Annotated in this window: 56 protein-coding genes (2 of these 56 running past the window's edge); 35 read left to right on the plus strand and 21 right to left on the minus strand. The window is 60.2% G+C overall.

Features of this window, described 5'->3' with window-relative positions:
• Positions 1-571, minus strand: partial view of a DUF3772 domain-containing protein gene (locus IGS55_RS10735; RefSeq protein WP_230516879.1) — the 5' end (the start) only. It extends 1,853 nt beyond the left edge of the window; 571 of the gene's 2,424 nt are visible here — the first part of the coding sequence; the start codon lies at positions 569-571; its stop codon lies beyond the left edge, outside the window.
• Positions 572-839: 268 nt separating this feature from the next.
• Between IGS55_RS10735 and IGS55_RS10745 the strand changes: the two genes are divergently transcribed.
• The 3 genes from IGS55_RS10745 (at position 840) to IGS55_RS10755 (ending at position 4,213) form a co-directional block, all read left to right on the plus strand.
• Positions 840-2,507 (plus strand): methyl-accepting chemotaxis protein, encoded by a 1,668-nt coding sequence (locus tag IGS55_RS10745; protein ID WP_329958132.1) that lies wholly within the window; start codon positions 840-842, stop codon positions 2,505-2,507.
• Positions 2,508-2,682: 175 nt separating this feature from the next.
• On the plus strand, positions 2,683-2,982 hold the full coding sequence (locus IGS55_RS10750) for a helix-turn-helix domain-containing protein (RefSeq protein WP_230516880.1): 300 nt from the start codon (positions 2,683-2,685) through the stop codon (positions 2,980-2,982).
• Positions 2,969-4,213 (plus strand): type II toxin-antitoxin system HipA family toxin, encoded by a 1,245-nt coding sequence (locus IGS55_RS10755; RefSeq protein WP_230516881.1) that lies wholly within the window; start codon positions 2,969-2,971, stop codon positions 4,211-4,213. Before IGS55_RS10750 ends, IGS55_RS10755 begins: the two co-directional genes overlap by 14 nt.
• Before the next feature lie 25 nt (positions 4,214-4,238).
• On the opposite strand, the gene IGS55_RS10760 is transcribed toward IGS55_RS10755, so the two are convergent.
• From IGS55_RS10760 to msuE, 3 genes are read right to left on the minus strand one after another with little or no spacing between them, the layout of a single operon-like run.
• Positions 4,239-5,264: a methionine synthase gene (locus IGS55_RS10760; protein ID WP_230516882.1), complete on the minus strand. Its 1,026-nt coding sequence runs from the start codon at positions 5,262-5,264 to the stop codon at positions 4,239-4,241.
• A 27-nt stretch (positions 5,265-5,291) separates the two neighbouring features.
• The gene (locus IGS55_RS10765; protein WP_230516883.1) at positions 5,292-6,269 is read right to left on the minus strand and encodes a DUF1852 domain-containing protein; all 978 of its coding nucleotides are present in this window, start codon (positions 6,267-6,269) and stop codon (positions 5,292-5,294) included.
• Between the two features lie 60 nt (positions 6,270-6,329).
• Positions 6,330-6,911, minus strand: coding sequence for an FMN reductase (msuE, locus tag IGS55_RS10770; RefSeq protein ID WP_230516884.1), 582 nt, complete (start codon positions 6,909-6,911; stop codon positions 6,330-6,332).
• A gap of 127 nt (positions 6,912-7,038) precedes the next feature.
• Between msuE and IGS55_RS10775 the strand changes: the two genes are divergently transcribed.
• Together IGS55_RS10775 and IGS55_RS10780 are read left to right on the plus strand one after the other, a co-directional pair.
• Positions 7,039-7,920 (plus strand): LysR family transcriptional regulator, encoded by an 882-nt coding sequence (locus IGS55_RS10775; protein ID WP_230516885.1) that lies wholly within the window; start codon positions 7,039-7,041, stop codon positions 7,918-7,920.
• Between the two features lie 13 nt (positions 7,921-7,933).
• Positions 7,934-8,800, plus strand: a complete 867-nt coding sequence (locus tag IGS55_RS10780; RefSeq protein WP_230516886.1) for a methylenetetrahydrofolate reductase — start codon at positions 7,934-7,936, stop codon at positions 8,798-8,800.
• Between the two features lie 67 nt (positions 8,801-8,867).
• Here the strand turns inward: IGS55_RS10780 and glmS are convergent, their stop codons facing one another.
• A complete protein-coding gene (gene glmS / locus IGS55_RS10785; RefSeq protein WP_128140719.1) occupies positions 8,868-10,697 on the minus strand; it encodes a glutamine--fructose-6-phosphate transaminase (isomerizing) in 1,830 nt (609 codons plus the stop codon).
• 161 nt (positions 10,698-10,858) lie between these two features.
• Between glmS and IGS55_RS10790 the strand changes: the two genes are divergently transcribed.
• The gene (locus IGS55_RS10790) at positions 10,859-11,332 is read left to right on the plus strand and encodes an Lrp/AsnC family transcriptional regulator (RefSeq protein WP_230516887.1); all 474 of its coding nucleotides are present in this window, start codon (positions 10,859-10,861) and stop codon (positions 11,330-11,332) included.
• A gap of 263 nt (positions 11,333-11,595) precedes the next feature.
• The gene (locus IGS55_RS10795) at positions 11,596-11,994 is read left to right on the plus strand and encodes a hypothetical protein (RefSeq protein ID WP_230516888.1); all 399 of its coding nucleotides are present in this window, start codon (positions 11,596-11,598) and stop codon (positions 11,992-11,994) included.
• Here IGS55_RS10795 and glmU read toward each other — a convergent pair.
• Positions 11,984-13,360 (minus strand): bifunctional UDP-N-acetylglucosamine diphosphorylase/glucosamine-1-phosphate N-acetyltransferase GlmU, encoded by a 1,377-nt coding sequence (gene glmU / locus IGS55_RS10800; protein ID WP_230516889.1) that lies wholly within the window; start codon positions 13,358-13,360, stop codon positions 11,984-11,986. The genes IGS55_RS10795 and glmU overlap by 11 nt on opposite strands.
• 27 nt (positions 13,361-13,387) lie before the next feature.
• On the opposite strand from glmU, the gene IGS55_RS10805 reads away from it, so the two are divergent.
• From IGS55_RS10805 to IGS55_RS10825, 5 genes are all read left to right on the plus strand, one after another.
• A complete protein-coding gene (locus IGS55_RS10805) occupies positions 13,388-14,284 on the plus strand; it encodes a DUF6279 family lipoprotein (RefSeq protein WP_230516890.1) in 897 nt (298 codons plus the stop codon).
• Positions 14,285-14,353: 69 nt separating this feature from the next.
• On the plus strand, positions 14,354-15,013 hold the full coding sequence (rsmD, locus tag IGS55_RS10810; protein WP_230516891.1) for a 16S rRNA (guanine(966)-N(2))-methyltransferase RsmD: 660 nt from the start codon (positions 14,354-14,356) through the stop codon (positions 15,011-15,013).
• A 112-nt stretch (positions 15,014-15,125) separates the two neighbouring features.
• Positions 15,126-15,623 (plus strand): pantetheine-phosphate adenylyltransferase, encoded by a 498-nt coding sequence (gene coaD / locus IGS55_RS10815; protein ID WP_034752633.1) that lies wholly within the window; start codon positions 15,126-15,128, stop codon positions 15,621-15,623.
• Positions 15,624-15,637: 14 nt separating this feature from the next.
• Positions 15,638-15,901: a YfhL family 4Fe-4S dicluster ferredoxin gene (locus IGS55_RS10820; protein ID WP_070303217.1), complete on the plus strand. Its 264-nt coding sequence runs from the start codon at positions 15,638-15,640 to the stop codon at positions 15,899-15,901.
• 102 nt (positions 15,902-16,003) lie between these two features.
• Complete coding sequence (locus IGS55_RS10825; protein ID WP_230516892.1) at positions 16,004-16,600, plus strand: chalcone isomerase family protein; 597 nt, start codon at positions 16,004-16,006, stop codon at positions 16,598-16,600.
• Between the two features lie 70 nt (positions 16,601-16,670).
• On the opposite strand, the gene IGS55_RS10830 is transcribed toward IGS55_RS10825, so the two are convergent.
• Positions 16,671-16,976 carry a hypothetical protein gene (locus tag IGS55_RS10830; protein WP_034752641.1) on the minus strand — a complete coding sequence of 102 codons (306 nt, stop codon included), beginning with the start codon at positions 16,974-16,976 and terminating at the stop codon, positions 16,671-16,673.
• A 206-nt stretch (positions 16,977-17,182) separates the two neighbouring features.
• Here IGS55_RS10830 and IGS55_RS10835 point away from each other — a divergent pair, with 206 nt between their 5' ends.
• Entirely contained in the window at positions 17,183-18,163 is a 981-nt protein-coding gene (locus tag IGS55_RS10835; protein WP_034752642.1) for a LysR family transcriptional regulator, read from the plus strand.
• A 51-nt stretch (positions 18,164-18,214) separates the two neighbouring features.
• On the opposite strand, the gene IGS55_RS10840 is transcribed toward IGS55_RS10835, so the two are convergent.
• A complete protein-coding gene (locus IGS55_RS10840; RefSeq protein ID WP_230516893.1) occupies positions 18,215-19,774 on the minus strand; it encodes a methyl-accepting chemotaxis protein in 1,560 nt (519 codons plus the stop codon).
• 203 nt (positions 19,775-19,977) lie between these two features.
• A complete protein-coding gene (locus IGS55_RS10845; protein WP_010393827.1) occupies positions 19,978-20,433 on the minus strand; it encodes an Lrp/AsnC ligand binding domain-containing protein in 456 nt (151 codons plus the stop codon).
• A gap of 207 nt (positions 20,434-20,640) precedes the next feature.
• Here IGS55_RS10845 and putA point away from each other — a divergent pair, with 207 nt between their 5' ends.
• Positions 20,641-24,294, plus strand: a complete 3,654-nt coding sequence (putA, locus tag IGS55_RS10850) for a trifunctional transcriptional regulator/proline dehydrogenase/L-glutamate gamma-semialdehyde dehydrogenase (RefSeq protein ID WP_230516894.1) — start codon at positions 20,641-20,643, stop codon at positions 24,292-24,294.
• Between the two features lie 75 nt (positions 24,295-24,369).
• Here putA and IGS55_RS10855 read toward each other — a convergent pair whose 3' ends face one another.
• Positions 24,370-25,146: a 5'-methylthioadenosine/adenosylhomocysteine nucleosidase gene (locus IGS55_RS10855; protein ID WP_230516895.1), complete on the minus strand. Its 777-nt coding sequence runs from the start codon at positions 25,144-25,146 to the stop codon at positions 24,370-24,372.
• A 1,463-nt stretch (positions 25,147-26,609) separates the two neighbouring features.
• On the opposite strand from IGS55_RS10855, the gene IGS55_RS10860 reads away from it, so the two are divergent.
• The 7 genes from IGS55_RS10860 to IGS55_RS10890 all read left to right on the plus strand — a co-directional run bounded on the left by IGS55_RS10860 (position 26,610) and on the right by IGS55_RS10890 (position 35,345).
• Positions 26,610-28,235, plus strand: coding sequence for a GMC family oxidoreductase (locus tag IGS55_RS10860; RefSeq protein ID WP_230516896.1), 1,626 nt, complete (start codon positions 26,610-26,612; stop codon positions 28,233-28,235).
• A 133-nt stretch (positions 28,236-28,368) separates the two neighbouring features.
• Positions 28,369-29,139: an ABC transporter ATP-binding protein gene (locus IGS55_RS10865; RefSeq protein WP_034752653.1), complete on the plus strand. Its 771-nt coding sequence runs from the start codon at positions 28,369-28,371 to the stop codon at positions 29,137-29,139.
• Complete coding sequence (locus IGS55_RS10870; protein ID WP_034752656.1) at positions 29,139-29,867, plus strand: ABC transporter ATP-binding protein; 729 nt, start codon at positions 29,139-29,141, stop codon at positions 29,865-29,867. Before IGS55_RS10865 ends, IGS55_RS10870 begins: the two co-directional genes overlap by 1 nt.
• A 76-nt stretch (positions 29,868-29,943) precedes the next feature.
• Positions 29,944-31,152 carry an ABC transporter substrate-binding protein gene (locus tag IGS55_RS10875; RefSeq protein ID WP_230516897.1) on the plus strand — a complete coding sequence of 403 codons (1,209 nt, stop codon included), beginning with the start codon at positions 29,944-29,946 and terminating at the stop codon, positions 31,150-31,152.
• Positions 31,153-31,311: 159 nt separating this feature from the next.
• Positions 31,312-32,196: a branched-chain amino acid ABC transporter permease gene (locus IGS55_RS10880; protein WP_034752662.1), complete on the plus strand. Its 885-nt coding sequence runs from the start codon at positions 31,312-31,314 to the stop codon at positions 32,194-32,196.
• A 31-nt stretch (positions 32,197-32,227) separates the two neighbouring features.
• Positions 32,228-33,208 carry a branched-chain amino acid ABC transporter permease gene (locus IGS55_RS10885; protein ID WP_034752665.1) on the plus strand — a complete coding sequence of 327 codons (981 nt, stop codon included), beginning with the start codon at positions 32,228-32,230 and terminating at the stop codon, positions 33,206-33,208.
• 82 nt (positions 33,209-33,290) lie between these two features.
• The gene (locus tag IGS55_RS10890) at positions 33,291-35,345 is read left to right on the plus strand and encodes a 3-hydroxybutyrate oligomer hydrolase family protein (RefSeq protein WP_442908159.1); all 2,055 of its coding nucleotides are present in this window, start codon (positions 33,291-33,293) and stop codon (positions 35,343-35,345) included.
• Positions 35,346-35,391: 46 nt separating this feature from the next.
• Here IGS55_RS10890 and IGS55_RS10895 read toward each other — a convergent pair whose 3' ends face one another.
• The 4 genes from IGS55_RS10895 to IGS55_RS10910 all read right to left on the minus strand — a co-directional run bounded on the left by IGS55_RS10895 (position 35,392) and on the right by IGS55_RS10910 (position 38,162).
• Positions 35,392-36,183 (minus strand): EAL domain-containing protein, encoded by a 792-nt coding sequence (locus IGS55_RS10895; protein WP_230516899.1) that lies wholly within the window; start codon positions 36,181-36,183, stop codon positions 35,392-35,394.
• A gap of 44 nt (positions 36,184-36,227) precedes the next feature.
• A complete protein-coding gene (locus IGS55_RS10900; RefSeq protein WP_230516900.1) occupies positions 36,228-37,385 on the minus strand; it encodes an iron-containing alcohol dehydrogenase in 1,158 nt (385 codons plus the stop codon).
• An 85-nt stretch (positions 37,386-37,470) separates the two neighbouring features.
• Positions 37,471-37,830 (minus strand): NADH-quinone oxidoreductase subunit A, encoded by a 360-nt coding sequence (locus tag IGS55_RS10905; RefSeq protein WP_139092060.1) that lies wholly within the window; start codon positions 37,828-37,830, stop codon positions 37,471-37,473.
• Between the two features lie 11 nt (positions 37,831-37,841).
• On the minus strand, positions 37,842-38,162 hold the full coding sequence (locus IGS55_RS10910) for a DMT family transporter (RefSeq protein ID WP_230516901.1): 321 nt from the start codon (positions 38,160-38,162) through the stop codon (positions 37,842-37,844).
• A gap of 327 nt (positions 38,163-38,489) precedes the next feature.
• Between IGS55_RS10910 and mnmG the strand changes: the two genes are divergently transcribed.
• The 13 genes from mnmG to IGS55_RS10975 all read left to right on the plus strand — a co-directional run bounded on the left by mnmG (position 38,490) and on the right by IGS55_RS10975 (position 50,329).
• On the plus strand, positions 38,490-40,439 hold the full coding sequence (gene mnmG / locus IGS55_RS10915) for a tRNA uridine-5-carboxymethylaminomethyl(34) synthesis enzyme MnmG (RefSeq protein WP_230516902.1): 1,950 nt from the start codon (positions 38,490-38,492) through the stop codon (positions 40,437-40,439).
• Positions 40,436-41,080, plus strand: coding sequence for a 16S rRNA (guanine(527)-N(7))-methyltransferase RsmG (gene rsmG, locus IGS55_RS10920; RefSeq protein WP_230516903.1), 645 nt, complete (start codon positions 40,436-40,438; stop codon positions 41,078-41,080). The genes mnmG and rsmG overlap by 4 nt, the downstream gene beginning before the upstream one ends.
• A 156-nt stretch (positions 41,081-41,236) precedes the next feature.
• A complete protein-coding gene (locus IGS55_RS10925) occupies positions 41,237-42,007 on the plus strand; it encodes a ParA family protein (RefSeq protein WP_034752687.1) in 771 nt (256 codons plus the stop codon).
• A gap of 64 nt (positions 42,008-42,071) precedes the next feature.
• Positions 42,072-42,959, plus strand: a complete 888-nt coding sequence (locus tag IGS55_RS10930) for a ParB/RepB/Spo0J family partition protein (RefSeq protein WP_230516904.1) — start codon at positions 42,072-42,074, stop codon at positions 42,957-42,959.
• A gap of 270 nt (positions 42,960-43,229) precedes the next feature.
• Positions 43,230-43,598: an ATP synthase subunit I gene (locus tag IGS55_RS10935; protein WP_034752692.1), complete on the plus strand. Its 369-nt coding sequence runs from the start codon at positions 43,230-43,232 to the stop codon at positions 43,596-43,598.
• Between the two features lie 51 nt (positions 43,599-43,649).
• Complete coding sequence (gene atpB / locus IGS55_RS10940) at positions 43,650-44,459, plus strand: F0F1 ATP synthase subunit A (protein WP_046681851.1); 810 nt, start codon at positions 43,650-43,652, stop codon at positions 44,457-44,459.
• Between the two features lie 59 nt (positions 44,460-44,518).
• On the plus strand, positions 44,519-44,797 hold the full coding sequence (atpE, locus tag IGS55_RS10945; RefSeq protein WP_034752695.1) for a F0F1 ATP synthase subunit C: 279 nt from the start codon (positions 44,519-44,521) through the stop codon (positions 44,795-44,797).
• A 43-nt stretch (positions 44,798-44,840) separates the two neighbouring features.
• The gene (locus tag IGS55_RS10950) at positions 44,841-45,311 is read left to right on the plus strand and encodes a F0F1 ATP synthase subunit B (protein ID WP_034752697.1); all 471 of its coding nucleotides are present in this window, start codon (positions 44,841-44,843) and stop codon (positions 45,309-45,311) included.
• A gap of 2 nt (positions 45,312-45,313) precedes the next feature.
• Positions 45,314-45,859, plus strand: a complete 546-nt coding sequence (locus IGS55_RS10955; RefSeq protein WP_034752699.1) for a F0F1 ATP synthase subunit delta — start codon at positions 45,314-45,316, stop codon at positions 45,857-45,859.
• Positions 45,860-45,937: 78 nt separating this feature from the next.
• On the plus strand, positions 45,938-47,479 hold the full coding sequence (gene atpA, locus IGS55_RS10960; RefSeq protein ID WP_034752701.1) for a F0F1 ATP synthase subunit alpha: 1,542 nt from the start codon (positions 45,938-45,940) through the stop codon (positions 47,477-47,479).
• A 62-nt stretch (positions 47,480-47,541) separates the two neighbouring features.
• Positions 47,542-48,417 (plus strand): F0F1 ATP synthase subunit gamma, encoded by an 876-nt coding sequence (gene atpG / locus IGS55_RS10965; RefSeq protein WP_102293016.1) that lies wholly within the window; start codon positions 47,542-47,544, stop codon positions 48,415-48,417.
• 29 nt (positions 48,418-48,446) lie between these two features.
• Entirely contained in the window at positions 48,447-49,847 is a 1,401-nt protein-coding gene (gene atpD, locus IGS55_RS10970) for a F0F1 ATP synthase subunit beta (protein ID WP_034752705.1), read from the plus strand.
• A gap of 62 nt (positions 49,848-49,909) precedes the next feature.
• Positions 49,910-50,329 (plus strand): F0F1 ATP synthase subunit epsilon, encoded by a 420-nt coding sequence (locus IGS55_RS10975; RefSeq protein ID WP_065307860.1) that lies wholly within the window; start codon positions 49,910-49,912, stop codon positions 50,327-50,329.
• Positions 50,330-50,404: 75 nt separating this feature from the next.
• On the opposite strand, the gene rsgA is transcribed toward IGS55_RS10975, so the two are convergent.
• The 7 genes from rsgA to IGS55_RS11010 form a co-directional block, all read right to left on the minus strand.
• A complete protein-coding gene (gene rsgA / locus IGS55_RS10980; RefSeq protein WP_230516905.1) occupies positions 50,405-51,469 on the minus strand; it encodes a ribosome small subunit-dependent GTPase A in 1,065 nt (354 codons plus the stop codon).
• A gap of 274 nt (positions 51,470-51,743) precedes the next feature.
• A complete protein-coding gene (locus IGS55_RS10985) occupies positions 51,744-52,298 on the minus strand; it encodes a hypothetical protein (RefSeq protein ID WP_230516906.1) in 555 nt (184 codons plus the stop codon).
• Between the two features lie 70 nt (positions 52,299-52,368).
• A complete protein-coding gene (gene speD / locus IGS55_RS10990; protein ID WP_230516907.1) occupies positions 52,369-52,734 on the minus strand; it encodes an adenosylmethionine decarboxylase in 366 nt (121 codons plus the stop codon).
• Positions 52,735-52,736: 2 nt separating this feature from the next.
• Entirely contained in the window at positions 52,737-52,907 is a 171-nt protein-coding gene (locus IGS55_RS10995) for a hypothetical protein (protein WP_230516908.1), read from the minus strand.
• Positions 52,904-54,367, minus strand: coding sequence for a DUF4178 domain-containing protein (locus IGS55_RS11000; RefSeq protein WP_230516909.1), 1,464 nt, complete (start codon positions 54,365-54,367; stop codon positions 52,904-52,906). Before IGS55_RS11000 ends, IGS55_RS10995 begins: the two co-directional genes overlap by 4 nt.
• Positions 54,368-54,387: 20 nt before the next feature.
• Entirely contained in the window at positions 54,388-55,428 is a 1,041-nt protein-coding gene (locus tag IGS55_RS11005; RefSeq protein WP_230516910.1) for an SPFH domain-containing protein, read from the minus strand.
• Positions 55,429-55,459: 31 nt separating this feature from the next.
• A complete protein-coding gene (locus IGS55_RS11010; protein WP_070303236.1) occupies positions 55,460-55,846 on the minus strand; it encodes a DUF350 domain-containing protein in 387 nt (128 codons plus the stop codon).
• Positions 55,847-55,906: 60 nt separating this feature from the next.
• Between IGS55_RS11010 and IGS55_RS11015 the strand changes: the two genes are divergently transcribed.
• Positions 55,907-56,052, plus strand: partial view of a polyamine aminopropyltransferase gene (locus IGS55_RS11015; protein WP_230516911.1) — the beginning only. The gene runs 1,366 nt beyond the window's last position; the window shows 146 of its 1,512 coding nt (coding positions 1-146); the start codon lies at positions 55,907-55,909; the stop codon falls past the right edge of the window.

The following is a 56,052-nucleotide window of genomic DNA, read 5'->3' on the forward strand; positions in this document are numbered from 1 at the left end:
GCGCCCGCAAGCGCTGCAGGTTCTGCGGCAATTCCGCATGCAACTGCTTCCAGAACGAGCCGGCGAGTATCGACGCCGTGCGCTCGCCCAGGCGCGCCTGCAACTGCGCGCGGCGCACCGTCGACACCTGCTCCGACGCCTGCGTCGCTTCCACGGCCAGCAGGCGCGCCAGTTTTACTTGCGCATCGAGCGCGCTGCTGGTGCGGTCCAGCTGGCTGCGCTGCGCCGCCACGTCGGGGGCATCTTTGATCCCCGCCGCCGGCTTGCCCAGCTCGGCCAGCCGCGCCTGCACGCTGGAGAGCGTAGGCGCGAGCGCATCGGCCACCTTGTCCGCCTCGGCGCTGGCCGCCAAGGCATCGGCGCGCATCTGCGACAGGGTCGCGTCATCGAGCTCCGCCTCGCCATCGAGCGCCTTCTGGATACCGGTGATCTGCTTGCGCAAGCCATCGAGTCGCTGGTCGGCCGTGGCCGCATCGTCGACGGGCTGCGACCAGGCGGGCGGCGGGGCCAGCGAGCAGGCCAGCAACAACGCCAGCAGGAAGGGAAAGAAACGGAGACAGAAAGAAGTCATGCGGACCTAAGGCTGAAAATGGGAAAAATTGCCGAATCGGCGGCGACGCCGGTCATGGCCTGCCGCCCGGCGAGTGCCTGCCAATATAGCTGAAAACACGCGCAAGCCGCAGAACAGGCGGAACCGGCGTGCATCCAAGGGGGCGACTAGGCATATTGCCCTATGGAAATATCACATAAAAAGGTCTAGGATCGTCCTCCGCTTGGCGGCGCGGCCCCCAATCCGCAGCCGCCGACCTTTTGACCATTCCCTCCGTATTGAGACCGCCATGAAGTTTTTATCCAACCTGACCATCGGCACCCGCCTCGCCGTGGGCTTTGGCGCCATCGGCGCCATGCTGATCATCATCTCCTGCCTGGGCATTGCCATGCTGGGCAAGATCAACCAGGGCACCGGCCATATCGTGCATGACAGCATGCCGAAGATCGAGCTCGCCAACAGCGTATCGGCCAACATCAACGACATCGCCATTGCCCTGCGCAACATGATGCTCAGCGCCGATCCGGCCGACCAGCGCAAGCAAACGGACGCCATCCTGGCCGCGCGCCAGGCGGCGGCCGGCAATCTCGGCAAGCTCGCGAACATGCTCGATTCGGACCGTGAACGCGCGCTGATGGCCAAGATGAACGACGCCAACACGCGCTACGCGCAGGGGCAGGAAGCCTTGCTGGAACTGATCAGGAGCGGCACGCCGGACGACAGCAGCGCCTATCTGTACGGCCAGCTGCGCCCCGTCTTGCTGGTCTACAAGCAATTGATTGCTGAACAGATCAGCTTGCAAAACACCCTGGCCAACATGGCGGGCGACAACGCCAATGCCACGTATGCCAACACGCGCACCTTGCTGATCGGCATGTCGCTGGCGGCCTTGGCCATCGCAGCGGCCTTGGCGTATGGCATCACGCGCTCGATCACCGGCCCCGTCGCCACGGCGCTGCAGGTGGCCAACACGGTGGCCGCCGGTGATTTGCGCAGCCAGATCACGGTGCAGTCGCGCGATGAAATGGGACAACTGTTGCAGGCGCTCAAGCGCATGAACGACAACCTGGCGCAAACGGTGGGCACGGTGCGCGCCGGCACGGAAACGATCGCCTCGGCCTCGTCCGAAGTGGCGGCGGGCAGCCTGGACCTGTCTGCGCGCACGGAGCAGCAAGCCAGCTCGCTGGAAGAGACGGCGTCATCCATGGAAGAGCTGACTTCAACCGTCAAGCAGAATGCCGACAATGCGCGCCAGGCGCATGTGCTGGCGGACACGGCCTCCGGCGTGGCACAGCGCGGCGGCGCCGTCATCGCGCAAGTGGTGGCGACCATGCGGCAAATCGACGCCTCGTCGAACAAGATCGCCGACATCATCGGCGTCATCGATGGCATCGCCTTCCAGACCAACATTCTGGCCTTGAACGCGGCCGTGGAAGCGGCACGCGCGGGCGAGCAGGGCCGCGGCTTCGCCGTCGTGGCCACGGAAGTGCGCAGCCTGGCACACCGCTCGGCTGCCGCGGCCAAGGAAATCAAGACCCTGATCGACGACTCGACCCAAAGCGTGGCGGCCGGCAGCGAGCTCGTGCATCAAGCCGGCAACACCATGACCGACATGGTTGACAGCGTGCGCCGCGTTACCGACATCATGGAAGAAATCACGTCCGCCAGCGCGGAGCAGACGGCCGGCATCGAGCAAATCAACCAGGCCATCAGCGAGATGGACAACGTCACCCAGCAAAACGCGGCCCTGGTGGAAGAATCGGCGGCAGCGGCGGCGGCCATGCAGGAGCAGGCGGCGACCCTGGCGCAGGTGGTGAGCGCATTTAAACTGGGCGGCGTGACAGCGGCGACCTTGCCAACACCTGCCGCGCGGCCAGCGGCCGGCAAGGCAATGCGCGTGGCCGTGACAGCTGCGCCGCAACGCGCCTGCGCACCGGCTCGGTGGGAGGAATTCTAGAAGAGCGCGACGACCGATCATATGAACATAAGATTGAATTTAGCGACATTAAATTCAATTTTATGTTTACCTTAAAGATTAACTATTGCCCTCATATCCTTTCAATTAAGGACTACAATGTAAAGAATATGTTCACTTCCCAATCATGACAAAACGTGCCCGCCCGGAAGATGCCATGCCGACGCTCGTCAACGAGCGGCTCAGGATATGGGGCCAATGCGTACGCAAGCAGCGGGTGCGGCAAAACATCACGGCACGCGACCTGTGCGCCCGCCTCGACATTTCGCACCCCACCCTGCAGCGCATGGAACGGGGCGAGGCGTCCGTCAACGTGGGTCTGTTCCTGGCCGCCTTCCACGTGCTCGGCATTCTTGCCATCACGGCGCCGGAGCCCGACGCGGCGCTATGGCAAATGGACAGCGCCAACATCCGCAGCCGCCCCACCGTGAACGAGGGCGACGATGGCTATTTCTAGCCGCCCTTTGTTTGTCTATCTGCAACGGCCCGACAACGGCGAGTGGGTCGTGGCCGGCCGCTATGTGCTCGATGCGCGCACCGGCATCGGCAGCTTTCTGTACGCCCCCAGCTATGCCGATGCAGGCTTGTCCTGGGCCATCGATCCCGTCAATCTGCCCTTCATTCCCGGCATGGAACACCTGGCGCGCCGCTATGGCGGCCTGCATGACGTGCTGCGCGACGCCAGTCCGGATTCCTGGGGGCAGATGCTGATACGCCGCGAACACCAGCTGAGCGAAAAAGCCACGGCGATCCAGTTCCTGCGCCTGTCGGGCAACGGCGACCGCTGGGGTGCGCTGGCCGTGGGTGACACGCCCAAACCGAACATAGCGCAACTGGCCAGCCCCAGACTGCATCACCTGGATGCGCTGGTGCAGGAAGTGCTTGCGATTGCTGAAAGCCGGCCAGCCGTTCATGCGTCCCTGCGCAAGCGCCTGTTCGCCACCCCCAGCATGGGCGGCGCGCGCCCCAAGGCAACGGTGCGGGACGGCGAAGACTATTGGCTGGTGAAACCGGGATTGATGACCGATACGGTCGACCTGGCGCTGCTGGAACACGCGACGATGCAATGGGGCAGGGCGGCCGGCCTGCGTTTCGCCGACACGCGCCACCATGCACTGACGGCCGAGCGCAGCGTGGTGCGCATCTTGCGCTACGACCGGCGCGGCGCGCGGCGCATCATGACGGCCAGCGCCGCCTCGCTGCTGCAAGTGCAATATCCGCCGGTGGAAGCGGCCGACAGCGACGGCGCCAGCTATCCCCGCCTGGCGGAAGAACTGCGGCGCATCGGTGCGCCGCCGGAAGACGGCATCGAACTGTTCGGCCGCATGGTCTTCAATGGCATCGTCGGCAACAACGACGACCACCCGCGCAACCACGCCGTCCTGTTCGACCTGGACGAACAACGCTGGCGCCTCTCGCCCGCTTTCGATGTCGTACCGGATACGGAAGACGACCCGCAAGCGCTGGTCATGCAAGTGAGCGCCGGCCGCCGCGACATCACGCGCGACGCCATGCTGCTTGATGTGACCCGTTTCGGCTTCGCCACACGCGGGCAGGCGGAAGATTATGTCGATGCCCTGCTGGCGCGCATCGACAAAGCTTTTGCGCAGGTGGCGCCGCTGCTGAACGCGGCCTTGCGGGCACGGATGGCGGAGCGCTTGCGGACAATGCTGCTGCGCCTGGCTTAGGCGCGGGCGTAACTTCACCAGCCGGCTAGGAAAGCTCTCTCCGGATAATTTCCGCGCCTGCGCTGAGCGCATTCAGTTTGCCTCTTGCGACCCGGCGAGCCAGGGGCGCCATACCGCAGTTGGTCGAAGGATAGAGCTTGTCGGCGTCGACAAAGCGCAGCGCTTTGCGCAGGGTGTTGGCGACTTCCTCCGGCGTTTCAATGGTATTGCTGGCCACGTCGATGGCGCCGACCATCACTTTTTTGCCGCGAATGAGTTCAATCAGGTCGATGGGCACGCGCGAGTTGTGGCATTCGAGCGAGATGATGTCGATATTCGATTGCTGCAGCTTCGGGAAAGACTCTTCATATTGGCGCCATTCGGACCCCAGCGTATTTTTCCAGTCCGTATTGGCCTTGATGCCGTAGCCGTAGCAAATATGGACGGCCGTTTCGCACTTGAGTCCTTCGATCGCCCTTTCCAGGGTGGCAATCCCCCAGTCATTGACCTCATCAAAGAAGACATTGAATGCGGGTTCGTCAAACTGGATGATGTCGACACCGGCCGCCTCCAGTTCCCGCGCTTCCTGATTGAGGATCTTGGCAAATTCCCAGGCCAGTTTTTCACGGCTCTTGTAGTGGCTGTCATACAGCGTATCGATCATCGTCATCGGGCCTGGCAGGGCCCATTTGATCGGCTGGCTGGTTTGCTGGCGTAAAAACCTGGCGTCTTCCACAAACACCGGCTTCGGGCGGCTCACGGCGCCCACGACGGTCGGCACGCTCGCATCGTAGCGGTCACGGATCCTGACGGTCTCGCGTTTGTCAAAATCCACGCCGCTCAGATGCTCGATAAACGTGGTGACGAAATGCTGACGGGTTTGCTCGCCGTCACTGACGATATCGATGCCTGCCTGCTGCTGTTCCTGCAGCGACAAACGCAGCGCATCTTGCTTGCCCTCGATTAACTCCTCGTCCTGTAATTTCCAGGGCGACCACAGTTTTTCAGGCTGCGCCAGCCAGGAAGGTTTGGGCAAGCTGCCGGCAGTGGAAGTAGGCAATAATTTTTTCATGATGGTGATTTCGTGTATTTTGATTGATCAGAGAACGTAATTCGAGGCCCATTGTTCAAGAACATGCTTGTAGGGCTTGATGAAGTGCTCTTCTGTGTATTTGCCTTGCTTGACCGCCAGCTGGCTGCGCTCTTCCCGGTCATAGACAATTTGCGTCAATGAGTAATCCTGGTTCTTCAGGCTGGGCTGATACAACTTCCCCGCCGCGGAATTGGCGTTGTAAATTTCGGGCCGGTAGATCTTTTGGAACGTTTCCATCGTGCTGATGGTGCCGATCAGCTCAAGATTGCTGTAGTCGCCAAGCAGGTCGCCGATAAAGTAAAAAGCCAGCGGCGCGGAGCTGTTGGGCGGCATGAAATAGCGCACCTGCATCCCCATTTTCTCGAAATATTCATCCGTCGACGAGAACTCATTTTGTTGGTACTCGACGCCCAGGATGGGGTGCTGGTTTTCAGTGCGCTGATAGGTCTTGCTGCTCGAGGCGCTGATGCAGATAACGGGCGGCTTGCTGAAGTGCGCTTTATAGGTGTCTGACCTGACAAAGTGCTTGAACAGCTTGCCGTGGAAATCGCCGAAATTGTCCGGCGTGCCAAACGTGGATTTATTATTGTTGTGCTCTGGCAGCAGCACGCTGAAGTCGTAATCGCGCACGTAGGAGGAGAAGTTATTCCCGGCGATGCCATCGATGCGCTCATTGGTTTTTTTATCGATGATGTTCGGCTTCAATATCTCGATCAGTGGAATATTGTCGCCTTCGGCATCGATATTCAACGCGACGGAAATGATTTCAAGCTCGACCGAATAGCGGTCTGCCTTCGGGTTGTCCCAATGCGCCAGGTTGTTGAAGCGGCTGTCGATCATTTTCAAGGTGTTGCGCAAGTTCTCCTGGCGACGCTCTCCCCGGGCCAGATTGGCAAAGTTGGTCGTCAATCGCGTGCTGTCCGATGGGTGATAGTTTTCATCGAAAACAATGCTCTTGATGCTGAATACAAAATCTTTGCTCATGGTGATCTGTCCTGATGTCTGCGAAAAGGTGAATATGTCGATTGACCGTGGTGATGCGTATCAGGCCGCGACCAGCTCTTCAGCGGTGGCGGATCTCGCATGGCGCGTCAAGCCGATCAAGGGCAAGGCCCGTTGCACCGCCAAGGTGGCGCGCTGGAGCAGCGCCTCGTCCTGCAGGCGGTAGTCGGTAAAGTCCTTGTCGGTCGCGTAGACGCCCAGCGGCAATGTGCGTGCCTGGAAAAAGCTGAACAGCGGCCGCAACTGATGGTCGATCATCAGGGCATGGCGCTCGCTGCCGCCGGTAGCCGCCAGCAAGACGGGCTTGTCGATCAAGGCATCCTGGTCAATGAAGTCGAAGAAGTGCTTGAACAGGCCCGTGTACGAGCCGCGGAAGACCGGTGTCGCCACCACCAGGATGTCGGCCTGCTCGACCGCCGCGAGTTCCCGCTCCACCGTCTCGGGCAGATGGGAGCGCCAGGTCGCGCCGGCCAGCTGCGGCGCGAGCTGCCCCAGTTCGACCAGGCGTTGTTCGCACAGCACTTCCTCGGCGATCAGGTCCATCAGGTGCTCGGCCAGGACGGCAGCCTTGGAAGGGCGTTGCAGCCCGCCGGAAACGGCGACTATACGCAATGGACGTGTCATGATTGCTTTCATAGGGATGGATGCGCGAAGCCAGTAAATGCCGGCAACAGGGAAGTGGATGATAGCGGGAGGAATCGATGAAGTATAATGGTCTTATTTCATACATCCATGAATATGGCTCATTTCAATGCTTGAACGCATCCACCTCAGCATCGTCCAGCAAGTCGAGAAACAAGGGTCCTTGACGGCCGCCGCAGGCGTGCTGAACCTGACCCAGTCGGCCTTGAGCCACAGCATGAAGAAGCTGGAACAGCAACTGGGCACCGACGTCTGGCTGCGCGAAGGGCGCAACCTGCGCCTGACGCAGGCCGGCCAGTATTTGCTGGCGGTGGCGAACCGGGTGCTGCCGCAACTGGACCTGGCCGAAGAGCGCCTGGGCCAGTTTGCGCAGGGTGAGCGCGGCGCGCTGCGCATCGGCATGGAATGCCACCCTTGCTACCAGTGGCTGCTCAAAGTGGTGTCCCCCTACCTGGCCGCGTGGCCCGACGTGGATGTGGACGTCAAGCAGAAGTTCCAGTTCGGCGGGATCGGCGCGCTCTTCGGCTACGAGATCGACCTGCTGGTCACGCCCGACCCGCTGTACAAGCCGGGGCTGGCCTTCGAACCCGTGTTCGACTACGAGCAGGTGCTCGTCGTGGCCAAGGGCCATGCGCTAGCTGGGGCGGCGTATGTGCAGCCCCGGCAACTGACGCAGGAAGTGCTGATCAGTTACCCCGTGGACATCGAGCGTCTGGACATCTACAACCAGTTCCTGTTGCCCGCCGGCGTCACGCCCAAGCGCCACAAAGCCATCGAAACGACCGACATCATGCTGCAGATGGTCGCCAGCGGCCGCGGCGTAGCCGCCCTGCCGCGCTGGCTGGTCGAGGAATACGCGGCCAAGATGGACGTCGTGCCTGTACGGTTAGGTCAGCGCGGCATCGCCAAGCAGATCTTCCTCGGGGCACGCGAGACGGACACCGCCATCGACTACGTCAAGGCCTTCATCGCCATGGCACAAGGAAGCTAAGGTAAAACCGTTGATGCATCACGATATGCGCAAGCCCGCCAGCAACATCACGCACGCCTATTCCCTGGAAGTCAGTGCGAAGGACATTGCTGCGCTGAGCACGGCGGCGCCGCGGATATTGCCCGGGTCCACCATTGCCATTCCCTACCTGCCACGCGAGAACGACGACGCGCGGCTGGCCGCGGCGCGGGCCGTGCGCAGACTCGGCTTTGAGCCCATGCCGCACTTGTCCGCGCGCCGTATCGCCTCGCTCGCCGGATTCGAGTCCTTCGTCCAGCGCGCGGCCGCTGAAGCCGGCGTCGAGCGCTGCTTCGTGATCGCTGGCGATCCATCGACCCCGGTGGGGCCGTTTGCCGACAGTGCCGTGCTGATCGACACAGGCGTTTTCGAGCGCGCGGGCATGAAGGTGATCGGCGTGGGTGGCCACCCGGAAGGCCATCCGGTGATGAGCAAGGCTGAACAGTGGGAGGTGCTTGAACGCAAGTGCCACAGCATCGAGATGCGCGGCATGACGCCCTTGATCGTCACGCAATTCGCCTTTGATGCCGACATCGTGTTGACATGGCTGGAAGCGCTGCGCGAGCGTGGCATAACCCATCCCGTGCGCGTGGGCGTGCCGGGCCCCGCAAGCATCGCGGTGCTGGCGCGCTATGCCGCAGTGTGCGGCGTGGGCGCCTGCGCATCGATGTGGTCCAAATATGGCGTCTCGATCGGCAAGCTGTTCGGCACGGCAGGGCCCGATCTGTTTGTCGAGCGCCTGGCCGCCGGCCTGACAGCAGCACATGGCAAGGTCAGCCTGCATTTCTTTCCATTTGGCGGCATCGCACAGTCGGTGAAGTGGATAGAGCAGTACCGTTCCCGCACCGGCCCAGGCCCTTGAGCATCCTGGGCGACGACCGCCTCTCTGGCAGCGTCGCGCCACCAGAGAAATACACAATCCGCCCTGCTTATTCCACCGTCACCGACTTGGCCAGATTGCGTGGCTTGTCCACATCCGTGCCGCGCGCCAGCGCCGTGTGGTAGGCCAGCAATTGCAGCGCGACCACGTGCAGGATCGGCGACAAATCGCCGTAGTGCTCGGGCAGGCGGATGACGTGCAGGCCCTCGCCGGAGCTGATGCGCGAATCGACGTCGGCGAAGACGTACAACTGGCCGCCGCGGGCGCGCACTTCCTGCATGTTCGATTTCAGTTTCTCGATCAGGGCGTCGTTCGGCGCGATGGTGACGACCGGCATTTCATTCGTCACCAGGGCCAGCGGGCCATGTTTCAGTTCGCCGGCCGGATACGCTTCGGCGTGGATGTACGAGATTTCCTTCAGTTTCAAGGCGCCTTCCAGGGCGATCGGGTAGTGCATGCCGCGACCGAGGAAGAGGGCGTTTTCCTTGCGCGCGAATTCTTCGGACCAGGCGATGATCTGCGGTTCCAGCGCCAGCACGGACGCGATGGCGACAGGCAAGTGGCGCATGGCTTTCAGGTGCGCCGCTTCCTGTTCTTCGGACAGGTGGCCGTTGACTTGCGCCAGGCACAGGGTCAGCAGGAACAGGCCGGCCAGCTGTGTGGTAAACGCCTTGGTCGACGCCACGCCCACTTCCACGCCGGCGCGCGTGATGTAGGCCAAGGCGCATTCGCGCACCATGGCGCTGGTGGCCACGTTGCAGATGGTCAGGGTGTGCTGCATGCCCAGGCTGCGCGCATGTTTCAGCGCGGCCAGGGTGTCGGCCGTCTCGCCGCTTTGCGAAATGGTCACCACCAGCGTGTTCGGGTGCGGCACGCTGTCGCGGTAGCGGTATTCGCTGGCCACTTCCACGCTGACGGGCACCTTGGCGATCGACTCGATCCAGTACTTGGCCGTCATGCCCGCGTACGAGCTGGTGCCGCAGGCCAGGATCAGCACGCGGTCGATCTGCTTGAAGATTTTATAGGCGTCGTCGCCGAACAGTTCCGGCATGATGCCCGTCACGCCTTCCAAGGTGTCGCCGATGGCGCGCGGCTGCTCGAAGATTTCCTTCTGCATGTAGTGGCGGTACGGGCCCAGCTCGGCCGCGCCCGTGTGCGCGTGCACGGTTTTCACTTCGCGCTCGACGGGCTTGCCATCGACGTCGACGATCCAGCAGCGCGACAGTTGCAGGTCGACCACGTCGCCTTCTTCCAGGTAGATGATCTGGTCCGTCGTGCCGGCCAGCGCCATGGCGTCGGACGCGACAAAGTTTTCACCATTGCCCAGGCCGACGATCAGGGGCGAACCCTGGCGCGCGGCGACCACGCGGTGCGGTTCGTCGCGGCAGAACACGGCGATTGCATACGCGCCGTCGAGGCGTTTCACGGCTTGCTGCACGGTCTCGAACAGGTCGCCGTTGTACATGTGCTCGACCAGGTGGGCGATCACTTCCGTGTCCGTCTGGCTCTGGAAGACGTAACCCAAGGCCGTCAGTTCGGCGCGCAGTTCGTCGTGGTTTTCGATGATGCCGTTATGCACCAGCGCCACGCGGGCGTTTTCTTCCGTTGGGGAAAAGTGCGGGTGGGCATTGAAGGAGACAGGGGCGCCATGCGTGGCCCAGCGCGTGTGGGCGATGCCCGTAAAACCGCTCAAGCCTTCTTCGCCGATCTGCTTTTCCAGCTCGGCCACGCGCGAGGTGGAGCGCGAACGCTGCAAGCGGCCATCCGCATGCAGGGCGATGCCGCAGGAATCGTAGCCGCGGTATTCCAGGCGCTTCAAGCCTTCGACCAGGATGGGAGTGATATTACGTTGCGCTACTGCGCCGACGATGCCGCACATGGAAACCTCTGTCTAAAATTTAATCAATGCACGCATGCTAATGCAGAGTGCGTGAAATATGCTTTCTAAATCCGTATATTTTTGACTGAATATTTCATGACTATTTTACGGTGAAATATTATTTCATTTATACTCGATATATTTTCCAATTCATCAAAATCATGAGCGAGCACAATATTACCCTCGACGAAATCGATCGTCGCATCCTGAACGCCTTGCAGATTGATGCATCGCAAACCAACAGCGAGCTGGCGCAAGCGGTGCACGTCTCGGCGCCCACCTGTTTGCGGCGGGTCAAGCATTTACGGGAAAGCGGCGTCATCGAGCGGCAAGTGGCCATCGTCGCGCCGCAGCTGGTGGGTGCGCGCCTGACGGCCATCGTGGAAATCACGCTCGACGTGCAGGCGGCGGAGCGCATGGCGGAATTCGAACAATTGGTGGCCGAGGAGGCGGCCGTGCTGCAATGCTACCGCGTTTCGCCCGGGCCCGACTTCGTGCTGATGGTGCAGGTGGCCGACATGCCCGCCTACCACGCGCTGGCGCACCGCCTGTTTGCCGCGCACGCGAATGTGCGCAACGTGAAAAGCTATTTTTCCACGTTCCGCAGCAAGTTCGAGACGCGCATCGCGGTGTGAAGCAAGCGGACAGAACAGTTATCCCTGCTTATCCTTACTTTTCCGCATGCTTATACACAAGTTTATCCACAGTATAAAAATCACGGATTTCCACGGCTGCCACATCCGGCCTCGCAGGAGGCCTCTGAATAAATGGACATCGGCTGCCGGACAAAACTTATCCCGGCTTATCCATCGCTTGCCCACGCTTTAATCACAGGCTTTTGCACAGATTTACCCACAGCCAGTATTGACGAATAACTCTTGAATATCCTTACAATACAATGACTTATAAGTTATTCATCACTTATCCGCAGATTGCACACAAGCTTATCCACAGTCCAGGCAAGCAAAAAACCAACGATACTTTTTCGGCCTACTCAAACTGGCTTGTACGCTGGAACGGCAAGCTGGGCCAGAAAACTTATCCCGTCTTTTCCACAGGTTTTTTACCGTTTATACGCGGTTTATACCGGGCTTATCCATCACTTGTCCGCATGCTTGTTCACATGTTTATCCACACACAACAATACGGAGAAAATACGGGATGGGAAAAATGGCAGGACTTATCCCGGGTTGCCAGCCAACGCTCCACAGGATTATCCACAGGCGTAAAAAAACGCCGCCAGCCCGGACAGGCTGACGGCGTCATGCGTACCAAGGGCGGCGCGCTTACTTCTTGATTTTCACGGGACGCGTCCAGCCGTCGATGGTCACTTGCCGCGCGCGCGAAACGGTCAGCTTGCCCGCCGGGGCATCTTTCGACAAGGTCGTGCCGGCGCCCAGGGTGGCGCCCTTGCCGACGGTGACGGGCGCGATCAGCTGGCTGTCGCTGCCAATGAAGGCGTCGTCTTCAATCACCGTGCGGAACTTGTTTACGCCGTCATAGTTGCAGGTGATCGTGCCGGCCCCGATGTTGACCTTCGAGCCGATGGTGGCGTCGCCGATGTAGGCCAGGTGATTGGCCTTGCTGTGCGCGGCGATCTGGCTGTTTTTCACTTCGACGAAGTTACCGATGTGCACGTCTTCCGCCAGGACCGTGCCCGGGCGCAGGCGCGCGTACGGGCCGATGATGGAGGCGGCGCCGACGACGGCGTCCTCGATATGGCAGAAGGGCTTGATGTGCGCGCCAGCCGCCACCGTGGCGTTGATGAAGACGTTGTTGGCGCCCACGCGCACGCCATCGCCCAGTTCGACTCTGCCTTCGAACACGCAGCCGACGTCGATGGTGACATCGCGGCCGCAAATGAGTTCGCCGCGCACGTCGATGCGGGCCGGGTCAAACAGGGTCACGCCCCGCTCGAGCAGCGCTTGCGCGATATTGTTCTGGTGGATGCGTTCCAGCTGGGCCAGCTGCACCTTGCTGTTGACGCCCGCCACTTCCCACACGGCGCTTGGATGCGCCGAGGTGACGGCCACGCCGTCAGCGACGGCCTGGGCAACGATATCGGTCAAATAGTATTCCCCTTGCGCATTGTCATTCGACAAGGCCGACAACCATTGCTTCAGGGCCACGGTGGGCGCGACCATAATGCCGCTGTTGATTTCCTGGATGGCGCGCTCTGCTGGCGTGGCATCCTTTTCCTCGACGATGCGCACGATGGCGCCGTTCTCGCGCACGATGCGGCCCAGGCCGAAAGGATCGTCCTGTTCCACGGTCAAAATGGCCAGCTTATCGTTGCCAGCCGCATCCACCAGTTGCTGCAGGGAAGCGGCGCTGGTCAGCGGCACGTCGCCGTACAGGATCAGGGTCGGCACGCTGTCGTCCAGCAAAGGCAGCGCTTGCTGGACGGCATGACCAGTGCCCAGCTGCTGCGCCTGCTCAGCGGCATCGATCTGCACGGCATGGTTCACCTTGTAGCCGTCGAGCAACTTCAGCACCGCTGCGCCCCCATGCCCGTAAATCACGCATAATCGGGACGGCGCCAGGCCGCGCGCCGTGTCGATGACGTGCGACAACAATGGCTTGCCCGCCAACGGGTGCAATACCTTGGGCAGTGCCGACTGCATGCGTTTGCCCATACCGGCAGCGAGAATGACAACGTTCATAGAGCGTAATTTTTATAAGTTAAGAATATGAAAAAGTTTAACACGCAGGCCCCATTCTCCAGCCGCTTTCGTTACGCCGTGCTGGCCATGCTTTTCATTATCATCGCAGGCTGCAGCGGCTTGCGCCTGGCCTACAACAATGGCGATACCGTGCTGTACTGGTGGCTGAACGCGTATGTCGACCTGGACCGCGACCAGAAGGGCTGGGTGCGCGAGGATATCGACAAGCTGTTCGACTGGCACCGCAAGACGCAATTGAAGGATTACGTGGAAATCCTGCGCACGGGCCAGAAGCAGCTGCAAGGCAATATCACGCAAGCGAACCTGATGGCCGATTACAGCGAGATCAAGCAGCGCACCCAGGCGCTGTTGCTGAAAGCGGCGCCCGAACTGGCCGACCTGGCGCGTTCGCTCAAACCCGAGCAGATCGCGCAGATGGAAAAGAAGTTCAAGTCGAACAATGAGGATTACCGCAAGAAATATCTGAGCGGCGACCAGGAGAAGCGCCAGCAACTGCGCTACAAGAAGGCCATGGAGCAATTCGAACTGTGGTTCGGCAGCTTCAGCAGCGAGCAGGAAGCCATCATCCGCAAGGCGTCCGACGCGCGTCCGCTGAACAATGAGATCTGGCTCGATGAACGCATGCGGCGCCAGCAGAATGTGTTGAACCTGGTCAAGAAAGTCCACCAAGAAAAACTCGGCAAGGACGCCACCGTGGGCTTGATCACGACCCTGATCAAGGACAGTTTCGAGCGCCTCGAACATTCGGAGCGCAAGGCCTTCTTCGATGCCTACGAAAGCAGCACGGCGCAGATGGTATTGACGGTGATCAAGATCGCCACGCCGGCGCAAAAGGCCCACGCCGTCAAGCGCATGCAGGGCTGGATCGACGATTTCAATTCCCTGGCCACGCAACCCAAATAGCGGGGCAGCGCCAGCAGGGGGGAGGGGGCCATATGCTATAGTGGCCGCCATCGAATTGAAGAAATCCACATGCAAAAAAAGATCAAGAAACCCGCCAAAGTCCCCGTCCACCACGCGCCGCCACCGAACCAGGTGCGCATCATCGGCGGCCAGTGGAAACGCTCCGTGCTGCCTGTTTTGCAGGCACTCGGTTTGCGCCCGACGCCGGACCGCGTGCGCGAAACCGTATTTAACTGGATCAACCACTTGCGCGACGGCGACTGGGCCAATGCCCAGGTGCTGGACCTGTTCGCCGGCAGCGGCGCCCTGGGTTTCGAAGCGGCCAGCCGCGGCGCCGCCGCCGTCACCATGGTCGACACGCACACGCCCGTGATCCGTCAGCTGGAAGAGAACAAGACGAAATTGCGCGCTGATAATGTCCAACTGCTGCGCGGCGACGCCCTGCTGACGGCGCAAGGCCTGGCAGCGCGCGGCCAGCGTTTTGATCTGATCTTCCTTGACCCGCCTTACCAGCAGGATTTCCTGGCGAAAGTACTGCCGCTGTGCGCCAATCTGCTCAAGGAAGGCGGCATCGTCTACGCGGAATCGGGCTTGCCGCTGGTCTTCGATGAAAACAGCGCGCTGGAAAAACCGGAATGGATGGCGCCGTGGGAAGTCATCCGCGCCGACAAGGCGGGCACCGTTTATTATCATTTGCTAACTTACAACAAAGTGCCGGCAACTGCCTGAATCTGCCTATAAATGAGGCAAAAAAGCTCCCTGACCCGAGGCGCGGCACCAAGGTGGTCACCAATTTCAGGCATAATGCGCGTCTATATTGGTGCATCGTCAGGGAGCCGCAATGGTTGTAGCCGTTTATCCAGGAACATTCGATCCGCTCACGCGTGGTCATGAAGATTTGGTGCGCCGCGCATCGGGTCTGTTTGACAAGCTGATCGTCGGTGTGGCCGACAGCAAGAACAAGCAACCGTTTTTCTCGCTCGACGAACGCCTGGAAATCGCCAACGAAGTGCTTGGCCACTATCCGAACGTGCAAGTGGAAAGCTTTTCCGGCTTGCTCAAGGATTTCGTGCGCAAGCATGAAGCTAGAGTCATCGTGCGCGGCTTGCGCGCCGTTTCCGACTTCGAATACGAATTCCAGATGGCGGGCATGAACCGCTACCTGCTGCCCGATGTCGAAACCATGTTCCTGACGCCATCCGACCAGTACCAGTTCATTTCGGGCACCATCGTGCGCGAAATCGCGGCGCTGGGCGGCGACGTCTCCAAGTTTGTCTTCCCCTCGGTGAACCGCTGGCTGCAAAACAAGATTGCCGCCAACGCTGCCTCATCGCAATAAGTAAGAGTGAAATCATGGCATTACTGATCACCGACGAATGCATCAATTGCGACATTTGCGAGCCCGAGTGCCCGAATGACGCGATCTACATGGGCGCGGAAATCTACGAAATCGATCCCAACAAGTGCACCGAATGCGTGGGCCACTTTGACGAGCCGCAATGCCAGCAAGTGTGCCCCGTCAGCTGCATCCCCTTCAATCCCGCCTGGCGCGAAAGCCCGGAGCAATTGATGGCCAAGTACGAACGCCTGCAGGCGGAACTGCCTGCCAAGCCTTAAGCATTTCTCCCGCGCCCCCTTCTGCGTGGCGCCAGCTTCTGCCAACTGTTCTACACTGTGTGCTGACTTATCCACAGCCCATGGTTTCCACGGAGGTAGAAGATGCAAATAAGCACATTCCGTTTCGGCCGTTCCCTCGCTGCCGCCTGCCTGTGCGCCGCCTTGGCACAAGCAGCGCTGGCCGTCGAGGTGGGCGGCGTCAAGCTGGACGACACGGTGCAGCTGGCCAGCCGCGAGTTGAAACTCAACGGCGCCGGCGTGCGCTACAAGGTCATCTTCAAGGTCTACACGATCGCGCTGTACCTGCCGGAAAAGAAAACCCAGCTGGCCGACATCCTGGCGCTGCCCGGACCGCGCCGTCTGGAAATCGTCATGCTGCGCGACATCACGTCCGACGAACTGGGGCAAGCCTTCATGCAGGGCTTGAAGCGCAGTTCCGACCAGGCCGACCGCACGCGCCTGCTGAGCCAGACGATGCAGTTCGGCGCCATGTTCGAAATGGTGCCCGGCCTGAAAAAGGGCGACATTCTCACCGTGGACTGGCTGCCGGAAGAGGGAACGTTGTGCAAACTGAACGGCAAGCAGGTGGGCGACATGGTGCCGGACCTGGCCTTTTACAATGCGCTGCTGAAAATCTGGATCGGCGCCCATCCCGCCGACACCTTGTTGCGCGCGCATTTGCTGGGCGATATGGCTTAAAGCGGCTTGAACGAAAAAGGGGGCGTAAAAAAGCCGGCGCATGCCGGCTTGTCTTTCTGCAACAGCGAGCCTATGCGCGCGTGGACAGGGCGCGCAATTCGGCGGCGTTGCTTGGCGACACGCCATCCATCTTGCCCAAGGTGCGCTTCAAGGCTTGCGCTTCGCGCATCTGCTGGCGCGCCAAACGCTCTTCACGGCTCAGCTTGGGACGCACTACCAGCATCATGGCGCGGGCGATCCCCACCAGCAAAGGCTTGAACAGCAGGGCGAACGCGCCCACGGCGACGATCACCAGCACGAGTTGCAGGGCGTTCAGCAGAGAAATCTCCAGCACGGGTGCGGATACTGCGTACAGGGCGGAGGCGAAGGTAGACATAGTGTTCCAGTGCATTATAGAATTTGCCAGTACTATAGTGCAGTGCAACATATAAATCTAATTCCATTTCTTGATACCAATTATATGAATCGTGAATGGAAAACTGTAATATTTTTTAACGAGTGAAAATATTCGTGCCCGGCGCGGTTTACACTCCTAAGTAATCAATTTTAAGTATTCAATTCAACTTTTATCTTGGGCTTTCCATGAGTTTTCTGACGCTGGATCTGAACTTGCTGCGTGTTTTCGACGCCGTCATGACGGAACAAAACCTGACGCGCGCAGCCGGCCACCTGGCGATGACGCAGCCGGCGGTATCAAACGCCATCAAACGCCTGCGCGAGAGCCTCGGTGACGAATTGCTGATCCGCACGGCCTACGGCGTGAAACCCACGCCCCGCGCCGAAGCGCTGTGGCCATCCGTGCGCTCGGCCCTGGCCAGCCTGGAAGCGGCCGTCACGCCGGAAACTTTCGACGTGTCGAAAACCCACGCCACGTTCCGCATGGCCATGGCCGATGCGACGGCGGCGTTCTGGCTGCCCTCGCTGATGCGCTCGATCGAACGGGAAGCACCGGGCGTCAATGTGCGCATGATGCCGCTGACGACGCGTGAACCGCGCCCGATGCTGCTGCGCGGCGACATCGATCTGGCCGTGGGCTTCTTTCCCGGCGTGGCGGCGCAATTGTCGAGCGAAACGGGTTCGCCCATCCGCCACGAGCGCCTGTATTCCGGCAAGTATGTGTGCGTGATGCGGCGCGGCCATCCGCTGGCCGACAAGGAATTGACTCTGGATAACTACTGCGCGGCCAACCATTTATTGGTGAGCTTTTCCGGCCGCGCACATGGCTTGATCGACGAAGCCTTGTCGCAGATCCACCGCGAACGGCGCATTCTGTTGACGGTCAACCAGTTCTTCACGGCAGGCAGAGTGGTCGCCAATTCCGACCTGATCACGGTCTTGCCGCGCCATTTGATCGCCTCGACGGGCATGACGGAGTCCCTGCTGTACAAAGATTTGCCATTGACCTTGCCGGCCGTCCACCTGGACATGCTGTGGCACGAGCGCGACGCCCGCAGCCCCGCCCACAAATGGCTGCGTAATCATCTGGAAAGCATGAACACGCCCACCCTGCGCACGGCCACAGCGGCCGGCGGCGGCGTGGCACCGAAGCCGCATATCGAGTAAGCGTCGCCTGCACAAGAAAAAACGCCTGATGATCTCTCATCAGGCGTTTTGCTATGCGTGGTTGCTGGAGCGATAACCGATGCGAAAACCGCCCCAGTGCTTGCCCTCGACGTGGATGGGCACGGACAAATCGTGCATGACCTCGCCCGTGTCGCGCTTATACGTCTGCAACAGGAAGGCCTTGGTATTGCTGCCGCAGCGCTTGCCCGTGCGGTCGCTGAAGATGCGCTTGGTGCGGTTATTGACCATATCGGTGGCGTAGTCGCCCGTCAGCGGCTGGGAAAACTTCTTGTTGTGCGTCGGAAAATAGCCGTTGTTGTCGACGGCGCCCGCATACGCCAAATGGGGCAGGGCGGCCAGCACGCCTTCCTGCAGGTCGGGCAGCACCTTGTCCGTAAACGCGTCGAACTTCGTGTTGTGCTTGGGCGGATTGGTGTTCGGAATCGGGCGGTAGTGGCGGTCAAACAGGGCTTCGCGCGTGATGCGGCCCGACGCGATCGCTTGCTCGAACAGTTTGCCCACCTCGCGCGCGGCGCGCTGGGCCGCCTCGCGGATCTCGTCGTGCGGCGTGGCCACGCTCGATTCACCGAGGGCGCCGGCGATCACTTCGGCCCGCTCGGCCAGGGCCATGGCCGACTGCGTGGCGCGCGGCAATTCGGCATTCGTCGACAGCATGCTGTCGCGGATTTGCCCGATGGCGTCGGCGATCACTTGCGTCGTGTCGACGTGTTCGCGCGAGGCGCGGGCGATTTGTCCGATCTCGTCTTCCGATTCGCCCGACGATTGCTCGATATGGCTCAAGGACGCATGCACGCTTTCCACATTGCGCGCCGCTTCCGTCACGCCGGCCGCCAGCGAACTCATGCCGCGCGCGGCTTTCTCCGACTGTTCATTGATTTCGCGCACCATCACGCTGATTTCATCGGAAGCTTCCTTGGTGCGCTGCGCCAATTGCCGCACTTCACCGGCCACGACGGCAAAACCGCGGCCATGTTCGCCGGCACGGGCCGCTTCGATGGCGGCGTTCAGCGCCAGCAAGTTGGTACGCGCGGAAATATCGGAAATGGCTTCCGTGAAGCCCGTGATGCGTTTGGATTTTTCCTGCAGACTCAGCATGGTGCTGGACGCGCCTTGCGCTTCCTCGCGTGCCGTATTGATGCGGCGCAAGCCCTGGTCCACTTCGGCGCGCGCCGCCACGCTTTCCACGCGCACGCCGGCGGCCACCTTGGCGGCCCGCTCCGCATTGGCGGCGATCTTTTCCGTCATCGCGGCATTTTGTACGGAACTGTCGGCAATGTCGCTGGCCGTGCGGACATCGAGTTCCACCTTCTGTTTGACGGAATCGACAAAATACGAGGTTTCCGCCGCGCCGATCATGATGGCGTCGATGGCGTTGCCCACCGTATCGGCGAACTGGTGCAAGCCCGGTTCGCCGCGCGGACGGCCGGCAAACGCCAGCAGCGCGGCGCCGATGGCGGCGGCCACGCAGGCAATCAAATAAGGATGGTCGCCGCCCGACAACAGCAGCAGATAGGCCAGGCAACAGGCCACGGCCATTGCCAGGATCGTGAATACAAAGAAACGCACCAGCTGATGCTGCAACTGCTTCATTTGTCCCCCGCTGCGCGAACCCGTCACGTCCCTGGAGGGACGTGCTGTGGCCGTATGCGGATGGGCACGATTGCCCACCTTGCACCCTGAACACAACGTCTGCGCGTGTTTTCAGGCCGGCTACCGGATAGCAGAATTGTAGTTCTACTCTACAACATTTGTTCCGATAGCTCAATCAGAAAAACAGGACGGCTACACCAGGGTCACTTAATTGGCAATTTGGTGGTGTTTTTGACCTCTTCCATGACGGCATAAGTGTGGGTTTCCCGCACACCTTTCTGCAACAGCGTCTTGCCCAGGAATTCGCGGTAAGCGGCCATGTCCTTGACGCGCGCCTTGACCAGGTAATCGAAACCGCCGGCGACCATATGACATTCCAGTACCTCTGGAATGATTTGTACGCTATGCTTGAAGGCGTCGAACACTTCCGGTGTCGTGCGATCGAGCACCACTTCGATGAACACCAGCAGCGACACGTCGAGCAGCTGCGGGTTCAACTGGGCCGTATAGCCCATGATGTAACCGGATTCGTGCAGCTTGCGCACGCGCTCCAGGCAGGCCGCCGGCGACAGGTTCACGCGCGCGGCCAGCTCCACATTGCTGATGCGTCCATCGCTCTGCAATTCCATCAGGATTTTCTTACTGATCTTGTCCAGCATTCCCATCACCCCCAAATTAATATTATTTGGTTAAATTGTCGCATCAAAAACTATCTATTGCTAGTCCCCTGTATTACCAGAATTAATCCATAAGAATCCCCTTTACAATCGAATCATCTTAACGTCCGACTTTCTGTATTTTTTTGCACCAAAAAAGAGCAAGAATTACGTCAGTTTTCGTCCCCTTTTTCCTTGTAAAGAGCACTTATGCACCCTGCAGGCCCCTCGGCTTTTACCCCGATTCCTTTTGCTGCGTTCCAGGCAGAAATCCTGCCCGAAGCGACTCCACAACGCGCCGCCATCACCGCCGCCTATAGGCGCGACGAGGTTTCCGCCGTGCAGTGGCTGTTGCAACAAGTGCGCCCCAGCAGCACCGAAACGACGGCCGAAGGACAAGCGCTGGCGCACCGCCTGGTCTCGAACGTGCGCCAAAAACGCACGCGCGCCTCCGGCGTCGATGCACTGATGCACGAGTTCTCGCTATCGTCGGAAGAGGGTGTTGCATTGATGTGTCTGGCTGAAGCGCTGTTGCGTATACCCGACAGTCAAACGGCCGACCGTTTGATCGCCGACAAAATCAGCAAGGGTGACTGGCGCAAGCATCTGGGCGAATCGCCATCGCTGTTCGTCAACGCCGCCACCTGGGGTTTGCTGATTACGGGCAAACTGGTCAGTACCAGCAGCGAATCGGGCCTCGGTTCGGCCATGACCAAGCTCATCGCCAAAGGCGGTGAACCGCTGATCCGCAAGGGCGTCGACCTGGCCATGCGCATGCTGGGCAACCAGTTCGTGACGGGCCAAACCATCGAGGAAGCGCTGAAGAACAGCCGCGAGAATGAAACGCGCGGCTACCGCTACTCCTACGACATGCTGGGCGAGGCGGCCCTGACGCAACAGGACGCGGCCAATTACTACGCCTCGTACGAAACGGCGATCCATGCCATCGGCAAGGCATCGAACGGCCGCGGCATCCGCAACGGTCCCGGCATTTCCGTGAAACTGTCGGCCCTGCATGCGCGCTACAGCCGCGCCCAGCGCGCCCGCGTCATGGAAGAATTGCTGCCGAAAGTCAAAGCGCTGCTGTTGCTGGCCAAACAATACAACATCGGCTTCAACATCGATGCGGAAGAAACGGACCGCCTGGAACTGTCACTCGACCTGATGGAAGCGCTGGCTTTCGATGCGGATCTGGCCGGCTTCGACGGCATCGGCTACGTGGTGCAGGCGTATCAAAAACGCTGCCCGTTCGCCATCGATTTCCTGATCGACCTGGCGCACCGCAGCGGCCGCAAGTTCATGGTGCGCCTGGTGAAGGGCGCGTATTGGGATGCGGAAGTCAAACGCGCGCAAGTCGATGGCCAGGAAGGCTATCCCGTCTACACGCGCAAGGTCTACACGGACGTCTCTTACCTCGTGTGCGCGCAAAAACTGCTGGCCGCCAGCAGCCTGATCTATCCGCAGTTTGCCACGCACAACGCGCAAACCCTGTCGACCATTTATACCTGGGCGAAACGCGACGGCATCACCGACTACGAATTCCAGTGCCTGCACGGCATGGGCGAAACCCTGTACGACCAGGTCGTCGGCCCCGAGAATCTCGACAAGCCGTGCCGCATCTACGCACCCGTCGGCTCGCATGAAACCCTGCTGGCCTACCTGGTGCGCCGCCTGCTGGAAAACGGCGCCAACTCCTCGTTCGTCAACCAGATCGTCGACGAAAGCGTGGCCATCGATAGCCTGATCCGCGATCCGCTCGAGCAGGCGCGCCTGCAGGGCGGCTTGCCGCATCCGTCGATTCCGCTGCCGCTGGACATGTTTGGCAGCGAACGCAGGAACTCGGCCGGCCTGGACCTGTCGAATGAAGATACTTTACGCACGCTGGCCACGGGCCTGGCGCAGCAGCAGACATGGCAGGCAGCGCCGCTGATCGATGGCGCCGTCAGCCTGAATGGCCCCACGCACATGCTGCACAATCCGGCCCAGCACGACGATGTCGTGGGCAAGGTCATGGAAGCCGGTCCGGCCGACGTGGAAACGGCCCTGGTCAGCGCCAGCGCCTACGCCATGGATTGGCAAACAACAGAACCGTCGATCCGCGCGCAAGCGTTGCTGCGCGCGGCCGACCTGTTCGAAGAACACCACATCGAGCTGATGGCCCTGGCCGTGCGCGAAGCGGGCAAGTCGCTGCCGAACGCGATCGCGGAAATCCGCGAAGCCGTCGACTTCCTGCGCTATTACGCGGCGCAGGTCGAACACGCGCCAAATACCCTGGCGCTCGGTCCCGTCACCTGCATCAGCCCGTGGAACTTCCCGCTGGCCATCTTTACGGGCCAGCTGGCCGCCGCCCTGGCCGCAGGCAACGTGGTGCTGGCCAAACCGGCCGAGCAAACGCCGCTGATCGCCCACCGCGCCGTGCAATTGCTGCACGCGGCAGGCGTACCGCGCGGCGCACTGCAATTCTTGCCCGGTAGCGGCGAAGTCGTCGGCGCCGGCCTGTGCAATGACGTGCGTGTGAAAGGCGTGATTTTCACGGGCTCGACGGAAGTGGCGCAATTGATCAACCGCAACCTGGCCGCGCGCGCCGTGGCCGAAGGCATCGACATTCCCCTGATCGCCGAAACGGGTGGCCAGAATGCGCTGATCGTCGATTCGTCCGCCTTGCCGGAGCAAGTGGTGCAGGACGTGATGTCGTCCGCTTTCGACAGCGCCGGCCAGCGCTGCTCGGCCTTGCGCGTGCTGTTCCTGCAAACGGAAATCGCCGACAAGACCATCCACATGCTCAAGGGCGCCATGCAGGAATTGCGCGTTGGTAATCCTGACCGCCTGGCGACCGATATCGGTCCCGTCATCGATGCGGAAGCGCAAGGTAACTTGCTGGCGCACATCAACAAGATGAAAACCATGGCCATCGACCATTATTCGCTCGATTTGCCGACCGTCAAAGGCACGTTCGTCGCCCCGACCGTGTTGGAAATCAAGTCGCTGGCGCAATTGACGCAGGAAGTCTTCGGCCCCGTGCTGCACGTGATCCGCTACAAGCGCTCCGAGCTGCCGCAACTGGTGCAGTCGATCAATGACAGCGGTTACGGCCTGACCCTGGGCATCCATACGCGCATCGATGAAACGATCGATTTCATCACCAAGCGCGCACATGTGGGCAATATTTATGTGAACCGCAACATCGTCGGCGCCGTCGTCGGCGTGCAGCCGTTCGGCGGCGAAGGCAAATCAGGCACCGGCCCCAAGGCGGGCGGCCCCCTGTACCTGAAACGCCTGCAGCGCAATGCGCCAGCCGGCGCGCAGCACCAGCGCCAGGCGCCGCCGGCGCTCGACGCGCTGACCGTGTGGGCGAAGATGCATGGCCACGACAAGGTCGAGCAGCTGGCGCAGGAATACGCGCGTACCACCTTGCTGGGCAGCACCACCGTCTTGCCAGGCCCGACAGGCGAGCGCAATACCCTGAGCTTTGCCGCGCGCGGCACGATTCTGTGTGCGGCGGCGACGTCCGGCACGCTGATGAACCAGCTGGCCGCCGTCCTGGCCACTGGTAACCAGGCCCTGGTGCTGGCGCAAGCGCCGGATCTGATCCCGGGCGACTTGCCGGCGGCACTGAAAGACCGCATCCAGATCGTCACCAGCCTGGAATCGGTCAAGCATGATTTCCAGATCGCCATGATCGAGCCGAGCCTCGATGGCCAGCTCAAACCGCTGCTGGCGGCACGGGAAGGGGCCCTGGTGGGCACCATCGCCACCACGCAGGACGGTGCCATCCCCCTGTGGCGCCTGGTCGCTGAGCGGGCGCTGTGCGTGAATACGACGGCGGCCGGTGGTAACGCGAGTTTAATGATGCTTAGTGTCTAACATTTAAGCAGGCAGTCAACGCAAAAGGGCAGAACCAGTGGTTCTGCCCTTTTTTTATGCACGCTGGATGAAAAATCAGCCAGCCAGGCGCTGGCACAATTGCTGGATCACCGTATACGCGTACGGCGACGCGACGGTTTGCACGAAACGCATGAAGTCGACGGCCGCCTCTTCGTTGGCGTTGTCGGAAATGGTGCGCATGACCGTAAACGGCACGCCCAGCTCAAAACACACTTGCGCCACGGCGGCGCCTTCCATTTCGACGGCCAGCAGGTCGGGGATATCTACTTTGAGCTGGTTCAGATGCGCGGCGCTGCTGATGAACTGGTCGCCGCTGGCGATCAAGCCACGGTGCACTTTGGCGTGCTGCAAGCCAAATGCCGCGATATCGGCCGCCTTGAGCACGCTGGATACATCGTCACGCAGGAAATCTTCCGCAGCGCCAGCCAGTTGCGTGCTCAGTTCCAGATCCGTGGCAAAACGCTGCAGGCCAGTCAATGGCACTTCGAAGCGGGGAAACAGTGGACGGGCATCCATATCGTGCTGCAACAGCGCTTCGGCCACGACGATATCGCCGACTTTCACGCGTTTATCCCCACTGCCGGCCACGCCCGTGAAAACGATGTGGGTAACTCCGTACTTTTCCACAAGGATAGAAGCTGTCGTGGCGGCGGCAACCTTGCCCAGACGCGACAGGACGCACACAGCGTCGATATTCCACAGGGTTCCCAGGGTGTAGTCGCGCATGCCGTGCGAATGCCTCTGGGGGCCTTGCATGGCTTCTACCAGCCCCTGCTGTTCTTCGTGCAAGGCACTGATGATGCCTAAACGCATTTTTTGATGTGTATGCATGCTGTTTTTACAGGTTTTTGGGATTGCAAAACGGTTTACATGGTGAAAACAGCCGTTTCGGCGACTTTCCCACCGTTCGCGTTTGTCTCTGTGTTTTAAATAAAGATGTATACATAAAAATAGTAGTGATAGTAAACGGCCATTTTTTTGTGGATAAGTCGGTATACCATCGAAAAATCATCGACTTAGCGCACAAAAAAGTAGGCGCACAAGCATTGTATCTACGAAGGACTTGTTTGGGATAAAAATTGGCTTGTGGACAAAGATAGACTTTTCCCACATCTCATCCTGTGGATATACAGGCACTTATCCACACCAGCACGCAAAAATCGCGGTTTTTCTTGCTGTAGTGGCATGTTTGACGTGCTTCGTTTGCATAGGCCCATGTTTGCCAATCAACAGTGGTGATTACGAACGTTGTTCTTTCACTGACGTGAGCGTCCAGTTGATTATTGGAAGACGGTTTGGCAGTGGGTCGCGATGTCGCCGTTGGCTTTTTTTTTTTGACGACTTTGCGTGCCTTTTGAAAATATCCCCGGACTTCCGCTTTTTTTGTCGGTTTACAATAGATCCATATATAAAAATAGTAGTAATAGTAAACGCGTTTTTTTCTGTGGGTAAGTCGCTTTTTTTCAACAGGATCAATCGTTTACGCGCAAAATAAAGCGTGCATAATCGCTGTATCACGCGAGGAGCAAAATTGTATAAAATGCGGGCCTGTGCAAAAGTTCGTGTTTACGCACAAGTCATCCTGTGGATATCAAGTGATTTATCCACAATCGTCTCACATTCCCCTTTCTTCGACATCGCACCGCCTGCTGGCACTGTGCCTGCTCAGGTCTGTTGACGTTTCCATTTTGCAAAACGGTTTGGCAGTGCTGCGTGCGTGATGCTGGCCGTGCCGGTTTTCGTCGCTCAGTTGTTGGCTCGATTTTTTTTGTCAGCCAACGCTGCTGCCCGGCTTTTTTTGAAGACAGGCTTGTGGAGGTTCGCTCAGGGGTAGGGCAGGCAAAGCGTGCGTTGTCGGGTTTACCTTAACAAGTTCGTATACAAGAATAGTAATAGTAGTTAACGGGCGCATCTTCTGTGGATAAGTCCCGATTTATCCTTGTAAACAATCGCTTGGCGTGCGGATAAGCGCTGAGTAAGGGGTGTATCTGCCTGGGACGGTTTCTGGACAAAAAAAAGCCGCTGAAAAAATTTTTCGTTTACACACATATCGTCCCTGTGGATATCCATACGGTTATCCACAGCTTGTAGCCCCTGCTTTGATGCTTTTTTACCTTGCCGTGACGCTTGTTCGTATCCCAGGCAACGATTAATGTCGCCCTGGTTCAGCACTGGTGGTAATCTCAAGGCGGCTCAGCAGCCATGCATGCATGAAGAAAGACAGACTCTGGTAGTGGAACGCGACGGGGAGACACGCCGCGCGACAGCTTGATGGCATACCGAAAGGAGCTTCATTGGAATCGGCAGGCGAATACGATTACATCATCGTGGGCGGCGGCACGGCAGGTTGCGTGCTGGCCAACCGGCTCACACGCGACAAGGACGCCAATGTTTTGCTCGTGGAAGCGGGCGGCAAGGATGACTATGTGTGGATCCATATCCCCGTCGGCTATCTGCATTGCATCGGCAATCCCCGCACGGACTGGCTGTATTCCACGCAGGCGGACGCGGGACTGGGCGGGCGCAGCCTGATCTATCCGCGCGGAAAGGTGCTCGGTGGCAGTTCTTCCATCAACGGCATGATCTATATGCGGGGCCAGGCCGGCGATTACGATCACTGGGCCGACCTGACGGACGACGCTTCCTGGCGCTGGGACAAGGTCTTGCCGCTATTTAAGCAAAGCGAGGATTATTACGGCGGTGCCTCGGAAAACCATGGCGTGGGCGGCGAGTGGCGCGTGGAAAAACAGCGGCTGTCATGGGATATCCTGAATGCGTTCCGCGATGCGGCGCAGCAAGTTGGCATCCCGAAAACCAGCGATTTCAATGGTGGCGACAATAGCGGCAGCGCGTATTTCGACGTTAACCAGCGCCGCGGCATCCGCTGGAATACCTCGAAAGCGTTCTTGAAACCGGCATCGCGCCGCCCGAACCTGACCATCATGACGGGCTGCCACGTGGAACGTCTATTGATTGAAGCTTCGGAGTCGGGGCCCCGTTGCACGGGCATCGTGTTTACGGGCGGCGGCACGCAGTGGCAGGCGACGGCCCGGCGGGAAACCTTGCTGACGGCGGGCGCCATCGGTTCGCCGCAATTGCTGCAATTGTCCGGCATCGGCCCGGCCGCCTTGCTGCAGCAGCATGGGATTGTTCCCGTGGTCGATGCCGCCGGCGTGGGCGGCAATTTGCAGGACCACCTGCAGTTGCGCATGGTATTCAAAGTGCAGGGCGTGAAAACGCTGAACATCATGGCGGGCAATATGCTGGGCAAGATGCAGATCGGCTTGCAATATGCGCTGTTCCAGAGCGGGCCCATGTCGATGGCGCCGTCGCAGCTGGGGGCGTTCGCCAAGTCCGATCCGCAGCAAGCCACGCCGAACCTGCAATACCACGTGCAGCCCTTGTCGCTCGACAAATTCGGCGAACCTTTGCACGCGTTCCCCGCGTTTACGGCCAGCGTCTGCAATCTGCGTCCCACGTCGCGTGGTCACGTGCAGATCGCATCGGCCGACAGCTATGCGGCGCCAAAGATTATGCCCAATTACCTCAGTACGGAGCAGGACCGCGCCGTGGCGGCCGACGCCTTGCGCCTGACACGGACCATCGCCGCCGCGCCGGCCCTGAAAAAATTTGCGCCGGAAGAATACAAACCTGGCGTGCAATTCCAGAGCCAGGAAGAACTGGCGCAGGCGGCCAGCCAGATCGGCACCACCATCTTCCACCCGGTGGGCACCTGCCGCATGGGTCTGGCCAGCGAGGCCTCGAGCGTGGTCGACAGCTCCTTGCGCGTGATCGGCGTGGCCGGCTTGCGTGTCGTCGATGCCTCGATCATGCCGTACATTACTTCTGGTAACACGAACTCGCCCACGGTGATGATCGCGGAAAAAGCGGCGCAAATGATACATGCGGCCTGGAAATAGCGGGGCAAGCGTGCGAGTTTGCGCCATTCGGGCCGGCGAAAAATCCCCGTAGTTATACTGTATTGTGCGTTAAATTTAAGTTGTGTATTATAAAAATGACTAAGTAGTACAAAAAGTACAACTAGGAGACACGATGTCAAACGTAATCTTGGAAACAAGAAATTTGACCAAGGAATTCAAGGGTTTCACCGCTGTGAGCGACGTGAACCTGAAGGTAGAGCGCGGCCATATCCACGCCTTGATCGGTCCGAACGGCGCCGGCAAGACCACGTGCTTTAACTTGCTCACCAAATTCCTGGTCCCCACTTCCGGACAGATCCTGTTCAATGGGAAAGATATCACGGCCGCCAAACCGGCCCAGATCGCGCGCATGGGCGTGATCCGTTCCTTTCAGATTTCCGCCGTCTTTCCGCATTTATCCGTGCTGCAAAATGTGCGCATCGGCTTGCAGCGCCAGCTCGGTACCTCGTTCCACTTCTGGCAAAGCGAACGCGCATTGAACCAGCTCAACGACCGCGCCATGGCCTTGCTGGCCGAAGTCGACCTGACGGAGTTTGCCGACACCATCACGGTCGACATGCCGTACGGGCGCAAGCGGGCGCTGGAAATCGCCACCACCCTGGCGATGGAGCCGGAAATGATGCTGCTCGACGAACCGACGCAGGGCATGGGCCATGAAGACGTGCACCGCGTGACGGAACTGATCAAAAAAGTGTCGGCCGGCCGCACGATTTTGATGGTGGAACACAATATGAGCGTGGTCTCTGGCATCTGCGACAAGATTTCCGTCCTGCAGCGCGGCGCCATGCTGGCCGAAGGCAGTTATGCGGAAGTGTCGCGCAATCCGCAAGTGATGGAAGCGTACATGGGCACCACCCACGCGGAACTGGAAGGGGCGCATTGATGGCGACACAAGTGAATGGCGGCGCACCCGCGCTGGAAATTACGCAACTGCACACCTGGTATGGCGAATCGCACATCCTGCATGACGTGAACCTGAAAGTGGCGCAGGGCGAAGTGGTCACTTTGCTGGGCCGCAACGGCGCCGGCCGCACGACCACCTTGCGCGCCATCATGGGGCTGACGGGCGCCCGCACGGGCTCCATCAAAGTCAACGGCGTCGAAGCGATAGGTTTGGCCACGCACAAAATCGCCCACCTGGGCATCGGGTATTGTCCCGAAGAGCGCGGTATTTTTTCCTCGCTGTCGACCGAGGAAAACCTGCTGCTGCCGCCGACCCTGGCCAGCGGCGAGAAGGGCATGTCGGTGGAGGAAATCTACGCCATGTTCCCGAACTTGCAGGAACGCCGGCATAGCCAGGGCACGCGCCTGTCGGGCGGGGAACAGCAGATGCTGGCCGTGGCGCGCATCCTGCGCACGGGCGCGCGCCTGCTGCTGCTCGATGAAATATCCGAAGGCCTGGCGCCCGTCATCGTGCAAGGGCTGGCGCGCATGATCACGACCCTGAAAGCGAAGGGCTACACCATTGTCATGGTGGAACAGAATTTCCGGTTTGCCGCGCCGCTGGCGGACCGGTTTTATGTGATGGAGCACGGTCAGATCGTCGAGACTTTTGCTGCATCCGAACTGGAGGCCAAGATGCCGGTATTGACCGAGCTGCTTGGCGTGTAGTCCCCATGTAGTGCGTTTTACTCGTCATCGACCAGCAATCGTCTGAATAGCAAACAATAATCCCAACGGAGACACTATGAAACGTAACGCTATCGCCATTGCCACCGCCACTCTTTGCGCATTGGGCTTTTCCGCCGGCGCGTACGCCCAGGTATCGGGCGACACCATCAAGATCGGTTTTATTTCCGACATGTCGGGCGTGTATTCCGACGTCGACGGCCTCGGCGGCGCGGAAGCCATCAAGATGGCGATCGCCGATGCCGGCGTGGTACTGGCCGGCAAGAAGGTGGAATTCATTTCCGCCGACCATCAAAACAAGGCCGACATCGCCGCTTCGAAAGCGCGCGAATGGTTCGACCAGCAGGGCGTCGACATGCTGATCGGCGGCACCAATTCCGGCGCCAGCCTGGCCATGGCCAAGGTGGCGGCGGAAAAGAAAAAAATCTTCATCGCCATCGGCGCCGGCTCCTCGCGCCTGACGAATGAAGAGTGCACGCCGTACACCGTGCACTACGCCTACGACACGGTGGCGCTGGCGCGCGGTACGGGCGGCACCATCGTCAAGCAGGGCGGCAAGAACTGGTATTTTATGACGGCAGATTATGCGTTCGGCCACTCGCTGGAAAAAGACACGGCCGAGGTCGTCAAGGCGGCCGGCGGCAAGGTGCTGGGCAGCGTCAAGCATCCGCTGGGCGCTTCGGATTTCTCGTCCTTCCTGCTGCAGGCGCAATCGGCAAAACCGCAAATCCTCGGCCTGGCCAATGCCGGTGGCGACGCCATCAACAGCATCAAGGCGGCGAACGAGTTCGGCTTGACCAAATCGATGAAACTGGCCGGCTTGCTGATCTTCATCAATGACATCCATTCGCTGGGCCTGAACCTGACGCAAGGCATGTACCTGACGGATGGCTGGTATTGGGACTTGAATGCGGACACGCGCGCCTGGTCGAAACGCTATTTCGCCAAGATGAAGAAAGAGCCATCGATGCTGCAGGCGGCCGACTATTCGGCGGCGGCCAACTACCTGAAAGCCGTCAAGGCGATCGGTACGGATGACACCGAGAAGGTCATGGCCTACCTGAAAAAGACCAAGATCAACGACATGTTCACCCAGAATGGCGAAGTGCGTCCCGATGGCCGCATGGTGCACGATATGTATTTGATGGAAGTCAAGAAACCGTCCGAGTCGAAATACCCATGGGATTACTACAAGGTGGTCGCCACCGTGCCCGGCGCGCAAGCATATGTGACCAAGGCCGAGTCGAAGTGTTCGCTGTGGAAGTAACGCTGTAGCAACCTCCACAGAGTGCCCGCCTGCGCGCGGGCGCTCTGTCCTGCATGCTTCGCCCGCAGGGTTCGCCTTGCGCCGCCGCACCCGTTTGCGATGGCGCGTTTCCCTTGATACCACACCGCTATCCGGCGGTGCTTTTTATACTGTGATGCCATGGAAATTTTCGGCGTTCCAATACAAGCGATGATGAGCCAGCTGCTGCTGGGTCTTGTCAACGGCTCGTTCTATGCCATGTTGTCCCTCGGTCTGGCCGTCATCTTCGGCTTGCTTAACGTTATTAATTTCTCGCACGGCGCCATGTACATGATGGGCGCCTTCCTGGCCTGGATGGGCCTCAGCTATTTCGACATCAATTACTGGGCCATGCTCGTCATCGCCCCGATCCTTGTCGGCCTGGTCGGCATCCTGATCGAAAAGACCATGCTGCGCTGGCTGTATAAACTCGACCACCTGTATGGCTTGCTGCTGACCTTCGGCATCACCCTGATCATGGAAGGCGTGTTCCGCTCGTTCTATGGCGTCTCGGGCCAGCCGTATGCCGTCCCCGAAGCGCTGGCCGGCGCGACGGATCTCGGCTTCATGATCTTGCCGAACTACCGCGCCTGGGTGGTGATCGCCTCGCTCTCCGTGTGCCTGGCCACCTGGTTCGTCATCGAGAAAACCAAATTAGGCGCCTACCTGCGGGCCGGCACGGAAAACCCGAAACTGGTGGAAGCGTTCGGCATCAACGTGCCGCTGATGGTGACGCTGACGTTCGGCTTCGGCGTGGCGCTGGCCGGGTTCGCAGGCGTGCTGGCGGCGCCGATCATCCAGGTCTCGCCGCTGATGGGCTCGAACCTGATCATCGTCGTGTTTGCCGTGGTGGTGATCGGCGGCATGGGTTCCATCATGGGCTCCATCCTGACGGGCCTCGGCCTGGGCGTCATCGAGGGCCTGACCCGCGTGTTCTACCCGGAAGGCTCGGCCACCGTGGTGTTCGTGGTGATGGTCATCGTGCTGCTGCTGCGTCCCGCCGGCCTGTTCGGCAAAGAAAAGTAATCCTCATCAGTCATGTATTGGAGCTACCACGATGAATAAGAATGTAGGCTACGCCATTGCCCTGCTGCTGGCGTTGGCGGCCCCGTTTTACGGCTATCCCGTCTTCCTGATGAAGTTGCTGTGCTTTGCCCTGTTTGCCTGCGCGTTCAACTTGCTGATCGGCTACACGGGCTTGCTGTCGTTCGGCCACGCGGCCTTCTTCGGCGGCGCCGGCTATGTCACCGGCTATGCGCTGCGCACCTGGGGCTGGCCGACGGAACTGGGCTTGCTGGCCGGCGTCGCCACGGGCGCCTTGCTGGGCCTGGTGATCGGCGGCCTGGCGATCCGCCGCCAGGGCATCTACTTTACGATGATCACCCTGGCGCTGGCGCAGATGGTGTACTTCCTGGCCTTGCGCCTGCCGTTCACGGGCGGCGAGGATGGCTTGCAGGGTGTTCCACGTGGAACCTTGCTGGGCACGATAGACCTGGGCAATGACACGGTGTTGTACTACGTCGTGCTGGCCATTTTTGTCGCCGGCTTCGCCCTGATCGTTCGCACCATCCACTCGCCTTTCGGTCAGGTCCTCAAGGCGATCAAGGAAAACGAGCCGCGCGCCATCTCGCTCGGTTACGACGTCAACAAGTACAAGCTGATGGCCATCGTCCTGTCCGCTTCGCTCGCCGCCTTGGCCGGCGCCACCAAGACCCTGGTGCTGGGCTTTGAAACCCTCACCGATGTCTATTGGGGCATGTCGGGCCTGGTCGTGCTGATGACCTTGGTGGGGGGCATGGGTACCTTGTCCGGCCCCATCCTCGGCGCCGTGCTGATCATTGCGCTGGAAAACAAGCTGGGCGATGTTGGTACTTACCTGGCCACGCACACGGGCATCGAGTGGTTCGGCACCTTGGGCGAATCGGTGGGCATGGTGACGGGCGTGATCTTCGTCATCTGCGTGCTGATGTTCCGGCGCGGCATCGTCGGCGAAGCCATCGCCCGTTTCGGCGGCAGGGCTGCCAAAGCCGCGGTCTGATTTTCAAGCAACGCCGGACGGATCGTCCGGCGTTTTTCATTGTGCGTCCACTGTTACTTCAACGGAGAGTACCACCATGCAAATGACGATCACGCGCGCGGGGAGCAGTCTGTGCACCGTGCTGGTGTTGGCAGCCTGCGGCAGCAACCATGCGCCGGAAGAACTGAACCAGATGCCCGGCTACCTGGGTACCATCACGCGCGCCGACTACGACGGCAAGACGAACGATCTGCTGACGGCTGGCCTTGGCAAGACGGGGCTGGCGGGAGCAACTCCCGCGTATGCGAACGTGGAACAGCCGACGCCGCTTGAACTGCGCCGCAATGCCATCTACGCCAATTACCGTGCCGTGCTCGACATTGCCGCCAACAGCGGCTACGGCACCTTGTACGGACCGAACGTGGATGCGTCCGGGAACGCGGGTATGGACGAGGGCCTGGTCGCGGGCAGTGAATACATCGCCTATGCCGACGATGGCACGGGCAAGAAGAACGTCACCTTGATGGTGCAGGTGCCGGCCAGCTTCGATCCCGACCATGCCTGCATCGTCACGGGCACGTCGAGCGGCTCGCGCGGCATCTACGGCGCCATCGGCAGTTCCGGTGAATGGGGCTTGAAAAAAGGCTGCGCCGTGGCGTATGCGGACAAGGGTTCCGGCACGGGCTTGTATGTGTTCGAAGACGACAGCGTCAACCTGCAGAACGGCCTGCGCGCGGGCAGGGTGGCCGCCGGCAAGAACGCGCTCTTCGCGCCGGACCTGAGCGACGCCGAGCGGCTGGCCTGGGCTGGCACCAATCCGAACCGCATCGCCTTCAAGCATGCGCACTCGCAGCAGAACCCCGAGAAGGACTGGGGCAAGGTGACCTTGCAGGCCGTCGAGATGGCGTATTATGTGTTGAACGAGCGCTATGGCGTGCTGGCCCGCGACGGCAGTTCGCGCATCGTGCGCCTGACGCCGAAGAATACCATCACGATCGCCTCGAGCATTTCCAACGGCGCCGGCTCGGCCTTGCTGGCGGCGGAGCAGGATACCAGAGGCTTGATCAGCGGCGTGGCGGCCAGCGAGCCGCAAGTCCAGCCGGCGGCATCGAGCGCCTACACTGTGCGCCAGGGTGGGGCGGCGGTGGCCAATCCCGGCCGTGCGCTGTTCGACTACGCCACGTATGCGGCCCTGTATCAGCCATGCATCGCTTCCGTGGCCGGCAATGCGGGACGCTGCACGGCGCTCGTCGCCAAGGGGCTATTGAACGGCGCCGACCTGGCGGCGCAGCAGGCGGACGCCAAGCAGCGCTTGCGCGCGTATGGCTGGTTGTCCGACTCCGATCCGCTGCAGGCCGCGCACGCGGGCACGAACATCCTCGTGGCCGTCACGTATGCGTATGCCTATGGAAAATTCTCCGTGACCGATAAAGTGTGCGGTTTCACGTTTGCGCAGACGGACGGCAGCGGCAATCCGATCGCGTTCACGTCGGTGCAAAAGGCGGCCAGCTTTGCCGCGCAAAACGGTATCCTCGGCAATGTCGTGTACGAGAACAGCGTGGGCGGCGCCAAGGTCTACACGGCCGGCGTGTCGCCATCGAGCAGCCTGGCGGACCAGTCGCTCGACGGCTTCCTGTGCCTGCGCAGCCTGGCGACGGGGCGCGACGCCGTCAGCGGCGCCAACTTGCAAGGGGCATTGGCCGGGCAAAGCGTGCGCGTGCGGGCCGGCATGGCCGAGGTCGCGGCCAGCGGCAAACTGAACGGCAAGCCGGCCATCATCGTGCACGGGCGCAGCGACACCTTGATTCCCGTCAATCACGCCTCGCGCGCCTATCTGGGCCTGAACGCCGCCGTGGAAGGGGCGAACAGCCAGTTGCGCTATATCGAGGTAACCAACGCCAACCATTTCGATTCTTTCAGCAGCGCCTTGCCGACCTTGATCGTGCCGCTACATGTGTACCTGAACCGGGCGCTGGACGCCATGTATGCACACTTGAATGCCAAGCAAGCTCTGCCGCCATCGCAGGTGGTGCGCACGGTGACGCGCGCCGATGCGTCGACCCTGATCACGAATGTCAACGTGCCAGCGATCGCCACGGCGCCGGCGCCCGGTAATGTCATCAGTGTGACGGGGACGCAGGTGGATATTCCCAACTAGGCTGTATCGCTTGTGAAACTTGCGGCCACGTTTCACGTGGCCGTTTTTACTCCCAGGCCGACTCGGCGATGTGGCCCAGCCCCTGGAAGACGGGCTTGGAAAACCAGTAGCCCTGCATCAGGGAAATGCCGCAGCCGGAAAGAAAATCGCGTTCGGCGCGGGTCTCGATGCCTTCGGCCAGCACGCGGATACCGAGCTCACGGCACAGGCTGGCGATGGCGCGCACGATGGCCTGGCGCGGCGCCTGCGTATCGATGCCGCGCACCAGGTCCATGTCGATCTTGATGATGTCGGGCTGGTATTCGGCCAGCAAGTTCAAGCCCGCATAGCCGGCGCCGAAATCATCGATGGCCGTCTGGAAACCGAAACGCCGATAGGCGCGGAAAATCTCGACCAGGTGCGGACGGTCTTGCACCCGTTCGCCTTCCGTCACCTCAAAGATGATTTTGTCGGTAGGGAAGTGATGGAGCTTGGCCGCTTCCAGGGTGCTGCGGATGCACACTTCAGGACGGTAGACGGCGTTGGGCAGGAAGTTGATCGACAGAAATCCCTGCATGCCCAGCCTGGCGGCGCCGGCCACGGCCTTGACGCGGCAAGCCTGGTCGAAGCGGTAGCGGTTGTCGTCGTTGACTTGCGCCAGCACGCTGGCCGCGCTTTCGCCGTTGGGGCCGCGCACCAGCGCCTCGTGCGCATAGATGCTGCGCGTGGCCAGGTCGACGATGGGTTGATACGCATACTCGAAGGCAAACGGCAGCGGCGCGCTGTCGTGGCAGCCGGCGCAGGCACCGTATGGAAAGCTGGTGCTGTCAGGATGGATGGGGATGTCGGGAGGCGTCATGGCGGCAGTGTAGCAAGGTGGGTTGGCTGCTTCCGTCTGCTGGCTCACAGTGCGGCCGCATAGATGGCGCGCGCGTCGGCGCGCGTGACGGGCCGGGGATTGTTGCCCAGCAAGCGCGTCTGCAGCATGGCTTCATCGGCCAGGCGGTCCAGGTCACCGGCTGCGATGCCCACCTCGCGCAGGGTGTGCACGATGCCCGTGGCCTGGGCAATGTCCTGCATGGCGTCGATCAGGGCCACGGCCCGCGCTTCTTCGCTGCCCGCGATGCCGGGCTGCAGGATGGTGGCCAGTTGCGCATACAGGGGCGTCGCATGTGACAGATTAAAACGCAGCACGTGCGGCAGCACCAGCGCATTCGACAGGCCGTGCGGCACGTGGAACAGTCCCCCGATGGGATAGGCGAGCGCATGCACGGCGGCCACGGGCGCATTGGCAAACGCCTGGCCGGCCAGCATGGCGCCCAGTAGCATGGCTTGGCGCGCCGGCACGTTGGCGCCATCGCGGCAGGCGGTGAGCAGATTGCTGGACAGCAGCGACAGCGCTTGCGTGGCCAGCATGTCGGACAAGGGATTTTTCAGCAGGCGGCTCGTGTACGCTTCGATCGCATGCACCATGGCATCGATGCCGGTGGCGGCCGTCACGGCGGGCGGCAAACCGAGGGTCAGGCTGGCGTCGAGGATAGCCAGGTCCGCATACAGTTGCGGCGCGACCACGCCCATCTTGCTGGTGGCGCCCGTGGTGACGATGGCGATGTGCGTCACTTCCGAGCCCGTGCCGGCCGTGGTCGGCAATTGCACGAGGGGCAGGCGCTGGCCATGGACATTGCCGATGCCATACAGTTGCGCCAGTTCCTGGTGGCCTGGCGCCAGTACGGCGATCAGCTTGGCCACGTCCAGCGAGCTGCCGCCACCGAGGCCGATAATCAGTTCCACGTGAAACATCTGCGCCTGGGCCACGCCGGCCAGTACGACGGCTTCGGGCGGATCGGCTTGTACATCGGAAAAGACGTGGACCTCGATGCCGGCCGCCTGCAAGCTGTGCCGGGAGGCGTCGGCCAGGCCCGTGCGCAAAAAGCCTGCGTCGGTGACGAGCAGGGTGCGGCGCACGGTGGGAAAGTGGTGGGCGATGTGCGTGCCCAGTTGGGCGGCGGCGCCCGGTTCAACGATCAGATGCGGCACGGTGCGAAACTGGAAGGCGGACATGCAGACTCCTGACAGTGAGGACAGAAGCCAAGCTTACTCCGCTTTCCAGCCCCGCGCCTGTTTCACGTGGAACCAAAAGCGGAGCTTACTCCCAGTCCAGCGCGCCTTTTTTCCACTCATAGACTAGTCCGATTGTCAGCACGGCGAGAAAACCCATGACGGCCCAGAAACCGACCAGGCCCAGTTCGTTGACATTGGCCGCCCACGGCATCAGGAAGATGACTTCGATATCGAACAGGATGAACAGGATGGCGACCAGATAGAAGCGGACGTCGAACTTCATGCGCGCGTCGCCGAATGCTTCGAAGCCGCATTCGTACGGCGACAGTTTTTGTGCATCCGGTTTGTGCGGACCGAGCGCACGGCCCAGCAGCATGGGCACGATGCCGACGAGGATGCCGATCAGAATGAACAGGAGAACGGGAAAATAGTTTTCGAGGAGCATGGGGATTCCTCTCAGTGGCTCGATGACAGTTTCATCAGCACGATGCCGCACACGATGAGGATGGCGGCGCACACGCGCATGGTGTTCACTTGCTCGCCCAGAAAAACGATGCCGACGATAAAGGCGCCGACGGCGCCGATGCCCGTCCAGATCGTATAGGCAGTGCCCAGGGGCAGGGTGCGCATGGCCAGCGACAGCAAGCCGAAGCTGGCGATCATCATGACGATGGTAATGACAGAGGCAGTGGGTTTGGTGAAACCCTCGGAGAGTTTCATCGAGTATGCCCACACGACTTCAAACATGCCGGCAATAAGTAACAGTATCCAGGCCATGGCGGCTCCTTATACAGAGCGGGCCGTCCCGGTGTGTTCCCATGATGGGGGAGGCCGTCCTCCTGGATGATCGTCACGATGGCCACTGGCGTGGCCACGGATGCGGACGATGCGGCAATTGTAGCAAACATTGCCGGATGCCGCAGCCCCAGCGCGGGCCTGTCCTGGCACAGCTGCGTGTTCCACGTGAAACAAAAATCACCGTTGACTTGCCCGTGCTGAGTAAAAATTAAGCAAAAATTGGCCCTTGGAAGGTTGCGCTTGCAAAAAGACTCTATAATCGGAGCTCTCTTCCCGCATTTTTACTTGCACTGTTACCTATTTATCATGTTATTTCCTACAGAATTCGACGTCATCGTTGTCGGCGGTGGTCACGCCGGTACCGAGGCGGCCCTCGCTTCCGCCCGCATGGGGCAGAAGACGCTATTGCTCACGCATAATATTGAGACACTGGGCCAGATGTCGTGCAACCCCTCCATCGGTGGCATCGGCAAGGGCCATCTGGTCAAGGAAGTCGATGCCATGGGCGGCGCGATGGCGATTGCCACCGACGAATCCGGCATCCAGTTTCGTATCCTGAATTCCTCGAAAGGCCCGGCAGTTCGCGCCACGCGCGCCCAGGCCGACCGTATTTTGTACAAGGCCGCCATCCGCACGCGCCTGGAAAACCAGCCTAACCTGTGGCTGTTCCAGCAAGCGGTCGATGACCTGATCGTCGAAGGCGACCGGGTCGTCGGCGCCGTCACGCAGATCGGCCTGAAGTTTCTCGCGCGCGCCGTCGTGCTGACGGCCGGTACTTTCCTCGACGGCAAGATCCACGTGGGCTTGAATAACTATTCGGCTGGCCGCGCCGGCGACCCGCCCGCCATCTCGCTGTCGGCCCGCCTGAAAGAGCTGAAACTGCCGCAGGGCCGTTTGAAAACGGGCACGCCGCCGCGCATCGATGGCCGCACGATCGACTTTTCCGTGATGCAGGAACAGGCGGGCGACCTCGATCCCGTACCCGTGTTCTCTGTGATGGGCAACACGGCCATGCACCCGCGCCAGGTGCCGTGCTGGGTCACGCACACGAATAGCCGGACGCATGACATCATCCGTGCCGGCCTCGACCGCAGCCCCATGTACACGGGCGTCATCGAAGGCGTGGGCCCCCGCTATTGCCCCTCGATCGAAGACAAGATCCACCGTTTCTCGGGCAAGGAATCGCACCAGATCTTCCTCGAACCGGAAGGCTTGACGACGCATGAGTTCTATCCGAACGGCATTTCCACAAGCTTGCCGTTCGACGTGCAGATCGCCCTGGTGCAGTCGATGAAGGGCATGGAAAACGCCCATATCCTGCGCCCTGGTTATGCCATCGAGTACGATTATTTCGATCCGCGCGGCTTGAAAGCATCGCTGGAAACGAAGGCCGTCGCCGGCCTGTTCTTCGCCGGCCAGATCAATGGCACCACCGGCTACGAAGAAGCGGCCGCGCAAGGCATGCTGGCGGGCCTGAATGCGGCCTTGCTGACGCAGGACAAGGAAGCCTGGGTACCGGGCCGCTCCGAGGCCTATCTGGGCGTGCTGGTCGACGATCTGATCACCCAGGGCGTGCAGGAACCGTACCGCATGTTCACCAGCCGCGCCGAGTACCGTTTGAGCCTGCGCGAAGACAATGCCGACATGCGCCTGACGGAAATCGGCCGCGCTCTGGGCTGCGTCGGCGACGCCCAATGGCAAGCGTTCGAGACCAAGCGCGAAGCGGTGGCGCTGGAACTGCAGCGCCTGCGTTCCACGTGGGTCAATCCGCGCATCCTGGCGGCCGCCGAATCGGAACGCATCGTGGGCCAGGCCATCGAACGCGAGTACTCGCTGGCGGACCTGCTGTGCCGCCCGAACGTCGCCTACGACACCTTGATGAGCATGACGGGCATGGAAGGCCAGGCCTTGGCCGGCCCCGGCGTGGAGGATGCGGCCGTGCGCGAACAGGTGGAAATCCAGCTCAAATATGCGGGCTATATCGAGCGCCAGAGCAAGGAAATCGAGCGCCACGAACACTATGAAAACCTGGCCTTGCCAGAAGGTTTCAATTACCTCGATATCGGTGCGCTGTCGGTCGAAGTGCGGCAAAAACTCGACAAGCAGCGCCCGGAAACCCTGGGCCAGGCATCGCGCATTTCGGGCGTGACGCCAGCGGCCATTTCGCTGCTGCTGGTGCACCTGAAAAAGCGCGGCTTTGGTGCAGGTCAGGCCGAAATACAGACCACCACTTTAAAGGACGAGGTTGTTGAATGAAGCAGTTTGACCGGGCCGCATTGGCCCCCATTTTGAATGAAGGCATCGCCGCGCTGGGGCTGGACCTGAGCGCGGATCAGACGGAAAAACTGCTCGATTACCTGGCCTTGCTGGCCAAATGGAATAGCGTGTACAACCTGACGTCGGTGCGCGATCCTATGCAGATGCTGACCCTGCACGTGCTCGATTCGCTGGCCGCCGTGCCGGCGTTTGCGGACGCGAAAAACGTGCTCGACGTGGGCGCCGGCGGCGGCTTGCCGGGCATGGTCCTGGCCATCGCGCGGCCCGATATCAAGGTGTCGATGATCGATACCGTGCACAAGAAGACGGCTTTTCTGACGCAAGTGAAGGCCGAACTGGGCTTGAGCAACGTCACCGTGTACACGAAACGGGTGGAACAGCTGGAAGTGCAGCAGAAATTCGACGTGATCACCTCGCGCGCTTTTGCCGACCTGTCCGACTTCGTCAACTGGTCGAACCACGTGCTGGCCGAGGGCGGGCAATTCATCGCCTTGAAAGGGGTGGCACCGCCAGACGAGCGCGAGCGACTGCCGGCGGACTGGAAAGTGACGGAATTACGAGCAATCCAGGTGCCAGGGCTAAATGCAGAGCGTCATCTGGTCTTTATAGCAAGAATTTAAAAGTCGAAATAAATGATATAAACAGTTTATACGGTATAAATAATATAAACCGTATAAACGATTTATATCGTATAAATAAAATAAACAGTATAAATCGTTTCGGCGGGATGCCGGGGCGCATGATGAAGTTTGCATCTCTTTACAACTAGAAGATACATGGCCAAAATTTTTTGTGTAGCAAATCAAAAGGGTGGTGTTGGTAAAACCACAACAAGCGTCAACCTCTCCGCCGGTCTGGCCAAGTTGAACCAGCGCGTGCTGCTGGTCGACCTCGACCCGCAGGGCAATGCGACCATGGGCGCCGGCATCAACAAGGCCGGCCTGAAGGCGTCGACCTATGAAGTCATGCTGGGCGAATCCGATGTCAAGACGGCACGCCAGCGTTCGGAAGCGGGGCGCTTCGATGTCTTGCCGTCGAACCGCGAACTGGCCGGCGCGGAAGTGGAGATGGTCGAGCTCGACAACCGCGAACGCCGCCTCAAGGATGCGCTGGCCGAAGTGGACGGCGAATACGATTTCATCTTAGTGGATTGCCCGCCGGCATTATCGATGCTGACCCTGAACGGCCTGTGCGCCGCGCATGGCGTGATCATCCCGATGCAGTGCGAGTACTACGCGCTGGAAGGCCTGTCCGATCTGGTCAACACCATCAAGAAGGTGCACGCCAATCTGAACCCGGACTTGAAGATCATCGGCTTGCTGCGCGTGATGTTCGATCCACGCATGACATTATCGCAACAAGTGTCGGCCCAGCTGGAACAGCACTTCGGCGACAAGGTGTTCAATACCATCATCCCGCGCAACGTGCGCCTGGCCGAAGCGCCGTCGTACGGTTTGCCCGGCGTGACCTTCGATCCGAGCTCGAAAGGTGCCCAGGCGTATATCGCCTTCGGCGCCGAGATGGTCGAACGCATCAAACATATGTAAACAAGGGGCGAGCGTCTGCACAATATGGTGTGAGCGCTTACTCTGAAAACACGATTAGGACAGCATGGCTACGAAAAAATTAAAAGGACTGGGTCGCGGACTCGACGCCCTGTTGGGCGGCGGCGGTGGCGACTTCGCCAGTCCGGACACGCATCAACCGTCGAACTTGCCCGTGTCGCAAATGCAGGCCGGCAAATACCAGCCGCGCACGCGCATGGACGAAGGGGCCTTGAACGAACTGGCCGCCTCGATCAAGGCGCAAGGGCTGATGCAGCCGATCCTGGTGCGCCCGATCGGGCAAGACACCTTGAGCGGACTTGTCAAATATGAAATCATCGCCGGCGAACGCCGTTTCCGCGCTTCGCAACTGGCCGGCCTGACGGAAGTGCCGGTGCTGGTGCGCGATGTGGACGACCTGGCCGCCGCGGCCATGGCACTGATCGAGAACATCCAGCGCGAAGACCTCAATCCCCTGGAAGAAGCGCAGGGCATTCACCGCCTGATCGCCGACTTCAGCTTTACGCATGAGCAAGCGGCCACTGCGCTGGGACGCTCGCGCAGCGCCGTGTCGAACCTGTTGCGTTTGATGAACCTGGCCGCTCCCGTGCAAACCATGCTGATGGCCGGCGATATCGACATGGGCCATGCGCGCGCGCTGCTGGCCGTCGATGCGGCCAGCCAGATCACGCTGGCCAATCAGGTCGTGGCCAAGCGCCTGTCCGTGCGCGAAACGGAAAAGCTGGTTACCCGCACGCTTGAGGAAGCGGCCAACCCGGTCGAGCCGCGGCAAAAGGAAAAGTCCGGCGACATCGCGCGCCTGGAAGAAGAGCTGTCCGATGCGCTGGCCACGCCCGTGGTGTTCAAGATGGGCAACAAGGGCCGTGGCCAATTGGTGATTGATTTTGCCGATCTTGACGTACTGGATGGTTTGTTGACCCGCTTGCGTGGTTAAATAGCAAGCTGCAAAGACAGGAGGCATGCGGGTGTGAACAATCCGGCCATGCTTTCCGGATGCACCACGTGATTCCTTGATAACACGGCTGGGAGCGGCCAGACAAGCGGCTTTGCCATATAGTGGTGCAAATGGCGGCGAATAGTCGGTAAAGCGTCAGTTTCACGCAGCAATTGCCCTGCTGCGGTGCAGCAACGTTTGACTCTATAGATCAAAGCCAACTATAATCCCGTGTCTTTGCGTGTGTAGATTTTTCTGGGAACTTGGCAATTGAGTGATTCACAACAAAGTATTGCCAAGCCAGTCTACAAAGTAGTTGCCTTGCAGCTAGCAATCGCTATCAGTTTTGCCACGGTCACCCTGTTTTTCGGTGGCAGTGTCAGAGGCTGGTCCGCCGCATACGGCGGCGCTATCGCAGTCATCGGTAGCCTGGTGTATGCCCTGTTGGTGGTTCGCGGTTCTAGCGACGCCAATAAGGCATTCCGGGCGCATTTGCGCGCAGAAGTGGTGAAAATATTTATCACAGCGGTGCTGTTTATATTGGCACTGGTGTTGTTTCAGTCGGCCGCCTGGTTATGGCTGATCTTGGGTTTCGCGGTGGCAACCTTAGCATACTGGTTTTCATTGCTCGCTGTTTAATCATTGGTTTTGGGGCCTGTTGAGCTCTGAAACGACAAATCTAAATTCATTATGACCACAGAACACGCTATTGAAGCGGGCCATGCTGCCCCGGCCAACGCCACAGAATACATCAGTCACCATCTGGCCCACCTGAGAAGTGCCGACGGCATGATCAATCTGGATACGTTCTGGATTTCGGCCATTCTGGGCTTTGTTTTCCTGGCTGTTTTCTATATGGCGTCGCGCCGCGCGACGGCTGGTGTCCCTGGCAAGTTGCAAAACTTCGTCGAAATGGTCATGGAAATCGTCAATGACACTATTAATGGGGCCTTCCACGCGAAAAGCAAGGTCATCGCGCCGCTGGCCATCACTATTTTTGTGTGGGTCTGGTTGCTGAACGCGATGGACTTCCTGCCGGTTGACCTGTTGCCGAAGATTCTGAGCTGGTTTGGCGTGCATAAACTGCGTGCCGTGCCGACCGCCGACGTCAACCACACCTTCGCCATGTCGCTGTCGGTCGTGCTGTGCGTGATTGCCTTCTCGATCAAGGCCAAGGGCCTGGGCGGCTGGATCAAGGAACTGTTCACGGCACCATTCCACGCGAGCGGCCTGATCGGCACGATCGCCCTGGCACCTGTCAATTTCTTGCTGCAAATGGTTGAGCTGGTTGCAAAACTGATCTCCCTGTCGCTGCGACTGTTCGGCAATATGTATGCCGGCGAACTGATTTTCATCTTGATCGCGTTGTTGCCTTGGTGGGCACAGTGGGCGTTGGGTGGTCCATGGGCAATTTTCCATATCTTGATTGTAACTTTGCAAGCTTTTGTGTTTATGGCGTTGACGGTTGTGTATCTGAGCCTTGCGGTTGAGAAACATTAATCATTAACTTTATATTTTGTTTTTTTAGTATCTTTCGTTTTTAAATTTAGGAGAATTTTATGCAAGCTCTGATCGCACAAGTACAAAGCATGACCGTTCTGGCAGCAGCAATCATCATCGGCCTGGCCGCAATCGGCACCGCTCTGGGCTTCGCTATCTTGGGTGGCAAATTCCTGGAAGCTTCGGCACGTCAACCAGAACTGATGCCACAACTGCAAACCAAACTGTTCGTTATCGCTGGTCTGCTGGATGCTATTTCGATGATCGGCGTTGGTGTTGCTCTGCTGTACACGTTCGCTAACCCGTTCCTGTCCGCTCTGACGGCTGTTGCTCAGTAATTCGCTCCAACCCTAGGAGAAACTTTTAGTTAGGAGCAAAGGTATGGACATCAATATGTCGCTCATCGGCCAGATGATCACCTTCGCGGTGTTGGTCTGGTTCTCGATGAAGTTCGTATTTCCAGCGCTGAACAATGCGCTGGATGAGCGTGCCAAACGAATCGCGGATGGATTGGCTGCGGCCGATCAAGGTCAAGCTTCGATGGCAGTCGCTGAAAAGCGTGCGCAAGAGGCATTGAACAGTGCACGTGAAGAAGCGTCGCAACGCGTTGCGGACGCTGAAAAGCGCGCGCAGCTGGTTGCTGAAGAGATCAAGCAAAATGCACAAGCTGAAGCTGCGCGTATCATTGCGCAAGCCCAGTCGGACGCCGAACAGCAACTGTCGAAAGCACGCGAACAATTGCGCGCTCAGGTGGCTGACCTGGCTGTCAAGGGTGCCGAGCAGATCTTGAAGCGTGAAGTTAACGCTACGGCTCACGCCGAAATGTTGCAGCGTCTTGCTGTCGAGCTGTAATCATGGCAGAACTCGCAACCGTCGCCCGTCCCTACGCGGAAGCTTTGTTCCGCGTAGCCCAAGCTGGTAAGGAGTCAAGCAACCTCGCGGCGTGGTCCGAGCTGGTGTCCGAACTGGCACAGATCGGTAGCCACCCCGAGGTACAGGCGTACGCGCGCAATCCGAAAGTTTCGGAAAGCGACGTCGCCGCCACCATCCTGTCGTTGTTGAAATCGCCGCTCAATGAGGAAGTGAAAAACTTCGTCACGATGTTGATCGAAAATGGCCGCATCAGCCTGCTGCCGGAAATCGGCGCGCAATTCCATGCCTTGAAAAATGGCCTGGAAGGTGCGGCTGACGCCGAGATCACGAGCGCTTTCGATCTGAGCGAAGGCCAAACGGCCGAGCTGGTCGCAACGCTGGAAAAGAAATTCAGTCGTAAGCTCAACCCTGCCGTCACAGTGGATCCATCGCTGCTCGGCGGCGTGCGCGTGGTCGTTGGCGACCAGGTGCTCGATACCTCGGTGCGCGCCAAGTTGCAGCAACTGCACGCTGCACTGGTGTCGTAAGACACGCGCTTCGGCAGGCCAGCTTAGACAGACCCTTACCCCTCGCGCAAGCTGAGAGAAACACTTTTAGGAGTTAGTATGCAACTCAACCCATCTGAAATCAGCGAGTTGATCAAGAGCCGGATCCAAGGTCTTGACGGCGGCGCTGAAGTGCGTAATCAAGGCACGGTTATTTCCGTCGCCGACGGTATCTGCCGCATCCACGGTTTGTCGGACGTGATGCAAGGCGAGATGCTGGAATTCCCAGGCAACACGTTTGGCCTGGCAATGAATCTGGAACGCGACTCCGTCGGTTCCGTGATTCTGGGTGCCTACGAGCACATCTCCGAAGGCGACACGGTGAAATGCACCGGCCGCATTCTGGAAGTGCCAGTCGGTCCTGAGCTGCTCGGCCGCGTTGTCAACGCGCTGGGCCAGCCGATCGACGGCAAAGGCGCCATCGAAACCAAACTGACGGCCGCGATTGAAAAAATCGCCCCGGGCGTGATCGCCCGTGAATCCGTTTCGCAACCGATGCAAACCGGCCTGAAGTCGATCGATGCGATGGTTCCAGTTGGCCGCGGCCAGCGCGAACTGATCATCGGCGACCGTCAAACCGGCAAGTCGGCTGTGGCGATTGATGCGATCATCAATCAAAAAGGCCAGGGCATGAAGTGTATCTACGTCGCGATTGGCCAAAAAGCCTCGTCGATCAAGAACATCGTGCGCTCGCTGGAACAGCACGGCGCGATGGAATACACCATCGTTGTCGCCGCTTCCGCTTCGGAATCGGCCGCCATGCAATACATCTCGCCATACTCCGGTTGCGCCATGGGCGAATACTTCCGTGACCGCGGTGAAGATGCACTGATCGTCTACGATGATCTGTCCAAACAAGCTGTTGCATACCGTCAAATCTCGCTGCTGCTGCGCCGTCCACCAGGTCGCGAAGCGTACCCAGGCGACGTGTTCTACCTGCACAGCCGCCTGCTGGAACGCGCAGCACGCGTGAACGCCGACTACGTCGAGAAGTTCACCGACGGCGCCGTCAAAGGCAAGACCGGTTCCCTGACGGCACTGCCGATCATTGAAACGCAAGCTGGCGACGTGTCCGCATTCGTTCCAACCAACGTGATTTCGATTACCGACGGTCAGATCTTCCTGGAAACCTCGCTGTTCAACGCCGGTATCCGTCCTGCAATTAACGCCGGTATTTCCGTATCGCGCGTCGGTGGCGCCGCCCAGACCAAGGTCATCAAAAACCTGTCCGGCGGTATCCGTACCGACTTGGCGCAGTACCGTGAACTGGCCGCGTTTGCGCAGTTCGCTTCGGACCTCGATGAATCGACCCGCAAGCAGCTGGACCGTGGTGCCCGCGTAACGGAATTGCTCAAGCAAGCCCAATACTCGCCACTGTCGATCTCGCTGATGGCCGTATCGCTGTTCTCGGTGAACAAAGGCTTCATGGACGACGTGCCAGTCAAGCAAGTGCTGTCGTTCGAAGCTGGTGTCCACGCTTACATGAAGACCAAGCAAGCTGCTCTGCTGGCCAAGATCGAAGAAACCAAGCAACTCGACAAAGACAGCGAAGCAACTCTGTCGGCGGCCATTGCTGATTTCAAGAAATCCGGCGCATATTAAGCGGCCAGGCGGCGCCCACCTCGAGTGAGGCGCCGCCCTACGCGCAGAAGGAGTAAGGACTCATGGCATCAAGCAAAGAGATACGAGGCAAGATCAAGAGCGTAGAGAATACGAAGAAGATCACCAAGGCGATGGAAATGGTCGCCGCGTCCAAAATGCGCAAGGCGCAAGACCGGATGCGGGCCGCCCGTCCCTACAGTGACAAGATTCGGAATATCGCCGCCAATCTGGCGAATGCCAATCCGGAATACACGCACCCGTTCCTGGCAGCTGCCCAGGGCACGCAAGCGAAGGCAGTGGGTTTCATCGTTGTGACGACCGACAAGGGTCTGTGCGGCGGCATGAATACCAACATCCTGCGCCAGGTGACGTCGAAGTCGCGCGAGCTGGAAGCAGCTGGCAACCGGGTTGAAGCAGTTGCCATCGGTAACAAGGGTTTGGGTTTTTTGAATCGCATCGGCGTCAAGATCGTCGCCTCTGCCATTCAGACTGGTGATACGCCCCACCTGGAAAAATTGATCGGACCTGTCAAGGTCATGCTCGAAGAGTTCCAGGCTGGCAAGCTCGACGCAGTGTACCTGTGCTACACCAAATTCATCAACACGATGAAGCAGGAACCAGTGGTCGAACAGTTGCTGCCATTGACGGCCGACAAGATGGTCGCCGACAAGAGCGCTCACTCGTGGGATTACATCTACGAGCCGGATGCACAAAGCATCATCGACGAATTGCTGGAGCGCTATGTAGAAGCGCTGGTGTACCAGGCTGTCGCGGAGAATCTGGCGTCCGAGCAATCGGCACGGATGGTCGCGATGAAAGCTGCAAGCGACAACGCGGGTAGTGTGATCGGCGAATTGAAGCTGATCTACAACAAGACCCGCCAAGCTGCGATTACCAAAGAACTCTCCGAAATCGTCGCCGGTGCGGCTGCGGTTTAAACGAATTTAACTATATTGAAGGAACGAACATGGCTGATGGCAAAATCGTTCAGTGTATCGGCGCTGTGGTGGACGTTGAGTTTCCCCGCAACGCGATGCCTAAGGTATTTGATGCCTTGAAGATGGCAGGCTCGGAACTGACCCTGGAAGTACAACAGCAGTTGGGCGACGGCATTGTCCGTACCATTGCACTCGGCTCGTCCGATGGCTTGCGTCGCGGCATGATGATCCAGAACACCGGCAAACCTATCATGGTGCCAGTCGGTAAAGCAACCCTGGGTCGCATCATGGACGTGCTGGGCAACCCGATCGACGAATGCGGCCCCGTGTCGCACGAGCAGATCGCGTCGATCCACCGCACCGCTCCCGCATACGACGAACTGTCGCCATCGCAAGAACTGCTGGAAACCGGCATCAAGGTGATCGACCTGGTTTGCCCGTTTGCAAAAGGCGGTAAAGTTGGTTTGTTCGGCGGCGCTGGCGTAGGCAAGACCGTGAACATGATGGAACTGATTAACAACATCGCCAAAGCGCACAGCGGCGTGTCCGTGTTCGCCGGTGTTGGTGAGCGTACTCGTGAAGGTAACGACTTCTACCACGAGATGGCTGACGCGAAAGTGGTCGATCTGGAAAATCCGGAGAATTCCAAAGTCGCGATGGTCTATGGTCAGATGAATGAACCGCCAGGTAACCGTCTGCGCGTCGCGCTGACCGGCCTGACGATCGCTGAATCGTTCCGTGATGAAGGCAAAGACGTTCTGTTCTTCGTCGACAACATCTACCGCTTTACGCTGGCTGGTACCGAAGTATCGGCACTGCTGGGCCGTATGCCGTCGGCTGTGGGTTACCAACCGACCCTGGCCGAAGAAATGGGCCGTCTGCAAGAGCGTATTACGTCGACCAAGACCGGTTCGATCACCTCGATCCAGGCCGTCTACGTTCCAGCCGATGATTACACCGATCCGTCGCCTGCTACCACGTTTGCTCACTTGGATTCGACCGTTGCGCTGTCGCGTGACATCGCTTCCCTGGGTATCTACCCAGCCGTGGACCCACTGGATTCGACCTCGCGTCAGCTGGATCCGTTGATCGTTGGTCAAGAGCACTATGACACCGCGCGTGCCGTGCAAACGACCCTGCAACGCTACAAGGAATTGCGCGACATTATCGCGATTCTGGGTATGGACGAGCTGGCACCGGAAGACAAACTGCTGGTCGCCCGCGCACGTAAGATGCAGCGTTTCCTGTCGCAGCCTTTCCACGTCGCTGAAGTCTTTACCGGCGCGCCTGGTAAATACGTTTCGCTCAAAGACACGATCAAGGGCTTCAAAATGATCGCTTCGGGCGAACTCGATCACCTGCCGGAACAAGCGTTCTACATGGTCGGCACGATCGAAGAAGCAATCGAAAAAGCCAAGAAACTTAACTAAGTTAAGTCTGGGCCTAACCCCGCCCCTCAGAAGGCGGGGTTCTTCAACCCGATAGGACACACATGGCACACACAATTCACGTTGACGTGGTTTCCGCTGAAGAACTGATTTTTTCAGGCGAAGCAGAATTCGTCGCGTTGCCGGGTGAGCAGGGCGAGCTGGGTATCTACCCACGCCACACGCCTTTGATTACCCGCATCCGTCCGGGCGCGGTCCGCATCAAGGTAGTCGGCCAGGCTGAAGAAGAGTTCGTCTTCGTTGCCGGCGGCCTGCTGGAAGTGCAACCGGATACCGTGACCGTCCTGGCCGATACCGCGATCCGCGGTCACGACCTCGACGAAGCGAAAGCGCTGGAAGCGAAGAAGTTGGCGGAAGAAAATATCCACAACAAGGATTCGGGCATCGACTACGCGCAAGCGCAAGCCGAGCTGGCCAGCGCGATTGCGCAGCTGGCAGCGATCCAGAAGCTGCGCAAGCATTAATTTGCTCGCACGCAGTAATACAAAAAGGCAGCCTGCGGGCTGCCTTTTTTTTCAGCAAACGGATTTCAGTAAAAACTAGCGGCGCTTGTCCTTGCCCCTTTCCAGCCCCGCCTTCAATATCGTCTTCCACTTGGCGCGCGCGGCGATGCGCTCAAGCGGCGTCTCCTCGCTGCGGCGCGCGTCCCGCAGCAGCTTGTGATAATTGCGCAGGCGGTCCCCATCGACGGCGCCACGCACGGCGCAACCAGGCTCGCTGGCATGCCGGCAATCGCGGAACTGGCACGCCGCCGCCAGCGCCGCGATGTCGTCAAAGGTGGCGGCCAAGGTTTGCGCATCGGCATCGGCGCGCCAGCTGCGCAGGCCCGGCGTGTCGATGATGCACGCGCCGCTGGCGCACAGGTGCAGCGAGCGGGCCGTCGTCGTGTGGCGGCCGCGCCCGTCGCCATGGCGCACGCCGTTGGTTGCCTGCTCCACCGCGCACAAGGTATTGGTCAGGCTGGACTTGCCGGCACCCGATGAACCGAGCAGCACCAAAGTCTGGCCTGCACTCAACCAGGGTTCCAGGATGGCCACGTCGTACGCATGGCGCGTATCGATGGCAAACAGCGGCACATGGGGCGGCAGGCGCTGTCTGAGCTGCGCCAGCTTGCCCGGCACGTCGTCGGCCACGTCGGCCTTGCTCAGCACCACCACGGGCGCCACTTGCGCCGCCAGCACGATGGCCAGATAGCGCTCCAGGCGGCGCGGATTGAAATCCTCGTCCAGTCCCATCACCAGCAGGGCCGTATCGACATTGCTGGCAAGCAGTTGGCGCCGGCCGTCATTGCCGCGCCGCGTAATCTGCGTGACTGGGGATAAGTGCGCCGTTATCCACAGCGTGCCGCGACCATCGTGTTCGGCGGCGACCCAGTCGCCGACGGCAAGGATGGTCTCCTGCGCCTGCAGTTCGTGCAGCAGGCGCGGCAGGACCTGCGCCGGGTGTTCCAGGAGGCCATCGTGCACAATGATGCTGTCGCGGTGCACGGCGCAAACGCGCATCAGCTGCGCGGCGGGGGAAGAGATGTCGAGCTGGGTGGCTGCGCTGGCGATGGCCTGCTGCAGCCCGATAAGGCGTAGTTGTGCAAAATCGAATGCGATCATGGTAGCGTGATTCCAAATTCTGTCGTCCGCATGCGGACGTGTAGCCTGCGCGTGCAGGCACCGCCAGTCGCGATGACTGGCACGAAAGAAGGGGAAGTCGGCTACGCGATCAGCGTATGGGGAATTGCGGGCTAAAAATCTTAGCGGGGAAAAACGGTGATCAGGCAGCCGACAGCACGGCAGTATCCGAATGGCGCATGTTGTCTACTCCTGTTGTGTGATGGAAAACATCAGTGTGCCAGCGGCCTGCGCCGCCGTCAACAGAGGGTGTGGCTCAGCTGCACATGCCGTAAGCCTGGCGCTCGGGGAAATAGCGGTAGGTAAACGTGCGCACCGGGTAGCGCTTGCCGCCGACCAGCATGTCGGGCATCGACAGATCGAAACGCTGCGGCAGCTGGCGCGGTAGTTGCAATCGCAGGCGCCACTGGGTCTCCTTGCTGTTGCCGACGGCGGAGAACATGATGGGCAGCTGCTCGATGACGTCGACGATCTCCGCCTTCTGGTTCATGCCGCGCTGGTAAATGGTGAGTATCTTGGCTTGCGCAAAGGGCTGCTGTTTCGGTTCTTCCAGCAGGAAGGACAGGCGCGTAAAACTCGCTTGCGTACCGACGGGCAAGGTAAAGATCAGCGCCAGCTCCGTGCCGCCTTCCTTCAGGGTGACGGGCGGCGTGGCGTAGATGCTGATACCGCGCGGCAGCTCGAAACGCGAGCCCTCCGTCCACGTCTTGCACTCGGGCGTGGTGGCCTGGTACAGGCTGGGCGCCGTGTAGTCATCGCAGGCGGAAACCAGCAGCAGCAGGGGCAGGGCAAGGAGGGCGGAACGGCGCATGGGAGTCACGGTTGGAGGAATGAGCCGACAGTGTAAGCGATCCCCACGCGATCCACCAGCGGCGCCAGGCCTACCCGGGCGGGGCGCGCCGCACGGATTGGAGCTGGCAATGCGCGGCCTGCAGCGCCTCCTTGATGATGTCCAGCGCCAGTTGCGGCCGCGCCGCGCCGCACATGAAGATGTCGACGGCGGCAAAGCCGCATTCCGGCCAGGTGTGAATGGAGATGTGCGATTCGGCCAGCAGCAGCACGCCCGTGACGCCCTGGCCCGGGCCAAAGCTGTGGAAATGGCCGTGCAGCACCTGCGCGCCGGCCGCGATGGCGGCGTCGCGCAGCAGACGCTCGAGCGCGGCGCCGTCGCGCAGGCGTTCCGGCGTGATGCCCGACAGGTCGGCCAGCAGATGGGTGCCCAAGGGCAGATGCGGTGTGGACGCCATGCTTATTTGTGGCTCCCGCCGCTGGAACCGCCGCCATAGCTGCCGCCGCCGCTGCCCGTGCGCGAACTCCAGCTGCTGCCGCTGCTGCTGCCGGCCACCTTGAACATGCGCACCCAGTTGGTGGCCGTGACACTGAAGGTCACCATCAGGGCATAGATCACGTATTTACTCATGGGGGATTCTTTGCATTCTTGTCGAGAAAAGCGGCGGGCAGGAACAGCGCCAGGCAGCCCAGCAAACTCCACATCAAGGTGCTGGAGAATGAGACGAACATCGGGATCGCGTTCAATACCAGCACGATGACGATGAAGACCTTGGCGATGCCGCGGTGACTGAGCTGGATATTCCGCACCTGGTCGCCGCCATGGAAGGCGGCGCCGAACCAGGCGGCCATCTGGTCGTAGGCGACGGGCACGGAGCGCGACCAGGTCATTTCCTCGCCGGTGATCTCGGCCGCTAGTTTGGTCTGTCCCTGTTCGAATTCATGCACATGCGTGCTGTCGCCGACGGCCACCTTCCAGTTGAAGGCGCCCGCTGCATACACGACCTGCGAGCCGTAGTCATACAGTTTGCGGTAGGTGGCGCCATCGAGCGTGCAGGTATCGGCGTCCAGCGACGCCCAGTTGGGCCAGTTCGGCAGCACGTTCGAGCGCGACCAGCCATCGTCCGTCTCCACCAGCCAGAAGAAGCCGGCGCGCGCGTTGTACAGCAGGTATTCGTTCCACTCGCTGCCTTCGTCGTCGGCGCGGCGCATCATGCCGATCACCGTGAAGTCCACATTGCTGATCTTCGCGCTGGCGCCCAGTTCCAGGGAGATGTCGGCGTTGTCGTGCACCTGCTTGCCGATGGCCAGCACCTGCGCTTCCGGGCCGCTGGCGTCGAGCTGCGCGTGGCAGGCGGGACACACGAGCTGCGCCGCCGCGCCGGGCACATACTGAATGCCGCTGCCGCAGGAGGGGCAGTCGAGCGCATCGAGCTTGCCGCGGTACTTGCCGGCGCTTTTGGCGATGGCGTCGTCGTCGCGCAGCAGCTGGCACTGCAAGCCATCCAGGGTGACGGCGACGCCCTGGTAGACGACCGGTTGCGGGCCATCCGTGTAGTCGAGCGTGACAAAGCTCGCGTAGTTGCGGAAGTCTGCCACCTGGATGCGCCAGCCGGCGCCCACCTTGAAGGGCAATTCACCCTGGCCGGCGATGCATTCGGCGTTGCGGATCTCGGCCGCCGTGTACGGCTCGCCGCAGATCGTGTAGCGTTTGCCCGGCGCCAGCTCGCCAAAGGCGGGTAAGGTATCTTGCGTGCTGCGCTCGCGCGTCAGGGTGTACAGGCCGGAGGAGTCGCCCAGCCACGCCGTGCTGGCGTCATCGAACAGCAGATACCACTCGTTCCACGTGCCGGCGCTGTAGCGCTGCTGGATGCGGCCGACGACGGTGAAGTGCACGCCGTCGTGCACGCCGGCCGTGCCGATCTGGATCGGCGTATAGTCTTCCAGGACGGCCGACATCTTGCCCACGTCCCTGACGGCATCGGCGTCCTTGAGGATGGTGCTGTGGCAGTACTCGCACACGGCGAGCACGGAAGCGTGCGAGCGGAAGCGGACTTCCGCGCCGCAGCTGGGACAGGAAACAGTTTGCATGCAGTCGTATTTCGCTCTAATCAGCCGATCAGTTTTTTCAGCAGTTCGGCCTTGGCGCCATCGTAGTCGGCCGGCGAAATGAGTCCCTTGTCCAATAAACCCTTGAGTTTTTCCAGGCGCGCCTCGACCGGTTCTTCCGCGGGTGCGGGTGGCGTCGCCGGAGCGGGTGCCGGGGCGGGCTGCTGCAGCGCACCGCCCATGCTTTGCGCCATCACCTGGCCGATCGACAGCCCGGCGCCGAGGCCCGCGCCGATGCCGGCCATGCCGCCTTCGTTCTGCGCCGCCAGCGGGATCGCGTTGGCCACCTGGAATTTGGTGTAGCCGCTCATCTTGTCGGCGCCCAGGCCGCCCTTCATGCCGGCCGAGATGCGCTCGTCGAGCGCCGCCTGCAATTCCTCGGGCAGGCTGATGCTGGCCACGTTGAATTCATCGAGGCCCACGCCATAGCGGGCAAACGCCTGCGCCAGGCCATCCTTGACTTCCTGCGCCATCAGCGCCTGGTTGGCCGCCATGTCGAGGAAGGGGACGTTCGCGCCGCCCAGCGAGCTGGCCATGCTCGACATCAGAATGCCGCGCAACTGGTCTTCCACCTCGTCGCGCGTATAGACTTCGCGCGTGCCGCTGATTTCGGTGAAGAAGGTGCGGGCGTCGGCGATGCGGTACGAATACATGCCGAAGGCGCGCACGCGGATCATGTCGAAATCCTTGTCGCGGATGGTGATCGGCTGCGGCGTGCCCCACTTGCGGCCGGTCTGCACGCGCGTGCTGAAGTAATACACGTCCGACTTGAAGGGCGAATCGAACAGCTTGTCCCAGTTTTTCAGGTTGGTCAGCAGCGGCAAGGTTTGCGTCGTCAGCTTGTGCGTGCCGGGACCGAAAACGTCGGCGATCTTGCCTTCATTGACGAAGACGGCGATCTGCGATTCGCGCACATTCAGGATGGCGCCGTTCTGGATCTCGAAATCCTGCATGGGGAAGCGCCAGGCCAGCACGCCTTCCGTCTCTTCGTTCCACTGCAGTACGTCGATAAACTGCTTCTTGATAAAGCTGCCGAGGCTCATGATGAATGTCCTTGAAAAAGATAAAGCGGTGTCAGGAAATGCAGGCGGCGTTGATGGCGCCGATCGACAGGGCAATGGCGCCCAGCAGGCCGCCGAAAGCGCTGTTGTTCGATTCGATCTGGTCCTTCGACATGCGCAGCAAACGCGTGGTCACCACATAGGCGAGCAATTGCACCACCATGGCGCCGAAGGCCCAGGCGAAGAATTGCTGGTAGTCGGCAGTGTGCATCAGTGACGAGGCGATGGTGGCGGAAAAGCCCAGCAGCGCGCCGCCCAGCGACAGGGCCGCCGCCTGGTTGCCCTGGCGGATCAGCAGCACTTCGTTATACGGCGTGACGCGCGTGTAGATGATAAAAAAGGCAATCAGCAGCGCGGCGGCCAGTATAAGATGGATCAGATAGTTTAGGATGGCGGGCACGGCTTTCCTCGCAATGAGTATTTGATAACGTCAACGCATATTAGAACAAAAAAAAGTCCAATGAACAAAAAGATTCTGATTTTGTCCGTCTTCGTGGTCGCCTCCTGCGGCCTCGCGTATGAACTGATCGCCGGCGCCATGTCCAGCTACCTGCTCGGCGATTCCATCCTGCAGTTTTCCACCATTATCGGCTGCTACCTGTTTGC

The sequence above is a fragment of the Janthinobacterium sp. EB271-G4-3-2 genome (genome assembly GCF_020858035.1).
Taxonomy (GTDB): Bacteria; Pseudomonadota; Gammaproteobacteria; order Burkholderiales; family Burkholderiaceae_D; genus Janthinobacterium; species Janthinobacterium aestuarii.

Coding starts and splice junctions, on each gene's coding strand:
- IGS55_RS10875 (WP_230516897.1), top strand. CDS start 29,944: ATGAAACGTAACGCTATCGCCATTGCCACCGCCACTCTTTGCGCATTG.
- IGS55_RS10830 (WP_034752641.1), bottom strand. CDS start 16,976: ATGTCTACCTTCGCCTCCGCCCTGTACGCAGTATCCGCACCCGTGCTG.
- atpG (WP_102293016.1), top strand. CDS start 47,542: ATGGCATCAAGCAAAGAGATACGAGGCAAGATCAAGAGCGTAGAGAAT.
- putA (WP_230516894.1), top strand. CDS start 20,641: ATGCACCCTGCAGGCCCCTCGGCTTTTACCCCGATTCCTTTTGCTGCG.
- glmU (WP_230516889.1), bottom strand. CDS start 13,360: ATGAACGTTGTCATTCTCGCTGCCGGTATGGGCAAACGCATGCAGTCG.
- IGS55_RS10900 (WP_230516900.1), bottom strand. CDS start 37,385: ATGTCCGCCTTCCAGTTTCGCACCGTGCCGCATCTGATCGTTGAACCG.
- IGS55_RS10950 (WP_034752697.1), top strand. CDS start 44,841: ATGGACATCAATATGTCGCTCATCGGCCAGATGATCACCTTCGCGGTG.
- IGS55_RS10755 (WP_230516881.1), top strand. CDS start 2,969: ATGGCTATTTCTAGCCGCCCTTTGTTTGTCTATCTGCAACGGCCCGAC.
- coaD (WP_034752633.1), top strand. CDS start 15,126: ATGGTTGTAGCCGTTTATCCAGGAACATTCGATCCGCTCACGCGTGGT.
- IGS55_RS10855 (WP_230516895.1), bottom strand. CDS start 25,146: ATGCATACACATCAAAAAATGCGTTTAGGCATCATCAGTGCCTTGCAC.
- IGS55_RS10985 (WP_230516906.1), bottom strand. CDS start 52,298: ATGCGCCGTTCCGCCCTCCTTGCCCTGCCCCTGCTGCTGCTGGTTTCC.
- IGS55_RS10975 (WP_065307860.1), top strand. CDS start 49,910: ATGGCACACACAATTCACGTTGACGTGGTTTCCGCTGAAGAACTGATT.
- IGS55_RS10865 (WP_034752653.1), top strand. CDS start 28,369: ATGTCAAACGTAATCTTGGAAACAAGAAATTTGACCAAGGAATTCAAG.
- glmS (WP_128140719.1), bottom strand. CDS start 10,697: ATGTGCGGCATCGTCGGCGCAGTAGCGCAACGTAATATCACTCCCATC.
- IGS55_RS10845 (WP_010393827.1), bottom strand. CDS start 20,433: ATGCTGGACAAGATCAGTAAGAAAATCCTGATGGAATTGCAGAGCGAT.
- IGS55_RS10775 (WP_230516885.1), top strand. CDS start 7,039: ATGCTTGAACGCATCCACCTCAGCATCGTCCAGCAAGTCGAGAAACAA.
- IGS55_RS10780 (WP_230516886.1), top strand. CDS start 7,934: ATGCATCACGATATGCGCAAGCCCGCCAGCAACATCACGCACGCCTAT.
- rsmG (WP_230516903.1), top strand. CDS start 40,436: ATGAAGCAGTTTGACCGGGCCGCATTGGCCCCCATTTTGAATGAAGGC.
- atpA (WP_034752701.1), top strand. CDS start 45,938: ATGCAACTCAACCCATCTGAAATCAGCGAGTTGATCAAGAGCCGGATC.
- IGS55_RS10885 (WP_034752665.1), top strand. CDS start 32,228: ATGAATAAGAATGTAGGCTACGCCATTGCCCTGCTGCTGGCGTTGGCG.
- atpE (WP_034752695.1), top strand. CDS start 44,519: ATGCAAGCTCTGATCGCACAAGTACAAAGCATGACCGTTCTGGCAGCA.
- mnmG (WP_230516902.1), top strand. CDS start 38,490: ATGTTATTTCCTACAGAATTCGACGTCATCGTTGTCGGCGGTGGTCAC.
- IGS55_RS10895 (WP_230516899.1), bottom strand. CDS start 36,183: ATGACGCCTCCCGACATCCCCATCCATCCTGACAGCACCAGCTTTCCA.
- IGS55_RS10760 (WP_230516882.1), bottom strand. CDS start 5,264: ATGAAAAAATTATTGCCTACTTCCACTGCCGGCAGCTTGCCCAAACCT.
- IGS55_RS10910 (WP_230516901.1), bottom strand. CDS start 38,162: ATGGCCTGGATACTGTTACTTATTGCCGGCATGTTTGAAGTCGTGTGG.
- IGS55_RS10795 (WP_230516888.1), top strand. CDS start 11,596: ATGACTTATAAGTTATTCATCACTTATCCGCAGATTGCACACAAGCTT.
- IGS55_RS10925 (WP_034752687.1), top strand. CDS start 41,237: ATGGCCAAAATTTTTTGTGTAGCAAATCAAAAGGGTGGTGTTGGTAAA.
- IGS55_RS10750 (WP_230516880.1), top strand. CDS start 2,683: ATGCCGACGCTCGTCAACGAGCGGCTCAGGATATGGGGCCAATGCGTA.
- IGS55_RS10745 (WP_329958132.1), top strand. CDS start 840: ATGAAGTTTTTATCCAACCTGACCATCGGCACCCGCCTCGCCGTGGGC.
- atpD (WP_034752705.1), top strand. CDS start 48,447: ATGGCTGATGGCAAAATCGTTCAGTGTATCGGCGCTGTGGTGGACGTT.
- IGS55_RS10930 (WP_230516904.1), top strand. CDS start 42,072: ATGGCTACGAAAAAATTAAAAGGACTGGGTCGCGGACTCGACGCCCTG.
- IGS55_RS10880 (WP_034752662.1), top strand. CDS start 31,312: ATGGAAATTTTCGGCGTTCCAATACAAGCGATGATGAGCCAGCTGCTG.
- IGS55_RS10825 (WP_230516892.1), top strand. CDS start 16,004: ATGCAAATAAGCACATTCCGTTTCGGCCGTTCCCTCGCTGCCGCCTGC.
- atpB (WP_046681851.1), top strand. CDS start 43,650: ATGACCACAGAACACGCTATTGAAGCGGGCCATGCTGCCCCGGCCAAC.
- IGS55_RS10870 (WP_034752656.1), top strand. CDS start 29,139: ATGGCGACACAAGTGAATGGCGGCGCACCCGCGCTGGAAATTACGCAA.
- IGS55_RS10905 (WP_139092060.1), bottom strand. CDS start 37,830: ATGCTCCTCGAAAACTATTTTCCCGTTCTCCTGTTCATTCTGATCGGC.
- IGS55_RS10820 (WP_070303217.1), top strand. CDS start 15,638: ATGGCATTACTGATCACCGACGAATGCATCAATTGCGACATTTGCGAG.
- IGS55_RS10995 (WP_230516908.1), bottom strand. CDS start 52,907: ATGAGTAAATACGTGATCTATGCCCTGATGGTGACCTTCAGTGTCACG.
- IGS55_RS10840 (WP_230516893.1), bottom strand. CDS start 19,774: ATGAAGCAGTTGCAGCATCAGCTGGTGCGTTTCTTTGTATTCACGATC.
- IGS55_RS10835 (WP_034752642.1), top strand. CDS start 17,183: ATGAGTTTTCTGACGCTGGATCTGAACTTGCTGCGTGTTTTCGACGCC.
- IGS55_RS10765 (WP_230516883.1), bottom strand. CDS start 6,269: ATGAGCAAAGATTTTGTATTCAGCATCAAGAGCATTGTTTTCGATGAA.
- IGS55_RS10805 (WP_230516890.1), top strand. CDS start 13,388: ATGAAAAAGTTTAACACGCAGGCCCCATTCTCCAGCCGCTTTCGTTAC.
- rsmD (WP_230516891.1), top strand. CDS start 14,354: ATGCAAAAAAAGATCAAGAAACCCGCCAAAGTCCCCGTCCACCACGCG.
- IGS55_RS10790 (WP_230516887.1), top strand. CDS start 10,859: ATGAGCGAGCACAATATTACCCTCGACGAAATCGATCGTCGCATCCTG.
- IGS55_RS11000 (WP_230516909.1), bottom strand. CDS start 54,367: ATGCAAACTGTTTCCTGTCCCAGCTGCGGCGCGGAAGTCCGCTTCCGC.
- rsgA (WP_230516905.1), bottom strand. CDS start 51,469: ATGATCGCATTCGATTTTGCACAACTACGCCTTATCGGGCTGCAGCAG.
- IGS55_RS11005 (WP_230516910.1), bottom strand. CDS start 55,428: ATGAGCCTCGGCAGCTTTATCAAGAAGCAGTTTATCGACGTACTGCAG.
- msuE (WP_230516884.1), bottom strand. CDS start 6,911: ATGACACGTCCATTGCGTATAGTCGCCGTTTCCGGCGGGCTGCAACGC.
- IGS55_RS10955 (WP_034752699.1), top strand. CDS start 45,314: ATGGCAGAACTCGCAACCGTCGCCCGTCCCTACGCGGAAGCTTTGTTC.
- speD (WP_230516907.1), bottom strand. CDS start 52,734: ATGGCGTCCACACCGCATCTGCCCTTGGGCACCCATCTGCTGGCCGAC.
- IGS55_RS10890 (WP_442908159.1), top strand. CDS start 33,291: ATGACGATCACGCGCGCGGGGAGCAGTCTGTGCACCGTGCTGGTGTTG.